This window comes from Streptomyces toyocaensis, assembly GCF_000725125.1.
Taxonomy (GTDB): Bacteria; Actinomycetota; Actinomycetes; order Streptomycetales; family Streptomycetaceae; genus Streptomyces; species Streptomyces toyocaensis.
Genome location: NZ_JFCB01000046.1, coordinates 1 through 43,776, shown reverse-complemented (window position 1 = coordinate 43,776; position 43,776 = coordinate 1). Strand labels below are relative to the sequence as shown.

The following is a 43,776-nucleotide window of genomic DNA, read 5'->3' as shown; positions in this document are numbered from 1 at the left end:
GGACCTCGCCCGCATCGACGCACTGGCGGACGCGGCCGGCACGGACCTCGCCTCGTTCGGCCGGCGCGCGATCGCCTTCCTGGCCCGCGAGGACGCCTTCGCCGCCCACCAGGCGGGCCTCGAACGGCTGCACGCCGGCATCGACGCGATCGTCACCACCGCCGAGGCGGCCCCGCTCGCCGCCGGTCTCGACGAACTCGCCGACGGACTGCGCACGGTGACGGAGGTGGTCGCCGGACTCGACATCGCCGACGCCACCGTCCGCACGGCCGTGCTCGAACGGGTCGCCGACGCCATGGGCGGCGTCAACCGCGCCCGCGCCTCCCTCGACGCCCGTCGGCGCGGACTCCTCGACCGGGAGGCCCGCGCGGGGTTCGCCGCCGAGCTCGCCCTGCTCGGCCAGACGGTCACCGGTGCCCTCGCGGCGGCGGACGACCCCGAGGTGTGCGACGACCAGCTGACGCGGGTCCTGAGCCAGCTGGAGGCCCTGGAGTCACGCTTCGCGGAGTTCGACGACGTCCTCGGCGAACTCGCCGCCAGGCGCACCGAGATCTACGAGGCGTTCTCCGCCCGCAAGCAGAGCCTCACCGACGCCCGTGCCCGCCGCGCCGAACAGCTCGCCTCCGCCGCCGACCGCGTCCTCGGGACGATCGCCCGGCGCTCCGCCGCCCTCGCCGACACCGACGCGGTGAGCACCTTCTTCGCCTCCGACCCCCTCGTGGCCAAGGTCCGCCGCACCGCCGACGAGCTGCGCGCACTGGGCGACCGGGTACGGGCCGAGGAACTCGACGGCCGGCTGCGCTCCGCCCACGAGGACGCCGCCCGCGCCCTGCGCGACCGCACCGACCTCTACGCGGACGGCGGACGCACCATCCGTCTCGGCGCCCACCGCTTCGCCGTCTCCACGCAGCCCTTCGACCTGACCGTCGTCCCGCACGGCGACGGCCTCGCCCTCGCCCTCACCGGTACCGACTACCGCGCCCCCGTCACCGACCCCGCCCTCCTCGCCGACCGCCCCCTGTGGGACCGGCACCTGCCGTCCGAGTCGCCCGCGGTCCACCGCGCCGAACACCTCGCCGCCCGACTGCTTCACGAGCACGGACCCGACGCCCTGACCGGCGCCGACGACCTCGCCGCGCTGGTGCGCAAGGCCGCCGAGGAGGCGTACGACGAGGGTTACGAGCGAGGAGTCCACGACCACGACGCCACCGCGATCCTCACCGCCGTACTGCCCCTGTACGAGGGCGCCGGCACCCTGCGCCACGCCTCCGCGGCCCGCGCGCACGCCCTGCTGTACTGGGCGCACGGCACCACGGCCCGGGAGCGGGAGGACCTCACCCGCCGCGCCCGCTCCCTGGCCCGCGTCCGCGACGCCTTCGGCCCGCCGCCGGCGCTGGACGCGCTGCGCCACGAACTCGCCCGCGCCGTGCGGGAGTGGGACCGGGCCGTGGGGGAGCGGGACGAGAACGCCACCGTCCGCCCCGAATCCTGCGCCGCCTACCTCCTCGACGAACTGACCACCGGCCCCCACGGCTTCGTCATCAGCAGCCGTACCCGCACCCTCCTCGAAACCTTCCGCCGCACGGTCGCGACCGAGGCCTACGACGAGGACCTCCCCGCCCTGGCCGGCCTCACCGACCGCCGCCAGCTGGTCGAGGCATGGCTGACGGCCTACACCACCGCCACCGGTGACCACGTCACCCCCGGCGACCTCGCCGAGGCCGTCGCCGCCGAACTCTGCCCGGACGTGCCGCGTCACCCGTCGGACGCACCGCTGACCGTCACCGTCGAGGGCCTGATCTCCACCCACCCCCGGATCACCGGCCGCCGTCTGACCCTCCGCCTGGACGAGTTCCTGGAGCGCACCGCGGAGTTCAGGGCGCGCGACGTGCCCGCCTTCCGCGCCTTCCAGCGCCGCCGCACCGCCCTGGTGACCGCCGAGCGCGCCCGGCTGCGCCTGGACGACCACCGCCCCCGCGTGATGGCGCCGTTCGTCCGCAACCGGCTGGTCGACGAGGTCTACCTCCCGCTGGTCGGCGACAGTCTCGCCAAACAGCTCGGCACCACGGGCGGGTCCGCCGCCACCGGCACCGGGGGACTGCTGCTGCTCCTCTCCCCGCCCGGATACGGCAAGACGACCCTCATGGAGTACGTGGCCCACCGGCTCGGCCTGGTCATGGTGCGGATCAGCGGCCCGGCGCTCGGTCACGCGGTCACCTCGCTGGACCCGGCCGACGCGCCGAACGCCACCGCACGCCAGGAGGTCGAGAAGATCAATTTCGCGCTGGCCGCCGGCACCAACACCCTGCTCTGCCTCGACGACATCCAGCACACCTCGCCCGAACTGCTGCAGAAGTTCATCCCGCTGTGCGACGCCACGCGCCGGGTGGAAGGCGTGTGGGAGGGCGAGCCGCGGACCTACGACCTGCGCGGCAAGCGGTTCGCCGTCTGCATGTCCGGCAACCCCTACACCGAGTCCGGGGAGGTTTTCCGGATCCCCGACATGCTGGCCAACCGTGCCGACGTGTGGAACCTCGGCGACGTCCTCACCGGCAAGGAGGAAGTCTTCGCGCTCAGCTTCGTGGAGAACGCCCTCACCGCCAACCCGGTGCTCACCCCGCTCGCCTCCCGCGACCGCGCCGACCTGGAAGTGCTGATCCGCCTCGCCGGCGACGACCCCACGGCCCGCCCCGACCGCCTCGGTCATCCCTACGCGCCCGCCGAACTGGAGCGCGTCCTCGCGGTGTTGCGCCATCTGCTCACCGCCCGTCGTACGGTCCTCGCCGTCAACGCGGCCTACATCGCCTCCGCCGCCCAGTCCGACGACGCCCGCACCGAGCCGCCGTTCCGGCTCCAGGGCTCCTACCGCAACATGAACAGGATCGCCCAGCGGATCCAGCCCGTCATGAACGGCTCCGAACTGACCGCCGTCATCGAGGACCACTACACGGCCGAGGCCCAGACCCTCACCACCGGTGCCGAGGCGAACCTGCTCAAGCTCGCCGAACTGCGCGGCACGCTCACCCCCGCACAGGCGGCCCGCTGGGCCGGGCTCAAGGCCGCCCACGCCCGCACGCACGCCCCGACAGGCGCGAGCGGCTCGGGCGAGGACGCCCTGGCGCGTGCGGTCGCCGCCCTGACCCTCCTCGGCGACCGCGTCGCGGCCGTCGAGTCGGCCATCACCCGTGCGTCCGGCCGGAGTTAGCGGTCGCGGGCCCGAGCGACGCATGGGCCCGAGCGGCCCGATGTTCACCCGATCGATACGGGTCGCACGTTTATCTACGCGCGGAGCTCGCCCTGACGAACGATCATTCGGGCATACCGGATGACTTTTTTTCTGGGTGTTACCGAGCGGTACAGAGGGCTGCTACAACCTTGGTTGCTTCATGAACCTCTCCCCTGACCCTCACATTCGAAGGGCGGACTGCCGTGTCCGTGCGTTCTCTTGGGGCATACCTGGCAACCCTCGCGATGGGTGCCGCGGCCGTGCTCGGTCTGGCTCAGCCGGCTTCGGCCGCAGGCGGCAACTACGTCGCTCTCGGCGACTCCTACTCCTCCGGGGTGGGCGCGGGAAGCTACACCTCCGAAAGCGGTAGCTGCCTGCGCAGCACCAAGGCGTACCCGCAGCTGTGGGCGAACGCCAACGCCCCGTCGTCGTTCAGATTCGTCGCCTGCTCGGGCGCGACCACGTCGAGCGTGGCCTCCGGGCAACTGGGCGCGCTCAGCTCCTCCACCACGCTGGTCAGCGTCACCGCGGGCGGGAACGACGTCGGGTTCGCGGACGTCATGCAGACCTGCGTGCTGCAGAGCGAGGCCACCTGCGTCTCCCGCGTCAACACCGCCGTCTCGCAGATGCAGACCACGCTGCCCGGCAGTCTGGACTCGCTGTACAGCGGCATCCGCTCCCGGTCCCCGCAGGCACACGTCGTCGTCCTGGGATACCCGCGCTTCTACAAGCTGTCGGGGAGTTGCATCGCCGGCCTCACCGAGACCGAGCGCAGCGCGATCAACAACGCCTCGGACGTGCTGAACGGGGTCCTCGCGAAGCGGGCGGCCAACGCCGGGTTCTCCTTCTCGTCGGTGGTGGACGAGTTCACCGGTCACGAGATCTGCTCCGGTGACTCCTGGCTGCACAGCGTGGACTGGTTCAACATCGTCAACTCCTACCACCCGAAGGCGAGCGGCCAGTCCGGCGGATACCTGCCGGCCTTCCGCTCCGTGGCCTGACGGGAGTGCGCGTGCGGGGCCACCGTCCGCCGGACGGTGGCCCCGCACGCCGGCGCGGTCATCCGCCGCCCAGGGCGGCCACCAGTTCCTCCGCCGTGCGGGGGCCGGCCGCGGCGTCGGGCAACAGGTCGCAGGCGCGCAGCAGCCGGGCCGCCGCGACGCCCCAGGGCAGCCGCAGTCCCGCCGCCGCGAGAAGGTCCGTGCGGGCCAGCATGACGGCCGCGGGGCCGGTGTGCGCGCCCGACGGGGTGAGCAGGGCCGCGTCGTCGGCCCAGCGCAGGGCCAGGTCCACGTCGTGCGTCGCCATGACGACCGTGGTGCCGGTCCCGCGCAGTCCGTCGAGGGTGGTGAGCAGACGCTCCTGGCCGTCGGGGTCCAGGCCCGCCGTCGGCTCGTCCAGGATCAGGACACGGGGGCGCATGGCGACCGCGCCCGCGATCGCCGTCCGCTTGCGCTGCCCGTAGGACAGCAGGTGCGTGGGCCGGTCGGCGAGCGCGGTGATGTCGAGCGCCGCCAGCGCCTCCGCCACCCGCGCGCGCACCTGGGCGTCGGACAGGCCCAGGTTCAGTGGCCCGAACGACACGTCCTGACCCACGGACGCGGCGAACAACTGGTCGTCGGGGTCCTGCACCACCAACTGCACGGTGGTGCGCAGCGCCGTCAGCCCCTTCCTGTCGTACCGGACGGTCCGCCCCTCGACGGCCAACTCACCCCGGACAGGGCGCAGTCCACCGCTGAGCAGCCGCATCAGCGTCGTCTTGCCGCTGCCGTTGCGCCCCAGCAGCGCCAGCGCGCGCCCCTCGCGCACCTCGAAGTCGAGGCCGGTGAGCACGGGCGGGCCGTCCTCGTAGGCGAAGGACACGCCCCGCAGGGCCACCAGCACGGACTCGCTCACTTCAACGGCCTTTCCAGTACGAGGGTGAGGACGGTCAGCGCCGCCAGGAGCGCCACGCTCCACAGCGTGAACCGCACGGAGACACGGGCTTCGGGCACCAGCACGCGCAGGGTGCCGTCGTAACCGCGTCCGGCGAGACCGGTCTGCAGCCGCGCCGCCCGGTCGAAGGACCGGACGAACGCGGTCGCGCCCAGCCCGCCGAGGGACCGCCAGGTCGCCGCCCGGGTGGTGTGTCCGAGCCGGGCCGCCTGCGCCTGGCGGACGCGGTGCACCGAGTCGAGCAGCAGAAAGCTCATGCGGTACGTCACCAGCGCCACGTCCACGAGCGGCGCGGGCACCCCGGCGCGCACCAGACGCGGCAGCAGGTCCGACATCGGCGTGGTGAACGCGAACAGCAGCACGCCCAGCGAGGCCGCCGAGGTGCGCAGCAGCAACTCCCCGGCGCGCAGCGGCCCGTCCTCCGCCGGGGACACGAACCCCTCAGGACCGCCCACCTGCACCAGCAGCGTGAGCGCTCCGGTGACGCAGAAGCCCAGCGGCACCCGGTACGCCCGCCACAGCCGCCGCCCCGGCACGCCCGCCGGGCCCAGCAGCACCGCGAGCGCGGTCACCAGTACCAGGGCCGCGCCCGGCCAGGGCGGCAACGAGATCGCGAGCACGGTGAGGCCGAAGCCCAGTACGGCCTTGTCCACGGGATGACGGCGGCGCCAGCGACTGCCGTGCGCCGCCGCGTCGATCGGCAGCACGGGATCAGTCCCGCGACCCGGACGCGGCCCCGTCGCCGCCCGCACCGGCCCCGGTGTCCGCGCCCGCGGCGACGTCCCCGCCGGCAGCGCCCGCCGCGTCCCGCGACCGCGCCGACGCGCGCTCCTCGCCCTGCCGCCGCCCGCGCCGCAGCCCGAAGTAGTACGCCAGGGCGCCCGCGCCGATCGCCGCCTGCAGGGAGAACAGCGCCGACTCGATCTCCCCGGAAGGCGGTTCGTACAGCGGCGAGAACCACGGCTCGTAGTCCGGGTCGATCTCGGTGATCGCGGTCTCCGCCTCGCCGTCGGCGCCGGTGAACGGCTCCTCCTTGTGGTCGCCGAGCCCGAGCACCAGCGGCAGCACCGCCAGCGCCGCCACGGCGAGCAGCAGCAGGCCGTTGATCCTCGCGTTGCGGCTCATCGGCTCACCGCCCCGGCCGACTCCGCCCGCTTCCGACCGGTCGCCGAGGTGACGAGCACCCCGAGCCGGGTCAGTTCCCCCCGGCTGGACTGCACGAGCATCCGCATCACCAGCACGGTCAGCAGCCCCTCGCTCACCGCCAGCGGGATCTGCGTGACGGCGAAGATGGAGCCGAACTTGCCCAGCGCGCCCAGGAATCCGCTGCCCGGGTCGGGAAAGGCGAGCGCCAGCTGCACGCTCGTCACGCAGTACGTCGACAGGTCGGCGACGAACGCGGCGGAGAACACCGAGACCATCAGCGGCACGTCGTACCGGCGCAGCAGCCGGTAGACGCCGTACCCGGCCCACGGGCCGACGATCGCCATCGAGAAGACGTTGGCGCCCAGCGTGGTCAGCCCGCCGTGGGCGAGCAGCAGCGCCTGGAACAGCAGGGTGATGGTGCCCAGCACCGCCATCACCGGCGGCCGGAACAGGACGGCGCCGAGTCCGGTGCCGGTGGGGTGGGAGCAACTCCCGGTCACCGAGGGCAGTTTCAGTGCGGACAGGACGAACGCGAAGGCCCCCGAAGCGCCGAGCAGCAGGGTGCTCTCGGGGTGTTCCCTCACTTCACGGGTGAGCGACCGGGCTCCGTGGACGACGAACGGCGCCGACGCGACGCCCCAGGCGACCGCGTGCGCCGGAGGCAGAAAACCCTCGGCTATGTGCATGGCTCAGCAGACCCTCTCCAGCACCTCGTGGATGGTTGACGCGCCTTGGCCGGTCTCCTGGCTGACGGGTACCACCGCCCGTGCTCCGCCTTCCCGGGTCCTTGCGAACCCAGTGGCTGCCCGTGAGGGCCGGAGCCGGACTTCCCGATCACAGTGGCGAGGGCCGCACCGGTATCGCACCGATTTCCCGTCACCAAGGCGTGGTGACAGTAGTGCCCGCAGCGGCCCGGTGACAAGCGGTCACGGGGGCGCGCGGACGGCGCCCGGCGGCTCACGGCGCGGCGCACACCTGCGCACTTGACACGAGCGGTGACGCCCGCAGGGGCGGGGGACCGAGGAGCCGCCGTCCCGGGCGGGGTCTTGCTGCGTCTAATATGCAACAGCGACAAGCATGCAACAAGGATGTGAGGTTCGATGACGACCCGACGCATACGGGGGGCCGCCGCCGTGCTGGCGGCGGCCGGTGCCGTCGCCGCCTGTTCGGCTCCGGGTGACGGCGGGGCGGACGGCGGCGCGGCCGCCGAATCCGTCGTGATCGGGGTCTCCTCCGAGCCGGACACGCTCAGTCCCCTGCTCGGCTACGGCAAGGACGGCAACTCCAAGATCTTCGACGGACTCCTCGCCCGGAACGCCGACCTGAGCCTCGAGCCCGCGCTCGCGAAGGCGCTCCCCGCGGTGACGGACGGCGGCCGCACGTACACGTACACCCTGCGCGAGGGCGTGACGTTCAGCGACGGCGAGCCGCTCACCGCCGACGACGTGGTGTTCACGTACCGCACCGTGCTGGACGACAGGACCAACAACCCCGCCCGGAGCGAACTCGACGCGATCAAGGAGGTCAGCGCGGTCGGCGACGACAAGGTCGTCTTCACCCTGGACCACCCCTACGCGGCGTTCGCCGCCCGCACGGTGCTGCCCGTCGTCCCCGAGCACATCGCCGGGAAACAGGACCCCAACACCGGCGCCTTCAACACCGAACCGGTCGGCACCGGCCCCTACGTCCTCACCGGCTGGAGCAAAGGAGAAAAGCTCACCTTCAAGGCCAATCCGGACTACTGGGGCGGCGCCCCGAAGGTGAAAAAGCTCACCATGGCGATCATCGCCGACGACGACGTCCGCGCCACCCGCCTGCGCTCCGGCGACCTCGACGGCGCCATCCTGCCCCCCCGTCTCGCCGCCACCTTCCAGGGCGACGAGGACAAGGTGACGTACCGGGCGACGACCTACGACGTCCGCGCCGTCACCCTGCCCACCGGGAACCCGGTCACCGGCGACACCGCGATCCGGCGGGCCCTGGACCTCGCCGTGGACCGCGAAGCCATGGTCGAGGGGATCCTCGACGGCGCCGGCCGCCCCGCCTACGGCCCGCTCCCGGTCGACGACCCCTGGTTCGCCAAGGACGTCGAACGCTCCCAGGACCTCGCCGAAGCGGGGCGCATCCTGGACCGGGCCGGCTGGAGGGCCGGCCAGGACGGCGTCCGCGCCAAGGACGGCCGCCGCGCCCGCTTCACCCTGTACTACCCCTCCGGCGACAAGGTCCGCCAGGACCACGCCCTCGCCTACGCCTCCGACGCCAAGAAGGCCGGCATCGACGTCGAGGTGGAGAGCGCCACCTGGGAGGTCATCGAGCCCCGGATGAAGCAGGACGCCGTGCTCGCGGGCTTCGGCAGTACCGGCGACCCCGACTTCGGCCTCTACACCCTGCTGCACTCCTCCCTCGCCGGCGACGGCTTCAACAACATGGCCCGCTACGACAACCCGGCCGTGGACGAGGCCCTCGACACCGGCCGGCGCAGCCAGGACGCCGAGGCCCGCGAGGCCGCCTACGACGACCTCCAGCGCGAACTCGCCAAGGACCCCGGCTACACCTTCCTCACCCACATCGACCACCTGTACGTCCTCACCGACCGCTGGAAGGACCTCACCACCCAGACCGAACCGCACGAGCACGGCTTCGCCGGCGGACCGTGGTGGAACGCCGAGGACTGGCAGCCCCGGACATGACAGGCGGCCCCTGGGGAGCGATGGCACGGCTCACGGCACGGCGTGCCCTGTACGCCGTGCCGGTGCTCCTGATCGTCACCTTCGGCGTGTTCGCGGTGGCCGCCGCCTCCCCCTTCGACCCCGTCAAGGCCTACGCGGGCACCGCCGCGCTCGGCGCCGACCGGGAGACCCTGGACCGGCTGCGGGAGAACCTCGGCGTGGACCGGCCGTTCACCGCCCGCTGGTGGGACTGGCTGACCTCCGCGCTCGGCGGTGACTTCGGCCAGTCCACCGTCATGCGGCAGCCCGTGGCCGAGGTCGTCGGCGAACGCCTGGTCTGGTCGGCGCTGCTGTGCGCCGTGGCGTTCGCCGTCGCCGTCCTGCTCGGCACCGTGCTCGGCGTGCTCGCCGCCCGCCGCCCCGGCTCCCTCCTCGACCGCGCGGTCACCTCCCTCGCGTACTCCCTGGAGGCGGCCCCGGTCTTCTGGATCGCCCTGCTCGCCGTCTGGCTGTTCGCCCTCCAACTGGACGTCCTCCCGGCCGGCGGCCTCACCGACGCCGGCAGCGACCGGGTCACCGCCGGACAGGTCACGAGCCACCTGATCCTGCCCGCCGGTGTTCTCGCCGTCTCCCAGCTGCCGTGGTTCACCCTCTACGTCCGTCAGGGCGTCGGCGACGCCCTCGCCGAGGACCCGGTGCGCGGGGCCAGGGCCCGCGGCCTGAGCGAGCGCACCGTCCTGCTCGGTCACGCCCTGCGCTGCGGACTGCTGCCCGTGCTCACCCTGATCGGCTCCCGCGTCCCCGAACTCATCACCGGTGCCCTGCTGGTGGAGAGCGTCTTCAGCTGGCCGGGCATCGCGGCGGCCACCGTGGAGGCGGCCACCGCCGTCGACTTCCCGCTGCTGGCCGCGCTCACCACCCTCGCCACCGCCGCCGTCCTCGCCGGAAACCTGCTCGCCGACCTGCTCTACGGCCTGATCGACCCGAGGGTGAAGCTGAATGAGATGTGACCCCCATGGCTGACGTCACCGCGGTGACGGCGTCGCGCACGCACGGTGCCGCCCGCCGCTCCACCCACACCCTCCGCCTGCGCGTGTCCGCCGCCCTGATCGCCGTGGCGGTCCTCGCGGTCCTGCTGGTACCGCCGCTGGTACGGCTCGACCAGCAGGCCGTCGACCTCGCGGCCGAACTCCTGCCCCCCAGTCCGACCCACCCCTTCGGCACCGACGACATGGGCCGCGACCTGCTCCTGCGCTGCGTCCACGGGCTCAGGGTGTCCCTGCTGGTGGGTGTCGTGGCCGCGTTCACCGCCACCCTGATCGGCACAGCCGTCGGCGCCACCGCCGGGGCGCTGGGCGGCTGGGCCGACCGGATGGTCATGCGCATGGTCGACACCCTGTCCTCCGTCCCCCACCTGCTGCTGGGCATCTTCGTCGTCGCCATGTTCCGGCCCGGCGTCTGGCCGGTGGTGGTCTCCGTCGCCCTCACCCACTGGCTGTCCACCGCCCGGATCGTCCGCGCCGAGGTCCTCTCGCTGCGCTCCCGCCCCTACATCGACGCGGCCGTCTCCGGCGGCGCCTCCCGGTGGCGGGTGACGGTGCGCCACCTGCTGCCCGCCGTACTGCCCCAGGCGGGTCTCGCCGCGGTCCTGATGGTCCCGCACGCCATGTGGCACGAGTCGGCCCTGTCGTTCCTGGGGCTGGGCCTGCCCACCCACACGGCGAGCCTCGGCACCCTCATCCAGGATGCCCGCGGCTCGCTGCTCGCCGGGCAGTGGTGGCCGACCCTCTTCCCCGGCCTGTTCCTGATCATCCCCACCCTCGCCGTCGCCGGCCTCGCCGGCGTCTGGCGCGAGCGGATCAACCCCCGCCGCCGATCGGAGCTGATGCTGTGACCGAGCGACCTCCCGCACGGGCGGCCGAAGCCGCGCCCGAGCCGCCTGCCGCGTCGGCGGTCGACGCCGCGCCGGCCGAGCGGCCTCCCGTGCTGTCGGTCCGCGGACTGTCCGTGCGTTTCCTGCTGCCGGGCGGGCGCCGGATCGCCGCCGTCACCGACGCGCGGTTCGACGTGGCACCCGGCGAGTGCCTCGTCCTGATCGGCGAGAGCGGCTGCGGCAAGTCCGTCCTGGCCTCCGCCCTGCTGGGGCTGCTGCCCGCCAACGCGCAGACCTCGGGCGGCGCGCTGCTCGGCGAGCTGGACCTGCTGACCGCCGGTGAACCCACGCTCGCCCGCACGGTACGGGGCCGCCGCGTCGGCCTCATCCCGCAGAGCCCCGCCGCGCACCTCACCCCCGTACGCACCATCCGATCCCAGATGGAGGAGACGGTCGCCCAGCTCACCGGCGTCCGGGGACGCGCGGCTCTGCGCTCGGCGGCCGAACGGGCCGCCGCACGCGCCGGTTTCCCGAGGGACCACCTCGACCGGCACCCCCACGAGCTCTCCGGCGGCCTCGCCCAGCGGGCCGCCACCGCCCTCGCCCTCATCGGCGACGCACCCCTGCTGCTGGCCGACGAACCCACCACCGGGCTGGACCGCGACCTGGTCGACCACACCGTCGACGAACTGCGCCGCCACATCGACGCCGACCGCGCCCTGCTGATGATCACGCACGACCTGGCAGCGGCGGAGCGCATCGCCGACCGGGTCGCGGTCATGTACGCGGGCCGCATCGTCGAACTGACCGGGGCGGACACCTTCTTCGGCTCCCCGGGCCCCCGCCACCCCTACAGCCGGGGCCTGCTGGAGGCCCTCCCGGACCGGTCCTTCACCCCGATCCCCGGACTGCCCCCCGAACTGGGCGGCCTCCCCGACGGCTGTGCCTTCGCCGCCCGCTGCGACCGCGCCACGGACGCCTGCACGGCGCTCCCGCCCTTCACCGGCCCGGTCGCCTGCCACCATCCGCTTCCGGCCCCCACCCCGGAGGACCTCCGTGCTTGAACTGCGCGACGTCACCGCCGGCTACGACCGCCGCGCCCCCGTCGTACGGAACGCGACCCTCACCGTCGCCCCCGGCGAGGCCGTGGGCCTGCTGGGCCCCAGCGGCTGCGGCAAGTCCACCCTCGCCAGGGTCACCGCCCTCCTCCACCGCCCGGACTCCGGGCACGTCGTCCTCGACGGCGCCCCCGTACACCGCTACCGCCACCGCGCACCCCGCGCCCAGCGCACCGCCGTCGGCGTGGTCTTCCAGCAGCCCCGACTCTCCGCCGACCCCCGCCTGCGCCTCACCGACCTGATCGCGGAACCCCTGCGCGCGACGGGCCGGCGCTCCTCGGTCCCCGAGCGCGTGGCCGAACTCGCCGGCACCGTCGGCCTGACCCCCGACCTGCTCACCCGCCGCCCCCACGAGGTGAGCGACGGGCAGCTCCAGCGCGCCTGCCTGGCCCGCGCGCTGGTGCTGCGCCCCCGCTGGCTCGTCTGCGACGAGATGACGGCGATGCTGGACGCGTCGACGACGGCGGCGCTGGTGCGTGCCGTCGAGGACTACCGCACCGCGACGGGAGCCGGCCTGCTGGCGGTCGGCCACGACCGGCTCCTGCTGAACCGGTGGTGCGACCGCACGGTCCACTGGGACACGGTCACGCCGAAGCGTGCGCCGATGCCGGTCCGGACGCCCGGCTGAACGGAGCCGCCCTTCGCGACGGTCCGCTGCCGTCCGGCGAGGACACGGCCCGGCCGGGCACGGCGTCCCGGTCCGGTGCGCGGACCGGGACGCGGCTGACGGCGGGCCCTCAGCCCTGCGGGTAGTCCTCCACGAACCCGTCCTCGCCGAACCCCTCGTCCCCGAACGCGGCCCCGGCGCCGCCCAGGAGGCTGTCCATGATCTCGTCCATGTGCACCTCGGTGGCTCCCGCCGGAGCCGTGGCCTTCTCACCCCTGCCCACGCGCAGCACCAGCGCGAGCTTCTTGACCTTCGCCGTCTCCGCCAGCTTCGCCAGGTCCAGGGACACCTCGGTCAGCTCGCCGTTCTTCAAGGTGAAGTCCGCCGTGACCTTCTCGTTCGGAGCGCCCGCGAAGTCCTTGGCCGTCGGCAGTTCGGCCCCCGCCGGCAGTTCCTTCTGCACCGGGCGCAGCTCGTCGAACAGCTCGGTCATCAGCGTGCGGAAGGGGGCCGTGGCCTTGATGTGCTCGGTGCCGTCCGACCCGCCGGACGTCGTGAAGTCGACCTCCTGGGCGACGACCTGGCGCAGCGCCTTCACCAGCTTCTTCTGTGTCTTGGCGTCGAGGGTGGGCTCCGCCGAGGGCTCACCGGCCCCGCCGTCCTCCGCCCCCGACATCCGCTCGCGGTTCTCCTCCAGCTCCTTCGTCGACACCTTGAGCCACTCACCGGCGAGGAGTTTCTTGAACGCACCAGCGCTGTCGGGCAGTTCGTCGGCCGACGGCATGGGGCTGCCGGACATCCTCCCGAGCGCCTCCGCGTCGACGCGGAGGTAGGTCCAGTCGCCGACCAGCCGGTACTCGAAGAGATCACCGTCGGTGCCGCTGAACTTCATCACCATGGCGCTGATGTCCGTCTCGACGGACTTCTCCAGCGGCTTCTTCGACTGGACGGAGACGGAGATCCGCGCGTCGCTGAGCAGTTCGGCGACCTCGTCGGGCATCTCCTCGCCCGGCTCGGCCAACTCGGCGTCCAGCGCCTTCAGCGACGCGACGTCGGTGTCCAGGTCCAGCTCGAAGCTGAGGGAACGCTCCTCACCGAGCCTGTCGAAGGCCTGGTCGAGCTTCTGCCCGGCGGACAGGTTCTCCACGGTGCCGCAGGCGGCGGAACCGGCCAGGACCGCGGTGGCGACGGCGGTGGCGGTCAGGGTCTTGCGTATGGCGGAAATGACGGTCTCCTCGTGAATGCGACCAGAGCGGTCACCCGTAAGACCGATCCTCGACCCGAACGGTTGTACGCGACAACCGAATTGATCCCCGATTGCCCCGCACGACCGGGCGTCCGCAGTGCTGCGGCGGCGACATCGAATCAACCGCTGACGGGCATACCTGAAAGCATGTCCACCCATGCGACCGCATCATCCGGGGTCCAGGTCTGCTCGCTGAAGCGGGACACCCCGCAGTCCATCCCCGCGAACAGCCCCTACACCGTCATCAGGTTCCCGTTCGGGGCCGCCGAGTCCACCGACCGCTTCGCCATGCACCAGGTCGAACAGCCGGACGGCTACGTGGTCACGAGCTGGGACACGGACGACCGCTCCGGGCTCATATGGCCCAGCACGGCCGGCTGGGGCACGCTGTACGCGATGATCCAGTGGGAGGCGGGAGGGTACGACGAACTGCGGGACCAGTTCGTCCGGGACCCGCTCGGCCTCACCCCGTCGCCCAACGACACCACGGCGACGGAACACCGGCCGCCCAGCCCCGGCATGCAGTGCTGGACGAAGCAGTGGGGCCTCTTCGTCGACCCGGCCGTCCCCCTGGCCCTCCGCGCCACCCATGACGACACGGTGGCCCGCAAGATCGTCCTGGCGGAGTTCAAACTCGTCATCCACGAGGCCGCCTGACGGTACGGCCCGACGGCCCGGCCCGCCTCCGGGCCGCGCGCGTCCGTGCGCCTCCGTGTGCGTCCGTGCGCACGGAGGACCGGAGGTCCCCGGGCGGCGGAGCCCCGTTCGCATACGGTGCCTGGGTGCTCTCCACGTCCCCGCCCCCGTCCTCCCGACTCGCCGGACTGACACCGGCGCGTCTGTCCCCCGGGTACTTCGCCCTCGTCATGGCCACCGGCATCCTCTCCGTCGGCTGCCAACTGCGCGGCTGGACCCTGCCGGCCCAGTCGCTGCTCCTGCTCACCGGCGCCGAGTACGCCCTGCTGGTGGTCCTCACCATCTGGCGTTTCGTCGCGCACCGCCGTGAACTCGCCGCGGACGCCCACGACACCCGTAAGGCGTTCCTCTTCTTCACCTTCGTGGCGGGCACCGACGTCTTCGCCGTCGGCCTGGCAGGCCAGGGCCACTTCGTCCCCGCCGCCGTCCTCCTCGTGACCGCCGCGCTCACCTGGCTGGTCCTCGGCTACACCATTCCCTGGGCGGCGGTCCTCGGCCGCAGCGAACGCCTGGTCGTGGCGGCCGCCAACGGAACCTGGTTCGTCTGGGTGGTCGCCAGTCAGTCGGTCGCCGTGGCCGCCGCGACCCTGGAACCCCACTACGAGGCCGCACGCCAGGGGCTGGCCGTCGTCGCGGTCTTCTCCTGGTCGGTCGGCTGCGTCCTCTACGCCGCGTCCGCGATCTTCGTCTCGCTCCGCCTGATGCTGTACCCCCTCGAACCGCGCGAGCTCGACCCGCCCTACTGGGTCTCCATGGGCGCGGTCGCCATCACCGTGGTCGCGGGCGCGCGCATCGTGGAGATGGAGAGCGCCCCCATGGTCGACGCGGTGCGGGGTCTGGTGGCGGGCATGTCGGTCGTCTTCTGGTGCTTCGCGACCTGGCTCGTCCCCGTCCTGATCGCGGTCGGCGTCTGGCGCCACCACGTCCACCGGGTGCCCCTCACCTACGAGCCCACCTGGTGGAGCATCGTCTTCCCCCTCGGCATGTACGCCGTCGCCGGCATGTACCTCGGCCGGGCCGACGACCTCCCCATCGTGGAATGGATCGGCCAGGCCTGGCTCTGGGTCGCCCTCACCGCCTGGACCACGGTCTTCCTGGCGATGCTCCGCACCGTGGTCACGACCAGGGGGCGGGAGCCCGAGCGGACCTGATCCGCCGGAGGGCCGCGGAGCCCGGTGCCGGCCCGGCACCCACCCGCGCGCGTGCCCCCGCGTCACCGGCTCCCGACGCGGACGGTCACGTACGCGTACGCCTCACCCTCCCCAGGTGCGCGGTTCCAGGACCGCGTGGTCAGGTGCGGCAGGATTCCCTCGGTCAGCGCGTGCCGGGGCAGGGAGAGTCCGAACTCTCCCTCCAGCGCGGCCAGCAGGCACCGCTCGCGGTCGGCGTCGTCGACCCCGTTCAGGACCCGCTCCGGATCGAGGGCCGCGGGCACCTGCCCCGAGCGTTCGACGTCCGTGCCGCGCAGCGTGTACGCGTACAGCTCCTCACCCCGCTCGGCGACCGAGAGGTGGAACACCGCCGGGGTGTCGTCGCGACCGCGGCGTACCCACACCACCACCGCGCGTCCGCCGTGCGAGGCGCCGGCGGCCGGGGAGACGAAGAAGGTGCGGGGCTCCGACGTCCGCGGGGCCGTGTCGAAGCCGAACGCCCACCCGGAGCCCGTCCGGCCCACCGCCATCACGGCCCGGTCCTCCCACGGCGCCGAGTCGTCGCGCTGCCTGACGTCGTAGGGGAACCACCCGGCGGGACGGCTGGGCGGAGCGGTCAGGCCCGCACCCCCGTCCTCCCCGACCAGGCCGGGCAACGCCTCCGGCTCCGTGCCCTCCACCCACAGACATCGGTAGGAGCCGTGCGGGGCGTTCCACCGCTGGGGCCCCGCCAGCCAGCACAGCCCCGGCGGATCCAGGTCCGGCACCGGCTCGGGCACCGCGCCCGTACGGCCTGCCCGGGGCGTGGCCAGCAGCTCCAGCCCCCGCTCTCGCGTCACCACCGGCCCCAGGACCGGGTCGGCCAGCAGACCGAGCGGTGCCAGCAGCTCCGGCCCGGGCGGCGACCACGACGGCAGCGCGGCGCGGATCACCCGCCACGCGGTGTCCGTGTCCCCCCACCGCGCCGCCTCCCGCGCCTCGGCCACCGCCCGTCCGAAGGCGCCGTCCGGTGTGTAGCGATAGGAGCCGTCGCGCACCCGGGCGAGGATTTCGTCGGCGGATGCCTGGACGCCGTCGTCGGTCTCGGCGCCCAGTGCGAAAGGGCGGGCGGGACCGCCGGGACGGCTGTCCCGCACATGAGCGAGAGCCAGGACGGGCACCAGCTCGTCCGTACAGCGCGGATCGGCGACGAGCCCGCCGAAGCTCGCGTTCCTGGACCCGTAGCCCTGCGACAGCGTGTCGAGCTGTCGCAGCATCCCCCAGGCTCCCGGCCGCCCGTAGCGCTGCGCGTCGGCGAGCAGGTCCCGTGCGGCCTCCCACCTCCCGCTCAGCGCGTCCTCCCGCGCCCGCGCGACGTCGGCGTCCCGGGCGCGGGTGGTGTCGTTGACGAAGTCCGGGAGCTGCGCACGGTCGGCGTGGAAGGACTCGTACCGGCGCCGCATGTAGGCATGGAACGACGGATACCGGGCCGGGTACTCACCGCTCCAGCCGTGGTAGACGTACAGCGCCCACTCGCCGTCCTCGTCGGTGTCACCCGGGTCCAGCAGCGCGTAGGACATGTCGGAGTCGGTCTCCAGCTGCAGCGCGCGCTCCCACATCCCGGCGAGCAGCACCTGCTGCTCGGTCGCCCGCTCGTCCAGGCTCTCCCGGTACATCGGCGTCATGCCGAACGGATCCCCGAACCAGCCGATCTCGTGTGCCGCGCCCAGCCGGTAGATCGAATCGTCGTGCAGCCGCCAGCCGTTGCTCGCCAGGAGGAACGCCCGGTAGGACGGCGGCAGCCGGGTGCCCAGACGCCGCTCGGCGTCGGCCACCTCCGCCTCGGACGCCGGCGGCGACTCCAGTCTCAGCTCGGCGAGGGTCACGTCACCCTCCGCCAGCTCCATCGCCTCGTCCTCGCTCGGCACCCACTCGTCCCGCCAACGCCGCAGGAACGTACCCCAGTCGAACCCGTTGTCGTTCATGCGCCGATGGTGGCAGTCCTCACTGACATCGCCGCCCTGCGGGCTTCGGGGGGGGAAGTGCGCTCGGCAGGTGGCCGCCCGGCGGACGTGGCCATCGAGATCGCGCGCGATCGGGACGGCTCGGTGGTGGTGTTCCCCGCGCTGCCCGCCGAGGCATAGAACTGAGGAGAGGAGGGCGAGGTCGCGGCTCCGACGTGATCACGTGGGCCTGACAGGGAAAGCCCGCCCGATGGGTGCCGTCCTCGCCCAGAGCACGTGCTGGTGAGTGTTCTTCCGACATTCTGATGAGCAATCAGATGCGCGGCGCATAAGGTCACCCCATGGTGGGGTTGAGAACGCTGCAGGGGTACCTGCTCGAAGAGGTGCTCGCCTGGCTGCTGAGGTCCAGTGGATACCGTCTGCTGACGGAGGCGGACGACACGGCCAGGCCCCCGTGGAAGGTGCTGGAGAAGCGCAAACACGGGCTGGTGGTCCGGGGACGTGGGGCGTGGCACCAGGCGGACACTCTGGGGGAGTTCCCGTACGTCCCTCCGTTCTCGCTCCCGATCCGTCTGTTCGCCGAGGCCAAGTTCACCAGTTCGCCGGTCGGTCTCGCTGTCGTGCGTAACGGCCACGGTGTCGTGCACGATTTGAACGAAGGCGTCGTCACCACGCTGAGCAATGGCGCGGGCCCTCGGCGCCCGAGGACGCGCTACCACTACAGTTACGCGATCTTTTCCACGTCAGGGTTCACGCGGGACGCGCAGGAGTTCGCGCTGGCCCATCAGATCTCGCTCATCGATCTGTCCCTGTCTGACTTCAAGCCACTGTGCGAGCTGGTGAAGGACGCTGCCAAGTCGGTCTACGACGCGACCAAGTCGATGCCTCCGAGTCAGCGGCCCGCAGTGTACGAGATCCGCAACTACGTACGCCGCCACCTACTGGGCATGCACGAGGACCCCGTGCCCAGCTTCCCCTCGGTGACTCGTCCGCTCGACACGCTGGTGGCCGACCTGCAGTGTCTGTCGCTCGGACTCGCCCTCGCCTTTCCCGCGGCTCCTTTCGTCCTCGGGCTTGTCTCCGACGATCTCCAGCACTTCTTCAGATACGCGCGCGAACACCCCACTCACACGGTGCGCGTGCGCAGGAGCGAGCGGAAGGTAGGGCATCCCCTCTGGTCTCTCGAACCCCGCGAAGGGCGCGCCTACAAGCTGACCTTCAGCCTCCCGGAACACGTCGAGGACTGGATTCTCGACCAGGAAGAGGGGATCCGGTCCCGCACCCGTTGGACGGCGCGTGACCTGCTCTCCGCCATCACTCTCTACTGGGTCGACGACGGCCACACCCACACCTTCCGGCTTCACTACGACCCGGACGAGTTCCGTGAGGTCAGCGGGAGGCCCAGACCACCGTTCAGCGACTTCGACGAGATGTCCCACCTGTACTGATCCCGTGGGGGTTTGTTCGGTGTGATTGACGCCGTAGTACCGAAGCCGGGTGGGGAAGCCGGCACGGTTGGTTGGCGGAGTGATCAAGGAGTGCCGTCGAGCAGTTCCGCCCGGACGGTCTTGCCGCTTGGCGGGTAGGGGACGCACTCCCAGTGCTCGGCGAGGGCGGTGACGAGGGTCAGGCCGCGTCCGCCGGTGGGGAGCGGGTCGGGTCCGGCGGCCGTGGGGCGGGGGTGCGGGTGGAGGTCTCCGCCCTGCTGCACTTGACCTGCCCCATGCGCTCGTGGAGTGGGTCACCATGCTCATCGTCACCCGTGAGGGCGACCGGCGGGTTTCGAGACGGGCGTCGGAGGCCGCTCGCCTTGGCGGCTCCTGACGGAGGGGTCCCACCGATTTGGTTGGACTCAAGGGGATGCGAGGCTCGCGCGTGCTGCGGCCATGGAGGCGATCTTGTGTTCCTCGAGGTGCTCGTTGACCTCGACGTCGCCGGTCTCTCGCCACACCGCCTGGTTGAGTGCCCGACCGAATGTGTGCACAGGGGCGTGCAGGTCCGCGTCGCTGAGCAGCACGAGGTGCCGTTCAGCGATCCAAAGCCTGGTCATGACACCCGAAGCGGTACTGTTCCAGTCTTCGTCATCGCCCCAAGCCTCGGGACGGCTGTAGGCCGCCCGTTCGGCATCCTGGGCGCAGGCGATGAAGTCCTTGATCGCCTGCATCTGCTCTGCTCGGCGGGCCTCGCTGGTGGCCGCTGCCTGGCGGCGTTCCTCCAGCCGCTCGGCGGAGCGCTGAGTGGCGCGCTGGGAGAGCGCCGTCAAGGCGCCGCCGAGGGCGACGCCTGCGAGTGAAAAGATCGATGCCCACACTTCCATCGCCACGCGGCGCCCCCTACGGCAAGTCCTTGTGCATCAGCGTGCACATGGTCTCGTACCGGAGCAGTGAGCCGTCCGGCGCCTGGACGTCCCAGGCGTCAGGTCGACGACCGTGGGCCAGGTAGCCCAGTCGCTCGTACAGGGCCCTGGCCCGCGGATTGCTCTCCTCCACCGCGAGCTCGGCCCTGTGCAGGCCGCGTGACCTGATGCGATCCTCCGCGGCCCGGATGAGCATGGTGCCCAGACCACACGACTGCAGGGCCGGGAGTACCGCAAGCTGCCAGAGTGTGCCTGCGCTGGCCGTGACCTGGTAGTCGATGCCTCCGATCGCCACCGGAACATCGGCCGGGGTGCACAGCGCCAGATAGTCCACATCCCCCGCAGCCGCGCGCACCAACTCCCTTTCCACCTGCATCAGATGGGCGGTCGAGCCGGACCACGTACAGGCCGGCAGGTCAGTGGGCGTCAGGTCACGGACGAGGAGTGGCACGACAACCTCGGCCACCCCGGTACGAGGAAGACTCATGCGCCTATCCGATCACCCCAAGGAGCCTGCAAACCAGCGGATTTCGCGTGCAGGCCGCTGCCACGTGGTGAGATCCGCGGCCGCCGCGACGTCTCACAGCCCTCGTCCATGTGGGCCATCAGGGCGAGCAACGCTGAGGCCAGTCCAAGCAGGGGGTGGCCGTTCTCATGAAGCGCCATCAGTGACGACCAGCAGTTACGGGACAGTCCTCAAGGACGGGTGGCGTCGGAGCCGCAACGCAGCTTGCTGACAGCTCCGCCCGGACGGTCTTGCCGCTGGGCGGGTAGGGGACGCAGTCCCAGTGGTCGGCGAGGGCGGTGACGAGGGTCAGGCCGCGTCCGGTGGTGCTGAGTGGGTCGGACGCGGTGTCCGTGGGGCGGGGGAGCGGGCGGAGGTCTCCGCGGGCGTCGCTGACCTCGATGCGAAGGCGGCCGGCCGACGGGTCCACGGTGAGCGTGAGCCGGAAACAGCGGCCGGGCACGCGCCCGTGCAGGACGGCGTTGGCGGCGAGCTCCGCGACGACGAGTTCGGCACGCTCCGTGAGGTCCTGCGAGGCGCCCCGGGAGCGCAGTTCGGTCACCGCGAGGAGCCGGGCGAGACGGGCGCCGCGCCGTGTGGACGACAGCAGCTGGGTGAAGGTGCCGGCGGGGGCGCTCACTTGGGGTGTCGCGTGGTTCATGGCGTCAGAGTGGCGGTCCGGTGCGGGCGGGGGCGAGTGCCGCGCCCCGTACGGAGAGCAGGCGTACGGAGGGGGAGGCGGGCGGTACGCCGGATTCCCGCGACGCTGTGAGAGGAACGCGGGAAGGCGGCAGAAGGTTCCCGCGTTCGGCGGCCTCCGTGGGAACAGTCAGGTCCGGTCGACGGTCCGCGTGGGGGGACGGCCGACGGAAGTGAATACTGGCACCTCGACGCAGGCACGGACGAGAGGTACGACCAGTGACCGGCGACCACCGCACAGGCCCGCCCAGGTTCGGCAGCGAACGCGACATGCTGCGAGCCTTCCTCGACTACCATCGCGCGACCCTCGCCATGAAGTGCGAAGGGCTCACCGACGAGGAGCTGCGGCGGCGGTCGATGCCGCCGTCCACGCTCTCGCTGCTCGGGCTGGTGCGGCACATGGCGGAGGTGGAGCGTGCGTGGTTCCGCCGGGTGTTCGAGGACCACGACGCACCCATGGTCTGGTCCGACGAGATCGACTTCCAGGCGGCGTACGACGCGAGCGCGTCGACCAGGGACGAGGCGTTCGCGGCCTGGGAGGCCGAGGTGGAGCACTCGCGCCGCATCGAGCGGGAGGCGGACTCCCTGGACCGGGCCGGGTATCAGCCGCGATGGGGCGAGGAGGTGTCGCTGCGGATGGTGATGGTGCACGTGCTCCTGGAGTACGGCCGCCACAACGGGCACGCGGACTTCCTGCGGGAAGGTGTCGACGGGACCGTGGGCGCCTGAGCCCGCGGGAGCCGTACGACCTGCGGCGACGTCTTGACGCCGGCGAGTGGAAGGCGGGCGAGGGGTTTCCGGGAACCGTGGCCGTCGCCGCCGAGTACGACATCGGCCGTTTCACCGCCGATCGAGGTGGCGGGGGACTGTCGGTGGCGGATGACAGGATCACCGGCATGGTTTTCGTACGTACGACTCCGCCGCGGCCTGTCGACGTGACCGCGGTCTTTCCCGAACTGGCTCCACTGGCGCGTCCCGCGATCCGGCTGCACCCTCGTCCCGGTTCGCCTTCGGTCGGGGACAGCTCGGTCGGGGGACCGTTGCTGTGGCCGGCCGAGGAACCGTGGCCGCACTGCGAGGGCGAGCACCCGGACAGCGGGTTCCGCCAGTCGCCAGCAGAAGTACGGCTGACGAGGCGCAGACTGGCCCGGCTACACCGTGATCCCGATGGTCCGGAGTTCACGCCCGAGGAGGAGGCGATCAGGGAACGGGATGCCGCGAGGCACGCGAAGCGGTTCGACGCCGGTCCTCCCCGGCCCGCGGAGTGTCCGGTCCCCCTGTTGCCCGTGGCTCAGCTGTACCTGCGCGACGTACCCCTGCTGCGGCCGCCCGGAGAGGCCGATCTGCTCCAGGTCCTCTGGTGTCCCTACGACCACGAGCCGGACTGGAAGCCCGCGACCGCGGTGTTCTGGCGGTCCGCCGCCTCGGTCGTCGATGTCCTCGCCACGCCACCGGAACCGTACGAGGCCAACTACCCGGGCTATGTGCCGGAGCCGTGTCTGCTGGCACCGGAAGCGGTCACCGAGTACCCCAACAGCCTGGATCTGAGTCCGGAGTTGAGGCAGGCGGTGGCGGACTGGAGCAGATGGCAGGCGGCCGGTGTGGACGTGGACAGCTCGTACGCGGAGGATCCGGCGGAGTTCTACGACGGCAATCTGGCGGACGCTCCCGGCTGGAAGGTCGGAGGCTGGCCGCCGTGGGGCCGCACCGACCCGTACCACCGGTACTGCGCTGTCTGCGACGCCCGGATGGTCCCGCTGCTGACCATCGCCTCCTTCGAATGGGACGGTGGTGAGCGACGCGGCTGGGCGCCGTACGAGGACAGGGACGCCGCCTACGCCGCCGGTCACCGTGCCGGCCAGTCCCCCGCGCAGCCGACGAAGGTCGAAGTGGGCAGCACGGACAACATGCAGCTCTACGTCTGCCCGGCCTCTCCCGAGCATCCGCACACCGACCTCATCCAGTGAACTGCCGGGCCTGTCGCACCCTCCCGTGTGCCCACCGTCCGGTGGCCCCTCGACTCCCGGCTCGGCTCGCTCGCGGAAGCCGGGGCGCCCGCGCGGTACGGGAAGACCCCGGCTCGACTACGCGCACGGGCAGGGCAGTTCGGGGAGCGCGCGGTTGGGGGAGCACGTGACCAGGGCCAGGGTGAGGTACGAGGGGCGTTCGAGGTAGCGGCCGTACGAGATGTCGGCGCCCGCGCGCAGGCGTTCGGCGGCGGCGTCCACCAGCCGGGCCAGGCGTGCGGTGTCCCGGTCGTGCTCCGCCGCGAACCGCGGGGCGTACTCGGCCAGCCGCTCACCCAGCCAGGCCGCCGCCTCCTTGGCCTCCTCCCAGGAGCCCCGCACCAGCGAGCGGGGCTTGACGAGCCAGTACGCCGTCTCCAGCGGCGGGAGGTCCGACGTGCGGAACTCCGCGGCCACCAGGCGGTAGCGCTCGATCAGTTCCGGCCTGCTTCCGGCCGGGGGCGGGTCGGGGTGCGGGGGCCGCCGCAGTGCCTCGTCGTCGAAGCGCACCTTCGGGCCGGTCCAGAGGTAGGCGTGGTGGTGCATGGGCTGTTCCCGCTTCGAGAAGCGCCGGCCGGACGCGGGAGGGCCCGGTCCGGCCGGCGGTGGGAAGGGAGGGGGAGGGGAGGGTCAGGCGCCGAGGCCGAAGCGCGCCGGGTCGATACCGGCCGCGTCCAGCTCCCCGGTGGTGAAGCGCAGCGGCTGCGCGCCCGGCCGCTTGCTGTCGCCCAGGGCCCAGGCGTTCTCGCCGATCCGGGCCAGGGTCACGCACCCCTCGGTGCAGGGGCCGCCGCACGCCTTCGTGAAGGAGGCTCCGCTGATGTCGAGCGCGTAGAGGTTGGTTCCGTTCTGCATGACTGCACCTTCCAGCTCGTCTGACGCGGCCGGGCCCGGCCGCCGCCGCCCGTGGTGGGCGGGAGTGCACGGATGGGGCGGGCCGCCTGGGTGTTTCCGCAGGTGAGCGGCGGACACGGGCCGCCTGTCCCGGATCTCCGTGACCTCAGAGTGGCGGTCGGACGGGGGCTGGGACGAGTGTGGCACCCCGTACGGTGAGTCAGCGTACGGACACGAAGAGTGGACGGTACGTCTGATGATCCGTCAGTCTTGGGGTGGACACGGGCGGCGTGAGAGACGGCCGTCGCGGTGCGGTGCGGAGGAGTGAGGAAAGGGGTGGCGGATGGACGTGGTCGGGGTTGAGGGGGAGGCGGCGGCCGGGGGCGCCGGCGGTGCGCGGGCGATTCCGGCGGGGGAGTGGGAGCGGGAGCCGCATCCGTCGGACAGCTTGCGGACGTTCGGGGCGGTCGTCCAGGCGCTGCGTGAGCACGCGGGGCTGAGCCGGGCGGACCTCGGCGCTCGGGTGCAGTACTCCAAACACACGGTTGAGTCGGTGGAGTTGGGGCGGCGGATGCCGGACGAGGCGTTCGTGGAGCGGGCGGAGGAGGCCCTGGGTAACACCGGCGCGCTGCGGAAGGCCGCGCGGCATCTCACGCGGGGGGAGGCGGGGCTGGCTGCGTGGTTCCGGCGGTGGGCTCGGCTGGAGCGGGAGGCGGTGAGCCTGTGCACGTACGAGTGCCGGTTGGTACCGGGGTTGTTGCAGTCGGAGGGCTATGCGCGGGCCCTCTTCGAGAACCGGATTCCGCTGCTGACGGATGAGCAGTTGGAGGCTCAGGTCGAGGCGAGGATGGAGCGGCAACGGATGCTGCACGAGCGTCCGACGGTTCCGTTCCACTTCATCGTTGAGGAAGCGGTCCTGCGACGGAGGCTGGGCGGCGCCGAGGTACGGCGCGAGCAACTGGACCACGTTCTGGAGCACACGTCGCCTCGCAACGTGACGTTGCAGATCATGCCGCTGGAAGCCGAGTACCACTCGTGCATGGACGGGCCTCTGCGCCTGTTGGAGACCCCAGAAGGGCGTCGACTCGCATACTCGGAGGGCCAAGAGAGCGGACGGCTGATTGGCGACTCGAAAGAGGTGAGAGTCCTCCAGCAGCGCTATGACACACTGCGGTCGCAGGCCCTGCACCCCGAAGATTCCCGGGCCTTGCTGGAGCGACTGCGAGGAGAGGCATGAGCACGACGGAACTCGCCTGGTTCAAGTCGAGCTACAGCGGTAGCTCGGGCGACGACTGTGTGGAGGTCGCCGTCACCGAGCAGGCCATCCACGTACGGGACTCCAAGGACGTGACCCGCCCGGCCTTCGCCGTCGGCCGCGAAGGCTGGGGGCAGTTCGTACGGTTCGCGTCGGAGCGCTGAGCGACGTGAGGGCGTGCCGTTCGCTGAAGCGGCGGACGGCACGCCCTCACCGCGTTCGGGAGCCCTTGGTCTCGCTCGTGGGGCCGTGGCCGAGGGCCGCGCGGTTGATGAATTGACGGCGTCGTGCGCCCTCACTCCCCGAGCGCGGCGACGGCCTCCTCGTACCCGCCCGTCGGGGGCGCGGTGTCGGGTCCGTACACGAGGTTCAGCACGCCCGTGGTGAACGTCTGCGAGCGCAGCAGCCTCAGCGGGATCGACGGCTCGCCCTCGTCGAACAGGCGCATGCCCTTGCGCACGGCGACGGGGTGGACGAGGAGGTGCAGTTCGTCGAGGAGGCCGGCGGCCAGGAGCTGCCGGACGACGGAGACCGAGCCGCTCAGCGCGATGTCACCGCCCGGCTCGCTCTTCAGCGCGGCGGCGACCTCGGCGACGTCACCCCGGGCCTGCTCGGTGTTCCGCCAATCCAGGTCGAGCCGCCGACGTGAAAAGACGATCTTGCGCAGGTCGCCGAGCCTCTTGGCGAAGCCCGCCTCCTCGCCGCCCGCCGCCTCCCGCTCCGGCCAGGCACCGGCGAAACTGTCGTACGTCACGCGTCCAAAGAGCATGACGTCCGCCGTCCTCAGGCTCGCGTCGACGGCCACCCCCATCTCGTCGTTGAAGTACGGGAAGTGCCACTGGTCGGGCGCCTCGACGACGCCGTCGAGCGAGATGAACAGGCTGGCGGTGATCTTCCTGGGCATGGTGTCCTCCGAATCCGGGTGCGTGTACCGGATATGACCGTGCCACCCACCGGAAATCATCGGTGGGCGGCACGCGGACGGTTCATCCGGTGCCCAGTTCCCTGCGGTGCTCCGGCCCCGGCACGCCGCCCCCCGGCCCCGCGCGGGTCCGTGACGCTGCCCAGCCAGCCCAGCAGGAATCCGGCCGGCACCGTCACCAGGCCCGGGATCGTCACGTCCCAGACCCTGAAGTCGTGCCCCGGGAAGATCGACTCGGGGGTGCCGGACGCGTACGGGGACAGCGCGAGCGCCGCGACGCTCAGCGCCGTCGCCCCCCACAGGCACCACAGCGCGCCGCGGGCGGTGAACCCGGGCCAGTACAGGGCGTACAGCAGGACGGGCGCGAGGGCCGCCCCGCAGACGGCGAGCCAGAGCGTCGAGACGACCACCAGGTTCCAGTCGGCGGCGACGACGGCCACGACCGCGGCGACCGCCCCCGTCAGCGCCGCCGACCACCGGGGCGCGGCACCCTCCGCCGCGCCCTCCGGGCGTCTGCCGGACGCACCCAGCACGTCCCGGCCCAGGGCGATGCCGGCGGCGAGAGTCACGTCCACCACGGCCGCGAGCGCGGTGAGGAACAGGACGCAGGCCAGGGCGGCGACCAGGATGCCGCCGCCGTCGAGCGCCCGCCCGAGCACCAGCGGCGTGAACACCTGCGCCACCGGACCGGCCTCGCGCAGCGCCTCGCCGACGAGGGCCGCCGCGCCGACGCCGACGACGGCGAGCGCGCCGTACAGCAACGTCAGTTCACCGAGCATCCAGCGGCCGACGGTCCGGGCGCCGCGCGGGCTCTTCGTCGAGATCGCCCGCATCAGCACGGCGGGCATCGCCAGTGTGGCCATCGACATCCCGAAGGTCTGCCCGATCCGGTTCACGGCCCCCACCCACCCCTCACCGGTGTAGCCGCCCGGACGCAGGTACGCCTCACCCGTCCGGGAGCCGCGCGCGGCGGCGTCGAGCAGCCGCCCGGGGTCCCACCCGAAGCGGTGGAGCACGAGCACCGCGGCGACCAGCAGCACCGGCAGGGCGATCGCCGACTTCACGATCATCACCACCCCGGTGCCCCGGATGCCGCCGCTGACGGCCAGCGCCGTCATCACGCAGCCGATCACCACGATGCAGCCGGTGCGCGCGCCGGGCTGCCCGATCAGCGCGGCGGCGACGTTGCCGACCACCACCAACTGCACGACCAGCAGAGGAAAACAGACCAGCAGGGTCACCGCGCCCCACGAGACGCGTACGGCGGGCCCGCCGCTGCCGCGCGCGTCCAGCAGGTCCGCGGCCGTCAGCGAGGCGTGCGCGCGCAGCGGTTCGACGATCAGTACGAGGAGCAGCACGACCCCGATCAGGCTGCCCAGCATGACGCCGAGGCCGTCGAAGCCGGACGTGGCGACCATGCCCACCAGGACGGTGACCGTCGCGACCGTCGTGGTGTCGCCGCCCATCGCGATGCCCTGCTGCCAGGAACGCAGCCGGCGGCTGTCGGACCGGACGAGAGCCCGGTCGTCCTCGTCCGCGCCCGTGACGATGCACAGCATCAGGCAGATCACCACGAAGACCGAGAACACGGCGAAGACGAGGGAGCGGGACGAGGGATCGAGGAGCGTGGTCACGACCACCTCCGGACGCCCGGCCGCGGTGCGGACCGGCCGAGCCGGTCGACCCGCCGCCCGTACGCCACCAGCGCGTGCACCGCGACGGCGCAGGGCACCACGGCCAGGAGCAGGCCGAGGCTCACCGGCCCGGCGATCCGCGTGCCGTACACGGCAGGCACGAGGGCCGCGGGCAGCACGTAGAGCAGCCAGGTGACCGCGATCCGGACGCCGAGCCGCAGCCCGACGGCCAGTCGTGCCGCCTCCCCGTCGTCGTGCTGCTCGTGCTCCGCCGGGCGGCGCGCGCCGGCTACGGGCGTGTCGTGGTGCGGCGGCCCGTGCCAGGGCCGCGGTCCGAGGGACATGTGGGTGGCTCCGCTCACGTCGGTCCGGCACCCGGCAAGGGGTGCGCGTACGGGTGTGGGGGTGGGCGCGGAGTCAATCAGACGCCGGAGCGGAACCTGCCGCCCCGCGCGCAGATCTGTTCCCGCGCCCAATCCGGAGCCGTCCGGACGGTGAACGGGCACTGGCTGACCGGAAGTGTGTCCTCGCTGCCGCCACCGCGCCGGTCACCCCCGGTACAGCCGGTCGAGGCCGACGAGCACCACCTCTCCGCCGGCTTCGGCCGCACGGAGGGCGGCGGTGAAGCCGACGCCGCTGTAGCAGGCGGGGCGGGCGCGGGTGACGTCCTCGCCGTCGGCGGCGAGCCGTGTGAGGAGCCGGCGGACGTGCCCCAGGTGCCGCAGGTCCATGACCTCGTCCCAGCGCGCCAGCCCCACCGACAGCAGAGGCCCGGAGCGGGCGCCCGCCCGGCCGCGTACCACCACGTCCGCCTCCAGCTCGCGACCGGCGTGGTGTCCGGGATCGGACAGTGAGCCGTGAGCCGCCGTCGCGGGGTGCGCGCCGAACACGGCCTCGCCGGCGTGGTCCACCACCCAGTCCCGGCAGATCTGGGCGAAGTGGGGGCCGGCCACCGCGGAGTCGAAGACGGGACGGGCGCGCCGCCAGACCTCGTCGGCGTCCCGCTGTTCCAGCGCCGAACGCCAGGGCCGGACGGCCGCGTGTTCGAAGGCGAGCAGCGGCTCCGCGATGCGCAGCCGGACCAGGTTCGGCCGGAAGGCGTCGGGTTCGCCGTGCAGCAGACCGTTCGCCCGCAGGAGCGTCAGACAGTGTGAGGCGTCGGTGAGCGGCGTGCCGAGACACTCGGCGATCGTGCCCGGGGTCCGGCAGCCCGTGGCGATGGCGGAGAGCGCGGAGTGGCACAGCGCGCGGTCCCCGTGGTCGGTGTCCTCCAGCAGCAGGTGATGCGGCTCCAGGAACAGGGGAGTCCGTGGGTTCAGGACGGTTCTGCACACCCAGGCGTCGAAGTCGCCCGGCCCGCTGGGGGTGTCGTCCGCGACGTAGGCCCGGTAGGCGGGGGTGCCCCCCACGACGGCGTGGACCAGCAGGGCGAGACGGGGGTCGTCGATGCCCCAGAACCGTGCGGCCTGCCGGAAGTCGAGCGGACGGAGGGCGAGTTCCAGCTCGGCCAGTCCGTGCAGTGGCGCGGCCGCGCCGAACAGCCGGTGCATCATGGGCAGGGAACTGCCGCTGAGCAGCAGGCGGGTGCCGTTGGCCCGCCCGCTCTCGCGCAGCCGCCGGTAGGCGCCGTGCAGGGCGGAGGGGAGCTCGGGGCTCTGCCGTACCAGGTCGGGGAACTCGTCGAGGACGACCGGCACGGGCCGCCCTCGCTCACCCAGCGCGAGCAGCGCGTCGACGGCGTCCTCCCAGCGGAGCCGGTGACCGGGCGGCGTTTCCCCCGTGTACCGGGCGAGCTCGTCACCGAGGCGGCGCAGGGACTCGTCCCGGGCCGCCGGCTGCGCCCCGAAACGGAAGCCTCCCAGGGTGGCGGTGAGTGCGTTCAGAAGGTGTGTCTTTCCCTGTCGCAGTCGTCCCGACACGACACCGAGCCCCGCATCGGGCCGGTCGTCACGGGCGAACTCGACGAGCGCGTCCCACTCGGCGTCCCGGTCGAAGACCGTCCCGGGTTTCGCGGTGCGGGAAACGTCGGACGGCGACACGGCTGCTCCCCTCGCTCGGCGGCGTCCCTGTCCCCAGTACAACCTCGAACGCCGGACGCCGCGACACGCGGCCGGCCGACGGGGCATCCTGCGGCGTCACCCGGATTGCGGCAGGTCGTGGCCGGGGCGACGATGGAACGGTGACTCAACGTGCACCCGTGGTCGTGCATCCGCCGGGACCGGACGGCGGACGGCACGTGACGATCCGCGGGGAGCAGGTGGGTACGGCCCATCACCTGCTCGACGTCCTGGAGCTTCTGCGCCGTCACGGTCTGCCGGAGGCGCACGAGGGACTCGAAGATCCCCACCTGGTCGAGTGGCGCGGCGGTGACTCCAGGATGTGGCGCGAAGGGGCGTAGCCTCAGTCCGTCCGGTCCTTGCGCAGGAACCGGCGCAGTCGCCGGAGCGGCCACGTGTTGATCACGTCGTCCGGGGTGAGCCAGCCACGCTGCGCCGTGCCGACCCCGTAGCGCAGGTATGCGAGCTGGGGGATCGAGTGGGCGTCGGTGTCGACGGCGAACCTCGCCCCGTGGTCCTTGGCCCGGAGGATGTCCTCGTCACCCAGGTCGAGGCGGTCGGGCTGGGCGTTGATCTCCAGGGCCGTGCCGGTGCGGGCGCAGGCGGCGAAGACCTCGTCGAGGTCGGCGTCGACACCGGGCCGTTTGCCGAGCAGCCGGGTGGTGGGGTGACCGATGACGTTGACGCGGGGGTTCTCGCAGGCGCGGACGAGCCGCCGGGTCATCGCCCTGCGGCCGACGTTGAAGTGGGAGTGCACCGCGGCCACGCAGAGGTCGAAGCCCTGGAGGAACGCGTCGGGCCAGTCCACCTCCCCTCCGGGACCGATGTTGAGTTCGGTGCCGTGCAGCAGTCGCATTCCGTGGTGCCGGCCGTCCAGTGACCGCACCCGCTCGCGCTGGGCGAGGATCTTCTCGTCGGTCATGCGCTGCATGTACAGGTTCGGCGCGTGGTCGGTGACCGCGTAGTAGGCGTAGCCGCGCCCGGCGGCCGCCGCCACCATCTCCTCCAGCGGGGTCAGGCCGTCGGTGAGGTCGGTGTGGGTGTGCAGATCACCGCGGATGTCCCGCTCGGTCACCACCCGGGGCAGCTCGCCGCGCAGGCCGGCTTCGATCTCCCCCCGGTCCTCACGCAGGGTGGGCGGGATCCACGGCAGGCCGAGTCTGGCGTACACCTCGTCCTCGGAGCGGGAGGCGACCCGTTCGCCGCCGTCGGCGTCGAACAGGCCGTACTCGGAGAGCTTCAGCCCCAGGTGGACCGCGATCGTGCGGGTGCGGATGTTGTGCGCCTTGGAGCCGGTGAAGTACTGCATCCCGGCGCCCCACGCGTCCGGTCGCACGACACGCAGGTCCACCTGAACACCCTCGGCAGTCCGGACCGAGGTCTTCTTCCCGCCGTGGACGATGACCTCGGCAGTGGAGGGCAGTTCGGTGAGGGCGTCCATGAACGGGGCCGACCGGCGGGCGGCGACGAGGACGTCGATATCGCCGACGGTCTCCTTCATGCGGCGCAGCGAGCCGGCGTAGGCGCAGTGCTCACAGCCGGGGATCCGGGAGAGCTCGGCGACGACGTCCTCGGCGGCCTCCATGGCCGTGCTCAGCAGAATCCGCCCTCTCGACTGCCGCATGAGGGCGATGCCGTGCAGGATGTTCTCCTCGGTCTTCTCCCCGAACCCCCTCAGATCGCGGAGCTTCTCCGCCGTGATGGCGTCGGCCAGCTCGTTCACCGAGGAGATGTGCAGGTTCTCGTAGAGCGCCATCGCTTTCTTGGGGCCGAGGGTCGGGATGGTGATGAGCTGCCGCACCCCCGCGGGGATCCGGGCCCGCCTCTCGTCGACGACCGTGACATGACCGGTGCGCAGGTACTCGACGACCTTCTCGGCGATCGAGGTGCCCACGCCCGGGATCTCCTTCAGACCCGCGGCGTCCAGGTGGGAGACGTCGGCGGGGTAGCCACCGATCGCACGCGCGGCCTTCTCGTAGGCGCGCGCCTTGAACGCTTCGCCTCCGGTGATGGCGATGAGGTCCGCGTACTCCTGAAGGAGCGCCTCGACCTCGTCGTTGGGCCGGACCACGTCTCCCAGTCTAGGAACCGGCGTGTGCGGCGTGCCAGCGCGGGACCGGACCGCCCCACGTCCTCACGTCCTCCAGCGCGCGGACCCGTCGGGCCGAGGGTGTACTGGGAGAACGGCTGTCCGCCGGTCGACCGGGGAAGCAGGGAGAGCGCTGTGCGTGCGACGTTCGTTCTGGGCCGGATCGCCGGGGTCCGGGTCGGCGTGCACTGGAGCGTCCTGTTCATCTTCGGCATCATCGCGTTCGGCCTGGCCGAGGGACGCCTCCCGGAGACGTACCCGGGGCGTGCCTGGGCGGTGTACTGGGCGGCCGGCCTGTGTACCGCCGTGATCTTCTTCGCCTCCCTCCTCGCGCACGAGCTGGCGCACGCCGTCGTGGCCCGGCGCAACGGGGTCGAGGTGGACGACATCGTGCTGTGGCTGCTGGGCGGAGCGGCCCGGCTCAGGTCCGAGGCGTCCAGCCCCGGCAGGGAGCTGAGGATCGCCGGTGTCGGCCCCCTCGTCAGCCTGCTCCTGGGCGGAGTGTTCACCCTCGCCGCCTGGCTGCTCGACCTGGCGTCCGTGTCCGGGGTCGTGGTGGAGATGGCCGCCTGGCTCGCGGGCATCAATGTGCTGCTCGCCGTCTTCAACGCGCTGCCCGCCGCCCCGCTCGACGGCGGCAGGCTGTTGCGCGCGTTTCTGTGGTGGCGCACGGGAGACCGCCTGCGGGCGACCGCCGGCGCGACCGCGGCGGGGCGGGTCTTCGGGTGGCTGCTGGTCGTCCTCGGCATGGTCGCGTTCCTGAGGACCGGCACGTTCGGCGGTCTGTGGCTGGCGCTGATCGGCTGGTTCCTCATCACGGCCGCCACCGCCGAGGGCCGGCAGGCCCAGCTGCGCGGCGTGCTCGCCGGTGTCCCCGTGCGGGACGCCATGACGCCCGACCCGCTCACGGTTCCCGCGGCCACGACGGTCGCGGACTTCCTCACCGGTACGCGTTACCGCTACCGGCACTCGGCGTTCCCGGTGACCGAGGACGGGGCGCCCGCCGGGCTGGTGACCCTCGACAGCGCCCACAAGGTGCCGCAGGCCGCGGCGCACACCGTGACGGTGCGGGACGTCATGGTGCCGCTGTCGCGGACCACCGTCGCCGAGCCGGACAGCCCGCTGGCGGATCTGCTGCCGCGCATGGAGCCGGGAGCCGAGAACCGGGTCCTGGTCCTGGACCACGGCAGGCTCGCCGGAATCGTGTCGCTCTCGGACGTCAGCCGAACGGTGACCTGGCTGATGAACACCGACGAGCAGCGCCCCGGCCCGTGACCCGTGGCCGCACGGCGGGCAGGACGCCGCTCGGATCCGGCCGGCCGGCCGCCCGCCCGCCTCCCGACCACGCGCCGGGCTCGGTGCCTGGGGGGCCATGCCGGGAATCACGCCGGTGGAAGAGACCGCGTGCGTCGCGCTTCCGCGTCGGTCCGCGCGCCGGAGCCTCCGGGCTCTGCGCGGGGCAACGGGTAGCGAAGGTGGCGACCCCGCCCGGCATCGTCCGCACCCCGTAGGGATGCCCGAGCGGGCCGACGTGTACGAGGGTGTCCTCGCGTCGGAGGCGCGGCCGGCCTCGGACGCGGAGGCCGGCGCAGCGGTCCCGTCCGGGCGTCGGATGCGGCGCCCCCCCTGCGGCGACGGGCCGATCCGCTCTGTGCCTGCCGGCGCGCCACCGCGCCGGTGCCACCGCGCCTCCTTCGCCTTCGGACCGCTGCCCCCGCACACCGACCGATCGGAGGCGAGGGTGTCGGCGACCCGGGCGAGCGCCGTGCGGCTGCCGGGCCGGGCCGGACGCCGGCCACGACCGGCGTCCGGCCCGCACGGTGCACCGCGGCCGAGCGGCTACAGCCCCTGGGACAGCAGAAGTTCGTGGGCGAGTCGTGCGCCGCGTGCCGCTTCCTCGGGGGAAACGTCCTGCGACGGGATGTCCTCGAGGCCACGGGCGAGGACCCGGACGGCCTCGGCGAGGGTCGCGACCTGTGCCTCCAGTTGGCTCAACCGGTCCTCCGGTCCGGGCGTGGCATCGGATGCGTCGGAACGGGGCTGCGTCATGATCGTGCCTCCTTTCGAGGCGGTGACATCACGCTGATCAGCCGCGGGGGAGCACTACCTGCCGGTCACCGCTCATAGCCAGTAAACAACGGTCGCCCGGCGCCCGCAGCGAACGGGCCCGCCGGGCGTACCGCCGGGCCTTCTCATCGGCGGGGTCGCGGGCCGAAGGGCACCCGCAAGCCCGCTCCCGGCTCGCGTACACGCAGGTCAGGAAGGGGGTGAGGGTTGGCTCCTGCGGACCTTCGGATGTCCCGGGAGAGACCCGTGAGCGCCGCGACCTGCTGTGATGGGTGTGCAATGGCCGCTGACCTGCGCTCCTGTGCCGAGCGGCCTGTCGGACGAGCCCGGCGGGCGAAGGTACAGGAGCTGATCGAGCGGCTCATCGCCGAGGGCCGCGTCCGGTACGCGGTCGCGCTGGCACGGAAAGTGATCCAGAACCACTTTTCAGCCGTCGCCGCACCGCAGTCCTGCAGCGGCCCTCTGCGGCTGTGATCTCCAGGCGTACAGAGAGATCCGCTCCGCCGCGCGCCAGGGCACGGCGGAGCTCCCGTAGGAGCGCATCGGCAGCATGCGCGACCGCGTTCTGGCGAGTTGATCGCCGGGCGGCGCGTCAGGCGCGCTGCCACCCGACGGGGTTGTTACTCTCCGTGCGCATGCGGGGAAACACGGACAGCCGACGGAGAGGGCACGAAGCCGGAGCATCGCCATGAGCGAATCCCCTTCCAGCAGCCCCGCCGTCGCGCACCGGTGGGTCTCACTGATTGCGATCTGCACGGCTGCAGGGATGGTCTGGCTTGCGTTCGGCAACCTCGGTGTGGCGATCCCGCAGATCGCCGACGAGTTCAGCGGCGACCTGTCGAGCTTGCAGTGGGCGAACAACGCCTTCAGCCTCGTCACCGGTGCCCTCGTGATCACCGCCGGCAAGTTCGGTGATCTCTTCGGCCGCCGCCGGATGCTTCAGGTGGGCACGGTGCTGCTTGCTGCCTTCTCCGTGCCTGCCGCGCTCGCGCCCGACATCGGATGGCTGGTCCTCGGCCGTGGTCTCATGGGCATCGGCGCTGCGCTGATTCTGCCGGCCTCGCTCGCGCTCATCCCGCCCGAGTTCTCCGGAAAGGCGGAAACCACCGCGTTCAGTGTCTGGCAGGCGGTGGCCTGGGGCGGGCTGTCCGTCGGGCCCGCGCTCAGCGGGGTCATCACGGACGGCCTCGGCTGGCGCTGGCTGTTCTGGATCAACCTGCCGCTCGCTGCGATCACTCTCGTGGTCGTCCGGGTCACGACTCCGGAGTCCCGCGACGAGAAGGCCGGTCACACGATCGATTGGCTGGGGCTGGCATCCATCGTCCTTGCGGTCTTCGCACTGTTGTACGCGCTCACCGAAGGGCCGAGCCTGGGATGGGGCAGCCCGCTGATCGTGGCGCTGTTCGTGGCAACCGTGGTGCTGTCGGTCGTGTGGTGGTTCGTCGAACGCCATGTGAGCCAGCCGCTCGTGGACCTGAAGCTGTTCAAGATCCGGGCCTACAACGGCGCGCTCGCGGCCAATCTCACGATGAACTTCACCTTCGCCGGGATGAGCTTCCTCCTCGTGCTCTGGCTGGAGAACGCACGCGGCTACAGCGCGGTGGAGTCCGGGGTGCTGATGCTGCCCGCCACCGTCGGGGTCTTCCTCTTCATTCCGCTCGGCGGCAGGCTGGCGATCCGGCGGGGCGGACGGCTTCCCGCGGTGGTGGGGCTCGTCGTGGCCAGCGCCGGCCTGACTCTGCTCGGTTCTCTCGGTACGCGCAGTTCGACGGAGTACCTCGCTGTCGCACTCATCGTCGTCGGGCTCGGTCTGGGGTTGGTGAGCACCCCGGTGGCCAATACGACCGTCGGAGAGGTCCCGATCGACCTTGCGGGCACCGCTGCCGGTGTGTTCAAGATGTCCAGCATGCTCGGTGGCGCCCTCGGGGTCGCCGTCCTCACCGCGGTCGCCAGAGAACTCACGACGAGAGACGCGGCCTCTGTCGTCGAGGCGTCGGGGCTGACTCCGGCGGACATCTCCCAGTTCCGCCAGGCATTGGTGAACTCCTCGTCCTTCCGGGAAGCGATCGCCTCACTGCCGCCCGACCTCGGGCGCACCGTGCAGCAGGCAGCCGTCTCGGCGTTCTCATCCGGTGTCGCCGACACGATGGCGGTCGCGGCCGTCCTCACCTTCGTCGGGACGGCGGCCGTATTCCTCCTGTGGCCCCGCCGAAGCAAAGCCGACGCCACCGTCGCCGGGCCCGGACCAGAAGACCGGCCAGAACCGTAGGGGCGCCTTTTTGGATCCCGCAGGCAATTCTCATAGCCCGATCCCCTGGGAGGACAGGGGGTCCCTCTACATCGACACGAAGAAGAACTGGAAAGACCTCACCTCGTCACATCAGAAGCTCCAGAGCCTCCAAGGCGTCAAGGTTCGCATGCAAGGTCACGCTGACCGATGCAAGACCACGTGCAGCTGGAGCTGACTTGTGCACCAGATCAGATGGCATGTTGCGGTGTTGTGCCCCTTGCCTCCAAGGGGCACAACACCCCGCCGGTCAGATGTCCCGGAAGATCTCGATCTGAGCCCCGATCGAGTTCAGCCGCTCCGCCAGGTCCTCGTAACCGCGGTTGATGACGTACACGTTGCGCAGGACGGACGTGCCCTCCGCCGCCATCATCGCCAGCAGGACGACCACCGCCGGGCGCAGGGCCGGCGGGCACATCATCTCCGCGGCGCGCCAGCGGGTCGGTCCCTCGACCAGGACGCGGTGCGGGTCGAGGAGCTGGAGGCGGCCGCCGAGGCGGTTGAGGTCGGTCAGGTAGATGGCGCGGTTGTCGTAGACCCAGTCGTGGATGAGGGTCTGGCCCTGGGCCACCGCCGCGATCGCCGCGAAGAACGGCACGTTGTCGATGTTCAGGCCCGGGAACGGCATCGGGTGGATCTTGTCGATCGGCGCCTCCAGCTTGGAGGGCCGGACGGTGAGGTCCACCAGGCGTGTGCGGCCGTTGTCGGCGAAGTACTCGGGCGTGCGGTCGTGGTCGAGTCCCATCTCCTCCAGGACCGCCAGCTCGATCTCCAGGAACTCGATGGGGACGCGACGGACCGTCAGTTCGGACTCCGTCACCACGGCCGCGGCCACCAGGCTCATCGCCTCGACCGGGTCCTCGGAGGGGGAGTAGTCGACGTCGACGTCGATCGTGGGCACGCCGTGCACGGTCAGGGTGGTGGTGCCGATGCCGTCGACCTTGACACCCAGCGCCTCCAGGAAGAAGCACAGGTCCTGGACCATGTAGTTGGAGGAGGCGTTGCGGATGACGGTGGTGCCGTCGTGCCGGGCGGCGGCGAGCAGCGCGTTCTCGGTGACCGTGTCGCCGCGTTCGGTCAGCACGATCGGGCGGCCGGGGGCGACGGAGCGGTCGACCACCGCGTGGTACTGGCCCTCGGTCGCGGCGATGTCCAGGCCGAACCGGCGCAGCGCGATCATGTGCGGCTCGACGGTGCGCGTGCCGAGGTCGCAGCCGCCGGCGTACGGCAGCATGAAGCGGTCCAGGCGGTGCAGCAGCGGACCGAGGAACATGATGATGGAGCGGGTGCGGCGGGCGGCGTCCGCGTCGATGGCGGCCAGGTCCAGCTCGGCCGGGGGCACGATCTCCAGGTCGACACCGTCGTTGATCCAGCGGGTGCGCACGCCGATGGAGTGCAGCACCTCGAGCAGGCGGTAGACCTCCTCGATACGGGCGACGCGGCGCAGCACCGTGCGCCCGCTGTTGAGCAGCGAGGCGCACAGCAGTGCCACGCACGCGTTCTTGCTCGTCTTCACGTCGATGGCGCCGGAGAGCCTGCGGCCGCCGACCACGCGCAAGTGCATCGGTCCGGCGTAGCCCAGGGAGACGATCTCACTGTCCAGTGCTTCGCCGATACGGGCGATCATCTCAAGGCTGATGTTCTGGTTGCCGCGCTCGATGCGGTTGACGGCGCTCTGGCTGGTGCCGAGCGCCTCGGCGAGCTGCGTCTGCGTCCAGCCGCGGTGCTGCCGGGCGTCACGGATGAGCTTGCCGATGCGTACGAGGTAGTCGTCTGCCATGGGGCTGAGGCTATCTCAGATATGAGATGGCACCTCTTGGGGGGTCCATTCGGGTGACGTGACGTCAGTGTCCGCCGCTGCGACGGGTCCGGGTGGTCCGGCGCCATCCGAAAGGTCCGGGCAAATCCATCGATGTCGTACGACGCCCCGTGCTGCTCCGTGTGTGGCGGGGGCCGTTCTTGCCACCCGTGGTGATGGACCACGAACGCTTGTTGATGTTCAGCCGTACTCCAGGAAGGATCCGGAAGCTCTTGCGGAACGTGAGCGGCATCGCTGCCTTCCTCTCGGTCGTGTCTTCGACTGACTCCGTCTTGGTCGCTTACCCCGCTCGGGCGTCCTGATGGCATCCGGGCCGGCTCGGCGGGAGGGTGGAGGGAGGGAGGAGGGCGCGCCGGGGTCCGGGCATGACCATTCGGGCCCGGTGTACTAGAGTTATCTCGACATCGAGATATCTGCCGAGGAGCACCGCAGCCGCCACCCTGGTGAGGGTTACCTTACTTAGCCTTACCTCAGCGGACCGGCCAGGGCGGCGTGGCGGCAGGATGCGGTGGTACGCGCACATCAATGAAGGAGACTGTCGTGTCGGCGAACAGCTTCGACGCCCGCAGCACGCTGCAGGTGGGCGACGAGTCGTACGAGATCTTCCGGCTGGACAAGGTCGAGGGCTCCGCGCGCCTTCCCTACAGCCTGAAGGTGCTGCTGGAGAACCTGCTCCGCACCGAGGACGGCGCCAACATCACCGCCGACCACATCCGTGCCCTGGGTGGCTGGGACTCCCAGGCGCAGCCGTCGCAGGAGATCCAGTTCACGCCGGCGCGCGTGATCATGCAGGACTTCACCGGCGTGCCCTGCGTCGTGGACCTCGCCACCATGCGCGAGGCCGTCAAGGAGCTCGGCGGTGACCCGGCGAAGATCAATCCGCTGGCCCCGGCCGAGCTGGTCATCGACCACTCCGTCATCGCCGACAAGTTCGGCACCAACGACGCCTTCAAGCAGAACGTCGACCTGGAGTACGGCCGCAACCGCGAGCGCTACCAGTTCCTGCGCTGGGGCCAGACCGCGTTCGACGAGTTCAAGGTCGTCCCGCCGGGCACCGGCATCGTCCACCAGGTGAACATCGAGCACCTGGCCCGCGTCGTCATGGTCCGCGACGGCAAGGCCTACCCCGACACCCTGGTCGGCACCGACTCGCACACCACCATGGTCAACGGCCTCGGCGTCCTCGGCTGGGGCGTCGGCGGCATCGAGGCCGAGGCCGCCATGCTCGGCCAGCCGGTCTCCATGCTGATCCCGCGCGTGGTCGGCTTCAAGCTGACCGGTGAGCTGAAGCCCGGCACCACCGCCACCGACCTGGTGCTGACCATCACCGAGATGCTGCGCAAGCACGGCGTCGTCGGCAAGTTCGTCGAGTTCTACGGCGAGGGCGTCGCCGCCACCTCCCTGGCCAACCGCGCCACCATCGGCAACATGTCGCCGGAGTTCGGCTCCACCGCCGCGATCTTCCCGATCGATGACGAGACGCTCAACTACCTGCGTCTGACCGGCCGTTCCCCGCAGCAGGTCGCCCTCGTCGAGGCGTACGCCAAGGAGCAGGGCCTCTGGCTGGACCCGAAGGCCGAGCCGGACTTCTCCGAGAAGCTCGAGCTGGACCTCTCCACGGTCGTCCCGTCGATCGCCGGCCCGAAGCGCCCGCAGGACCGCATCGTCCTCGCCGACGCCAAGGCCCAGTTCGCCCAGGACGTGCGCAACTACGTCAAGGACGGCGGCGACGTCGACGAGGCGAGCAAGGAGTCCTTCCCGGCCTCCGACGCCCCGGCCATCTCCAACGGCGCCCCCTCCCACCCGGTCGAGGTCACCGCTCCCGACGGCACGACCTACACGCTCGACCACGGCGCGGTGACGGTCGCGGCCATCACCTCCTGCACCAACACCTCCAACCCGTACGTCATGGTCGCCGCCGCGCTGGTGGCCAAGAAGGCGGTGGAGAAGGGCCTGACCCGCAAGCCGTGGGTCAAGACCACCCTCGCCCCGGGCTCCAAGGTCGTCACCGACTACTTCGAGAAGGCGGGCCTGACCCCGTACCTCGACAAGGTCGGCTTCAACCTCGTCGGCTACGGCTGCACCACCTGCATCGGCAACTCCGGCCCGCTGCCGGACGAGGTCTCCCAGGCGGTCAACGAGCACGACCTCGCCGTCACCTCGGTGCTCTCCGGCAACCGCAACTTCGAGGGCCGGATCAACCCCGACGTCAAGATGAACTACCTGGCGTCCCCGCCGCTGGTCGTCGCCTACGCGATCGCCGGTTCCATGACGGTGGACATCACCCGCGAGGCCCTCGGGTACGACCAGGACAACAACCCGGTCTTCCTGAAGGACATCTGGCCCTCCGAGGCCGAGGTCAACGAGGTCGTGGCGAACGCCATCGGCGAGGACATGTTCTCCAAGTCCTACTCCGACGTCTTCGCCGGTGACGCCCAGTGGCAGGCGCTGCCCATCCCGACCGGCGACACCTTCGAGTGGGACGCCGAGTCCACCTACGTCCGCAAGCCCCCGTACTTCGAGGGCATGGGCATGGAGCCGGCCCCGGTCGAGGACATCTCCGGCGCGCGGGTGCTGGCCAAGCTGGGCGACTCGGTCACCACCGACCACATCTCCCCGGCCGGTGCCATCAAGGCCGACACCCCGGCCGGCCAGTACCTCACGGAGCACGGCATCGAGCGCCGCGACTTCAACAGCTACGGCTCGCGCCGCGGCAACCACGAGGTCATGATCCGCGGTACGTTCGCCAACATCCGCCTGCGCAACCAGATCGCGCCGGGCACCGAGGGCGGTTACACCCGCGACTTCACCCAGGACGGCGGTCCGGTGTCGTTCATCTACGACGCCTCCCGCAACTACATCGAGCAGGGCGTCCCGCTCGTCGTCCTGGCCGGCAAGGAGTACGGCTCCGGCTCGTCCCGCGACTGGGCCGCCAAGGGCACCGCGCTGCTCGGCGTCAAGGCCGTCATCGCCGAGTCCTACGAGCGCATCCACCGCTCGAACCTCATCGGCATGGGCGTCCTGCCGCTGCAGTTCCCGGAGGGCCACACCGCCGAGTCCCTGGGCCTGACCGGCGAGGAGACCTTCTCCGTCTCCGGAGTCACCGCGCTCAACGAGGGCACCACCCCCCGCACGGTGAAGGTCACCACCGACACGGGCGTCGAGTTCGACGCGGTCGTCCGCATCGACACCCCCGGTGAGGCCGACTACTACCGCAACGGCGGCATCCTGCAGTACGTGCTGCGCAGCCTGATCCGCAAGTAGGCGACCACGCAGGACAGTTGAGGGCCGCATCTCCGCACCGGGGATGCGGCCCCCGTCGTCGCCCCCGTTGTACGCTGACAGCTCAGCGGATGACGGGGGTGGCGGTGGGCCGCACGGAGCGCATGCATCTTGTCCTGGCCGGCGGCCGGGACGCCGACCAGGAAGAACTCGACGAGCTGACACTCCAGTTGCGCGAGCGGCTGCTCGAACTGGACGTCGACGACGTCGAACCGATCCGCTCCGGGGACGTGCCCGCCGGGGCCAAGCCGGTCGACGCGTTCGCCGTCGGCGCGCTCGCCGTGACCGCCGCTCCCTTCGCGCTGCGCGCGGCGCTCGACCTGGTGCGGACCTGGATCGAGAACCGCCCGGTGCGCACGGTGAGCATCACCCTGGGCGAGGACAGCCTGGAGCTGGAGGCCGTCTCCTCCGCCGACCAGCAGCGGCTGATCGAGGCGTTCCTGGCCGCGCGCGCCCCGGAGCCGGACACCGGCACCGGGCAGGGGGACTGAGGGGCGTAGGACGTGTCCGCAGGTCGTTACGCACTGCTCGTCGCGACGGGCCGGTACGAGAACGAGGACCTGGGACGGCTGCGCTCGCCCGCCCGCGACGCCGAGGAGCTCGCGGACGTGCTGCGGGACCCCCGGATCGGCGGCTTCGAGGTGACCACGGTCCTCGACGGCCGCCACCACGAGGTGACCCGGGCCATCGAGCGCTTCTTCCTCGACCGCCGCAGGGACGACCTGCTCCTGCTGCACCTCTCGTGCCACGGTCTGAAGAACAACAACGGCGAACTCCACTTCGCCGCCGGGGACACCGACCGGCGGCTGCTCGCCTCCACCTCCGTCCCCGCCCTGTTCGTGCACCAGCAGATGCGCGCCTGCCGGGCCCGGTCCATCGTCCTGCTCCTGGACTGCTGCTACAGCGGTGCCTTCCTGGCCGGCGGGAAGGGCGACACCACCGTCCACGTCGGGGACGAACTGGCCGGACACGGACGGGCGGTGCTCACCGCGACCAACCGCACCGAGTACGCCTGGGAGGGCGAGCGGATCACCGAACTGAGCCCCGAGCCCTCCCGGTTCACCGGATCCCTCGTGAAGGGCCTGCGCACCGGCGAGGCGGACCGCGACCGGGACGGCCTGATCGGCGTGCACGAGCTCTACGACTACGTGTACGAGGAACTGCGGGACTCCGGTGCCGGGCAGCGTCCGCAGATGTGGGCCGAGGTGGAGCACCGGGTCGTGGTGGCGAGGTCGGTCCGGCAGGCGCTGCCTCACGCCCCCGGGAACGAGGCGCCGGCCCCCGCGCCCCCGCCGCGGCCCGCCCCTGCCCCCGCGGGGCCCCCGCCCACGCTCGCGGCGCTCCTGCCGCTCACCGAGGCGCTCGCCGGCCTGCCGTGCATGGAGGACGCGCCCGGACGGCAGCAGTTCGCCACCGCGCTGGGGCAGTTCCTCGCCCGGCGGATCGATCTGCGGGGCGTGCGGCAGCGCGAGGACGTGGTCGCGATCGTGCGCACCGCGCTGCGGCAGGAGGGCGGGGAGATCGCCCTGCTGTCGACGGTCGAGCTCTTCGAGGGAGCGGCAGCCGCGGCCGAGGTGAGGCACCGGCTCCCGCCGTGAGGCACCGGCTCCCGCCGTGAGGCACCGGCTCCCGCCGTGAGGCGGCCGTCCGGCCCGACCCGGCCCTGCCACTACCGTTTACAACGGCGGCGGGGGACGTTACCTTCCCTACCACGGGTGGCGTGGGAGCGCTCCCAAGCTTCGGTGGACCGGAACCCGCCGTCGGCGGCGCTCCCACCCCGCCCGTGCGAAGGGCGGGTCCGGGCGATGCCCGGACCCGCCCCGTGAGCCGGCGTCAGCCCAGCAACTCCACCTCCGACAGCGCCCCCTCGGCGGTCAGCACCAGCCGGTAGTGGCCGTAGGCCTTCGGCGTGCCGATCGAGAAGGCGCGCGTCTGGCGGTCCCAGCGGAAGGACTCGTCCGTCCGCCGGTCCAGGTCAGTCCACGTCTCCCCGTCGGCCGAGCCCTGCAGCACCCAGCCCGTGGGCGCCTCGGTGTGGTCCGCGGAGGTCAGCGTGTACTGCACGGCCTCGGTGCCGTCGGCGACGGGCAGGTCCACGGTGGATACCGTGGCCCCGGTCGCCGACGTGTCGTCGAACAGCTCGCCCTCGCCCTTCAGGGCGTCCTCGCGCGGCGTGGGCACCTCGTCGTCCTGGGTGATCGACACGGGTGCCGCGTTCTTGCCGGTGCCCCACGCGGACGGACGCGGGCCCATGTCGAACTCCAGGACCCCGCCACGGGCGACCAGCGAGTGCGGCAGCGACGTGGACGTCCACCGCTCGCCGTTCACCTTCAGCCCCTGCACGTACACGTTCC

The 43,776-nt window shown here is 71.8% G+C and carries 41 protein-coding genes, 1 pseudogene and 1 riboswitch; of the genes and pseudogenes, 21 read left to right on the top strand and 21 right to left on the bottom strand.

All coding sequences use genetic code 11. The features are described from left to right. Positions 1-3,205, top strand: a 3,205-nt coding sequence (locus BU52_RS30580; protein WP_037940637.1) for a DUF7902 domain-containing protein, incomplete at its 5' end; no start/stop codon positions are given. Positions 3,206-3,429: 224 nt separating this feature from the next. Further along, positions 3,430-4,227: an SGNH/GDSL hydrolase family protein gene (locus tag BU52_RS30575; RefSeq protein ID WP_037940636.1), complete on the top strand. Its 798-nt coding sequence runs from the start codon at positions 3,430-3,432 to the stop codon at positions 4,225-4,227. Between the two features lie 58 nt (positions 4,228-4,285). On the opposite strand, the gene BU52_RS30570 is transcribed toward BU52_RS30575, so the two are convergent. From BU52_RS30570 to BU52_RS30555, 4 genes are read right to left on the bottom strand one after another with little or no spacing between them, the layout of a single operon-like run. Further along, positions 4,286-5,122 (bottom strand): energy-coupling factor ABC transporter ATP-binding protein, encoded by an 837-nt coding sequence (locus BU52_RS30570; protein WP_037940634.1) that lies wholly within the window; start codon positions 5,120-5,122, stop codon positions 4,286-4,288. Further along, positions 5,119-5,868 (bottom strand): cobalt ECF transporter T component CbiQ, encoded by a 750-nt coding sequence (cbiQ, locus tag BU52_RS30565; RefSeq protein WP_037940632.1) that lies wholly within the window; start codon positions 5,866-5,868, stop codon positions 5,119-5,121. The genes BU52_RS30570 and cbiQ overlap by 4 nt, the downstream gene beginning before the upstream one ends. A 4-nt stretch (positions 5,869-5,872) precedes the next feature. After that, positions 5,873-6,286 carry an energy-coupling factor ABC transporter substrate-binding protein gene (locus BU52_RS30560; protein ID WP_037940631.1) on the bottom strand — a complete coding sequence of 138 codons (414 nt, stop codon included), beginning with the start codon at positions 6,284-6,286 and terminating at the stop codon, positions 5,873-5,875. Beyond that, on the bottom strand, positions 6,283-6,993 hold the full coding sequence (locus tag BU52_RS30555; protein WP_037940630.1) for an energy-coupling factor ABC transporter permease: 711 nt from the start codon (positions 6,991-6,993) through the stop codon (positions 6,283-6,285). Before BU52_RS30555 ends, BU52_RS30560 begins: the two co-directional genes overlap by 4 nt. A 30-nt stretch (positions 6,994-7,023) precedes the next feature. After that, a riboswitch (cobalamin riboswitch) is annotated at positions 7,024-7,206 on the bottom strand. 201 nt (positions 7,207-7,407) lie between these two features. On the opposite strand from BU52_RS30555, the gene BU52_RS30550 reads away from it, so the two are divergent. The 5 genes from BU52_RS30550 (at position 7,408) to BU52_RS30530 (ending at position 12,595) form a co-directional block, all read left to right on the top strand. Continuing rightward, entirely contained in the window at positions 7,408-8,997 is a 1,590-nt protein-coding gene (locus tag BU52_RS30550; protein ID WP_037940629.1) for an ABC transporter substrate-binding protein, read from the top strand. Positions 8,998-9,017: 20 nt separating this feature from the next. Continuing rightward, complete coding sequence (locus tag BU52_RS30545) at positions 9,018-9,986, top strand: ABC transporter permease (protein WP_037940628.1); 969 nt, start codon at positions 9,018-9,020, stop codon at positions 9,984-9,986. A 5-nt stretch (positions 9,987-9,991) separates the two neighbouring features. Then, positions 9,992-10,870, top strand: coding sequence for an ABC transporter permease (locus tag BU52_RS30540; RefSeq protein WP_037940626.1), 879 nt, complete (start codon positions 9,992-9,994; stop codon positions 10,868-10,870). 89 nt (positions 10,871-10,959) lie between these two features. After that, entirely contained in the window at positions 10,960-11,913 is a 954-nt protein-coding gene (locus BU52_RS30535) for an ABC transporter ATP-binding protein (RefSeq protein ID WP_037940662.1), read from the top strand. Continuing rightward, complete coding sequence (locus BU52_RS30530; protein WP_051858728.1) at positions 11,906-12,595, top strand: ABC transporter ATP-binding protein; 690 nt, start codon at positions 11,906-11,908, stop codon at positions 12,593-12,595. Before BU52_RS30535 ends, BU52_RS30530 begins: the two co-directional genes overlap by 8 nt. A gap of 109 nt (positions 12,596-12,704) precedes the next feature. Here the strand turns inward: BU52_RS30530 and BU52_RS30525 are convergent, their stop codons facing one another. Next, positions 12,705-13,721, bottom strand: a complete 1,017-nt coding sequence (locus tag BU52_RS30525) for a hypothetical protein (RefSeq protein WP_037940624.1) — start codon at positions 13,719-13,721, stop codon at positions 12,705-12,707. Between the two features lie 246 nt (positions 13,722-13,967). On the opposite strand from BU52_RS30525, the gene BU52_RS30520 reads away from it, so the two are divergent. Continuing rightward, a complete protein-coding gene (locus BU52_RS30520) occupies positions 13,968-14,477 on the top strand; it encodes a hypothetical protein (RefSeq protein ID WP_037940620.1) in 510 nt (169 codons plus the stop codon). A 125-nt stretch (positions 14,478-14,602) separates the two neighbouring features. Continuing rightward, positions 14,603-15,667: a tellurite resistance/C4-dicarboxylate transporter family protein gene (locus tag BU52_RS30515; RefSeq protein ID WP_200881358.1), complete on the top strand. Its 1,065-nt coding sequence runs from the start codon at positions 14,603-14,605 to the stop codon at positions 15,665-15,667. Positions 15,668-15,729: 62 nt separating this feature from the next. On the opposite strand, the gene BU52_RS30510 is transcribed toward BU52_RS30515, so the two are convergent. Further along, on the bottom strand, positions 15,730-17,631 hold the full coding sequence (locus BU52_RS30510; protein ID WP_037940617.1) for an SMI1/KNR4 family protein: 1,902 nt from the start codon (positions 17,629-17,631) through the stop codon (positions 15,730-15,732). Between the two features lie 320 nt (positions 17,632-17,951). Here BU52_RS30510 and BU52_RS30505 point away from each other — a divergent pair, with 320 nt between their 5' ends. After that, positions 17,952-19,058 carry a PDDEXK family nuclease gene (locus tag BU52_RS30505; protein ID WP_051858727.1) on the top strand — a complete coding sequence of 369 codons (1,107 nt, stop codon included), beginning with the start codon at positions 17,952-17,954 and terminating at the stop codon, positions 19,056-19,058. A gap of 83 nt (positions 19,059-19,141) precedes the next feature. Here BU52_RS30505 and BU52_RS30500 read toward each other — a convergent pair whose 3' ends face one another. From BU52_RS30500 to BU52_RS30485, 4 genes are all read right to left on the bottom strand, one after another. Further along, on the bottom strand, positions 19,142-19,321 hold the full coding sequence (locus BU52_RS30500; RefSeq protein ID WP_051858726.1) for an ATP-binding protein: 180 nt from the start codon (positions 19,319-19,321) through the stop codon (positions 19,142-19,144). A gap of 141 nt (positions 19,322-19,462) precedes the next feature. Further along, a complete protein-coding gene (locus BU52_RS30495) occupies positions 19,463-19,933 on the bottom strand; it encodes a hypothetical protein (RefSeq protein ID WP_107061310.1) in 471 nt (156 codons plus the stop codon). 10 nt (positions 19,934-19,943) lie between these two features. Further along, entirely contained in the window at positions 19,944-20,453 is a 510-nt protein-coding gene (locus tag BU52_RS30490) for a GNAT family N-acetyltransferase (RefSeq protein ID WP_037940615.1), read from the bottom strand. 178 nt (positions 20,454-20,631) lie between these two features. After that, a complete protein-coding gene (locus tag BU52_RS30485) occupies positions 20,632-21,132 on the bottom strand; it encodes an ATP-binding protein (RefSeq protein WP_051858725.1) in 501 nt (166 codons plus the stop codon). Between the two features lie 257 nt (positions 21,133-21,389). Here BU52_RS30485 and BU52_RS30480 point away from each other — a divergent pair, with 257 nt between their 5' ends. Both BU52_RS30480 and BU52_RS30475 read left to right on the top strand, forming a co-directional pair. Beyond that, a complete protein-coding gene (locus BU52_RS30480; protein ID WP_037940613.1) occupies positions 21,390-21,899 on the top strand; it encodes a DinB family protein in 510 nt (169 codons plus the stop codon). Between the two features lie 167 nt (positions 21,900-22,066). Continuing rightward, positions 22,067-23,137, top strand: coding sequence for a YwqG family protein (locus BU52_RS30475; protein ID WP_037940648.1), 1,071 nt, complete (start codon positions 22,067-22,069; stop codon positions 23,135-23,137). Positions 23,138-23,254: 117 nt separating this feature from the next. Here the strand turns inward: BU52_RS30475 and BU52_RS30470 are convergent, their stop codons facing one another. Together BU52_RS30470 and BU52_RS30465 are read right to left on the bottom strand one after the other, a co-directional pair. Beyond that, on the bottom strand, positions 23,255-23,722 hold the full coding sequence (locus BU52_RS30470) for a hypothetical protein (RefSeq protein WP_037940611.1): 468 nt from the start codon (positions 23,720-23,722) through the stop codon (positions 23,255-23,257). An 84-nt stretch (positions 23,723-23,806) separates the two neighbouring features. Beyond that, positions 23,807-24,031 (bottom strand): hypothetical protein, encoded by a 225-nt coding sequence (locus BU52_RS30465; RefSeq protein ID WP_037940610.1) that lies wholly within the window; start codon positions 24,029-24,031, stop codon positions 23,807-23,809. A 322-nt stretch (positions 24,032-24,353) separates the two neighbouring features. Here BU52_RS30465 and BU52_RS30460 point away from each other — a divergent pair, with 322 nt between their 5' ends. Further along, positions 24,354-25,247 carry a helix-turn-helix domain-containing protein gene (locus BU52_RS30460; protein WP_037940608.1) on the top strand — a complete coding sequence of 298 codons (894 nt, stop codon included), beginning with the start codon at positions 24,354-24,356 and terminating at the stop codon, positions 25,245-25,247. Continuing rightward, entirely contained in the window at positions 25,244-25,429 is a 186-nt protein-coding gene (locus tag BU52_RS30455; protein WP_037940606.1) for a DUF397 domain-containing protein, read from the top strand. Before BU52_RS30460 ends, BU52_RS30455 begins: the two co-directional genes overlap by 4 nt. Positions 25,430-25,560: 131 nt before the next feature. On the opposite strand, the gene BU52_RS30450 is transcribed toward BU52_RS30455, so the two are convergent. The 4 genes from BU52_RS30450 to BU52_RS30435 form a co-directional block, all read right to left on the bottom strand. Continuing rightward, on the bottom strand, positions 25,561-26,169 hold the full coding sequence (locus BU52_RS30450; protein ID WP_037940603.1) for a dihydrofolate reductase family protein: 609 nt from the start codon (positions 26,167-26,169) through the stop codon (positions 25,561-25,563). Positions 26,170-26,225: 56 nt separating this feature from the next. Continuing rightward, positions 26,226-27,821, bottom strand: a complete 1,596-nt coding sequence (locus BU52_RS30445; RefSeq protein WP_235216463.1) for a sodium:solute symporter family transporter — start codon at positions 27,819-27,821, stop codon at positions 26,226-26,228. Further along, positions 27,818-28,165: a DUF485 domain-containing protein gene (locus BU52_RS30440; RefSeq protein WP_037940601.1), complete on the bottom strand. Its 348-nt coding sequence runs from the start codon at positions 28,163-28,165 to the stop codon at positions 27,818-27,820. Before BU52_RS30440 ends, BU52_RS30445 begins: the two co-directional genes overlap by 4 nt. 204 nt (positions 28,166-28,369) lie before the next feature. Beyond that, the gene (locus BU52_RS30435; RefSeq protein ID WP_037940599.1) at positions 28,370-29,860 is read right to left on the bottom strand and encodes an AAA family ATPase; all 1,491 of its coding nucleotides are present in this window, start codon (positions 29,858-29,860) and stop codon (positions 28,370-28,372) included. A gap of 140 nt (positions 29,861-30,000) precedes the next feature. Between BU52_RS30435 and BU52_RS30430 the strand changes: the two genes are divergently transcribed. Continuing rightward, the gene (locus BU52_RS30430; protein ID WP_037940597.1) at positions 30,001-30,219 is read left to right on the top strand and encodes a hypothetical protein; all 219 of its coding nucleotides are present in this window, start codon (positions 30,001-30,003) and stop codon (positions 30,217-30,219) included. 2 nt (positions 30,220-30,221) lie between these two features. Here the strand turns inward: BU52_RS30430 and polX are convergent, their stop codons facing one another. Further along, a complete protein-coding gene (gene polX, locus BU52_RS30425) occupies positions 30,222-31,949 on the bottom strand; it encodes a DNA polymerase/3'-5' exonuclease PolX (RefSeq protein WP_037940595.1) in 1,728 nt (575 codons plus the stop codon). Between the two features lie 153 nt (positions 31,950-32,102). Here polX and BU52_RS30420 point away from each other — a divergent pair, with 153 nt between their 5' ends. Then, a complete protein-coding gene (locus tag BU52_RS30420) occupies positions 32,103-33,242 on the top strand; it encodes a site-2 protease family protein (RefSeq protein WP_051858724.1) in 1,140 nt (379 codons plus the stop codon). A gap of 564 nt (positions 33,243-33,806) precedes the next feature. Here BU52_RS30420 and BU52_RS30415 read toward each other — a convergent pair. Further along, complete coding sequence (locus tag BU52_RS30415; RefSeq protein ID WP_037940593.1) at positions 33,807-34,016, bottom strand: hypothetical protein; 210 nt, start codon at positions 34,014-34,016, stop codon at positions 33,807-33,809. Positions 34,017-34,313: 297 nt separating this feature from the next. Here BU52_RS30415 and BU52_RS30410 point away from each other — a divergent pair, with 297 nt between their 5' ends. Together BU52_RS30410 and BU52_RS30405 are read left to right on the top strand one after the other, a co-directional pair. Then, complete coding sequence (locus BU52_RS30410) at positions 34,314-34,508, top strand: hypothetical protein (RefSeq protein WP_037940590.1); 195 nt, start codon at positions 34,314-34,316, stop codon at positions 34,506-34,508. A 214-nt stretch (positions 34,509-34,722) separates the two neighbouring features. Further along, entirely contained in the window at positions 34,723-36,303 is a 1,581-nt protein-coding gene (locus BU52_RS30405; protein WP_037940589.1) for an MFS transporter, read from the top strand. Positions 36,304-36,571: 268 nt separating this feature from the next. On the opposite strand, the gene BU52_RS30400 is transcribed toward BU52_RS30405, so the two are convergent. Both BU52_RS30400 and BU52_RS34370 read right to left on the bottom strand, forming a co-directional pair. Further along, entirely contained in the window at positions 36,572-38,101 is a 1,530-nt protein-coding gene (locus tag BU52_RS30400; protein WP_037940588.1) for a helix-turn-helix domain-containing protein, read from the bottom strand. 64 nt (positions 38,102-38,165) lie between these two features. Then, positions 38,166-38,372, bottom strand: coding sequence for a DUF4236 domain-containing protein (locus tag BU52_RS34370; protein WP_078903530.1), 207 nt, complete (start codon positions 38,370-38,372; stop codon positions 38,166-38,168). Positions 38,373-38,680: 308 nt separating this feature from the next. Between BU52_RS34370 and acnA the strand changes: the two genes are divergently transcribed. The 3 genes from acnA (at position 38,681) to BU52_RS30380 (ending at position 43,020) form a co-directional block, all read left to right on the top strand. Next, positions 38,681-41,404 (top strand): aconitate hydratase AcnA, encoded by a 2,724-nt coding sequence (gene acnA / locus BU52_RS30390; RefSeq protein WP_037940586.1) that lies wholly within the window; start codon positions 38,681-38,683, stop codon positions 41,402-41,404. A gap of 122 nt (positions 41,405-41,526) precedes the next feature. Continuing rightward, positions 41,527-41,913: a hypothetical protein gene (locus BU52_RS30385; RefSeq protein ID WP_037940642.1), complete on the top strand. Its 387-nt coding sequence runs from the start codon at positions 41,527-41,529 to the stop codon at positions 41,911-41,913. Positions 41,914-41,925: 12 nt separating this feature from the next. Next, the gene (locus tag BU52_RS30380) at positions 41,926-43,020 is read left to right on the top strand and encodes a caspase, EACC1-associated type (RefSeq protein ID WP_051858723.1); all 1,095 of its coding nucleotides are present in this window, start codon (positions 41,926-41,928) and stop codon (positions 43,018-43,020) included. 235 nt (positions 43,021-43,255) lie between these two features. On the opposite strand, the pseudogene BU52_RS30375 reads toward BU52_RS30380, so the two are convergent. Then, positions 43,256-43,776: pseudogene (locus BU52_RS30375) on the bottom strand (GH92 family glycosyl hydrolase); the annotation flags it as partial.

What these genes read in the sequence shown, in the direction of transcription:
- BU52_RS30560 (WP_037940631.1), bottom strand. Translation starts at nt 6,286, where the DNA reads ATGAGCCGCAACGCGAGGATCAACGGCCTGCTGCTGCTCGCCGTGGCG.
- BU52_RS30555 (WP_037940630.1), bottom strand. Translation starts at nt 6,993, where the DNA reads ATGCACATAGCCGAGGGTTTTCTGCCTCCGGCGCACGCGGTCGCCTGG.
- BU52_RS30550 (WP_037940629.1), top strand. Translation starts at nt 7,408, where the DNA reads ATGACGACCCGACGCATACGGGGGGCCGCCGCCGTGCTGGCGGCGGCC.
- BU52_RS30545 (WP_037940628.1), top strand. Translation starts at nt 9,018, where the DNA reads ATGGCACGGCTCACGGCACGGCGTGCCCTGTACGCCGTGCCGGTGCTC.
- BU52_RS30540 (WP_037940626.1), top strand. Translation starts at nt 9,992, where the DNA reads ATGGCTGACGTCACCGCGGTGACGGCGTCGCGCACGCACGGTGCCGCC.
- BU52_RS30520 (WP_037940620.1), top strand. Translation starts at nt 13,968, where the DNA reads ATGTCCACCCATGCGACCGCATCATCCGGGGTCCAGGTCTGCTCGCTG.
- BU52_RS30510 (WP_037940617.1), bottom strand. Translation starts at nt 17,631, where the DNA reads ATGAACGACAACGGGTTCGACTGGGGTACGTTCCTGCGGCGTTGGCGG.
- BU52_RS30505 (WP_051858727.1), top strand. Translation starts at nt 17,952, where the DNA reads ATGGTGGGGTTGAGAACGCTGCAGGGGTACCTGCTCGAAGAGGTGCTC.
- BU52_RS30490 (WP_037940615.1), bottom strand. Translation starts at nt 20,453, where the DNA reads ATGAGTCTTCCTCGTACCGGGGTGGCCGAGGTTGTCGTGCCACTCCTC.
- BU52_RS30485 (WP_051858725.1), bottom strand. Translation starts at nt 21,132, where the DNA reads ATGAACCACGCGACACCCCAAGTGAGCGCCCCCGCCGGCACCTTCACC.
- BU52_RS30475 (WP_037940648.1), top strand. Translation starts at nt 22,067, where the DNA reads ATGGTTTTCGTACGTACGACTCCGCCGCGGCCTGTCGACGTGACCGCG.
- BU52_RS30470 (WP_037940611.1), bottom strand. Translation starts at nt 23,722, where the DNA reads ATGCACCACCACGCCTACCTCTGGACCGGCCCGAAGGTGCGCTTCGAC.
- BU52_RS30465 (WP_037940610.1), bottom strand. Translation starts at nt 24,031, where the DNA reads ATGCAGAACGGAACCAACCTCTACGCGCTCGACATCAGCGGAGCCTCC.
- BU52_RS30460 (WP_037940608.1), top strand. Translation starts at nt 24,354, where the DNA reads ATGGACGTGGTCGGGGTTGAGGGGGAGGCGGCGGCCGGGGGCGCCGGC.
- BU52_RS30455 (WP_037940606.1), top strand. Translation starts at nt 25,244, where the DNA reads ATGAGCACGACGGAACTCGCCTGGTTCAAGTCGAGCTACAGCGGTAGC.
- BU52_RS30450 (WP_037940603.1), bottom strand. Translation starts at nt 26,169, where the DNA reads ATGCCCAGGAAGATCACCGCCAGCCTGTTCATCTCGCTCGACGGCGTC.
- BU52_RS30440 (WP_037940601.1), bottom strand. Translation starts at nt 28,165, where the DNA reads ATGTCCCTCGGACCGCGGCCCTGGCACGGGCCGCCGCACCACGACACG.
- BU52_RS30415 (WP_037940593.1), bottom strand. Translation starts at nt 34,016, where the DNA reads ATGACGCAGCCCCGTTCCGACGCATCCGATGCCACGCCCGGACCGGAG.
- BU52_RS30410 (WP_037940590.1), top strand. Translation starts at nt 34,314, where the DNA reads ATGGCCGCTGACCTGCGCTCCTGTGCCGAGCGGCCTGTCGGACGAGCC.
- BU52_RS30405 (WP_037940589.1), top strand. Translation starts at nt 34,723, where the DNA reads ATGAGCGAATCCCCTTCCAGCAGCCCCGCCGTCGCGCACCGGTGGGTC.
- BU52_RS30400 (WP_037940588.1), bottom strand. Translation starts at nt 38,101, where the DNA reads ATGGCAGACGACTACCTCGTACGCATCGGCAAGCTCATCCGTGACGCC.
- BU52_RS34370 (WP_078903530.1), bottom strand. Translation starts at nt 38,372, where the DNA reads ATGCCGCTCACGTTCCGCAAGAGCTTCCGGATCCTTCCTGGAGTACGG.
- BU52_RS30385 (WP_037940642.1), top strand. Translation starts at nt 41,527, where the DNA reads ATGCATCTTGTCCTGGCCGGCGGCCGGGACGCCGACCAGGAAGAACTC.